This window comes from Haematobacter missouriensis (genome assembly GCF_000740775.1).
Taxonomy (GTDB): domain Bacteria; phylum Pseudomonadota; class Alphaproteobacteria; order Rhodobacterales; family Rhodobacteraceae; genus Haematobacter; species Haematobacter missouriensis.
The window spans coordinates 395642-446062 of the sequence record NZ_JFGS01000001.1 but is presented as its reverse complement, the minus strand read 5'-3'; the positions used below and the strand labels follow the sequence as shown (position 1 = coordinate 446062).

The 50421-nt window shown below is 63.7% G+C and carries 66 protein-coding genes (1 of these 66 running past the window's edge); 26 read left to right on the top strand and 40 right to left on the bottom strand.

The window, feature by feature from the left end; translation table 11 throughout:
- The 17 genes from CG51_RS20520 to CG51_RS02130 all read right to left on the bottom strand — a co-directional run.
- Window positions 1-191: hypothetical protein (locus tag CG51_RS20520; RefSeq protein WP_035741203.1), on the bottom strand; the 191-nt coding region annotated here is incomplete at its 3' end.
- Between the two features lies 1 nt (window position 192).
- On the bottom strand, window positions 193-678 hold the full coding sequence (locus CG51_RS02200; protein ID WP_035741202.1) for a hypothetical protein: 486 nt from the start codon (window positions 676-678) through the stop codon (window positions 193-195).
- A gap of 106 nt (window positions 679-784) precedes the next feature.
- Entirely contained in the window at window positions 785-1045 is a 261-nt protein-coding gene (locus CG51_RS02195; RefSeq protein ID WP_233141342.1) for an HNH endonuclease, read from the bottom strand.
- Window positions 1046-1231: 186 nt separating this feature from the next.
- Window positions 1232-2092: a hypothetical protein gene (locus CG51_RS19015; RefSeq protein ID WP_051929979.1), complete on the bottom strand. Its 861-nt coding sequence runs from the start codon at window positions 2090-2092 to the stop codon at window positions 1232-1234.
- Entirely contained in the window at window positions 2089-2673 is a 585-nt protein-coding gene (locus tag CG51_RS02185; protein WP_051929978.1) for a hypothetical protein, read from the bottom strand. Before CG51_RS02185 ends, CG51_RS19015 begins: the two co-directional genes overlap by 4 nt.
- A gap of 198 nt (window positions 2674-2871) precedes the next feature.
- Window positions 2872-3504 carry a hypothetical protein gene (locus tag CG51_RS02180; RefSeq protein WP_035741197.1) on the bottom strand — a complete coding sequence of 211 codons (633 nt, stop codon included), beginning with the start codon at window positions 3502-3504 and terminating at the stop codon, window positions 2872-2874.
- A complete protein-coding gene (locus CG51_RS02175) occupies window positions 3497-3763 on the bottom strand; it encodes a hypothetical protein (RefSeq protein ID WP_051929977.1) in 267 nt (88 codons plus the stop codon). The genes CG51_RS02180 and CG51_RS02175 overlap by 8 nt, the downstream gene beginning before the upstream one ends.
- A 291-nt stretch (window positions 3764-4054) precedes the next feature.
- The gene (locus CG51_RS02165) at window positions 4055-4246 is read right to left on the bottom strand and encodes a hypothetical protein (RefSeq protein ID WP_035741194.1); all 192 of its coding nucleotides are present in this window, start codon (window positions 4244-4246) and stop codon (window positions 4055-4057) included.
- Window positions 4243-4932: a hypothetical protein gene (locus CG51_RS02160; protein ID WP_035741192.1), complete on the bottom strand. Its 690-nt coding sequence runs from the start codon at window positions 4930-4932 to the stop codon at window positions 4243-4245. Before CG51_RS02160 ends, CG51_RS02165 begins: the two co-directional genes overlap by 4 nt.
- Window positions 4932-5255 carry a hypothetical protein gene (locus CG51_RS19895; protein WP_143412946.1) on the bottom strand — a complete coding sequence of 108 codons (324 nt, stop codon included), beginning with the start codon at window positions 5253-5255 and terminating at the stop codon, window positions 4932-4934. The genes CG51_RS02160 and CG51_RS19895 overlap by 1 nt, the downstream gene beginning before the upstream one ends.
- A gap of 149 nt (window positions 5256-5404) precedes the next feature.
- Entirely contained in the window at window positions 5405-5737 is a 333-nt protein-coding gene (locus CG51_RS02150) for a helix-turn-helix domain-containing protein (RefSeq protein ID WP_035741187.1), read from the bottom strand.
- Window positions 5730-6206, bottom strand: coding sequence for a DUF1937 family protein (locus CG51_RS02145; RefSeq protein ID WP_051929975.1), 477 nt, complete (start codon window positions 6204-6206; stop codon window positions 5730-5732). The genes CG51_RS02150 and CG51_RS02145 overlap by 8 nt, the downstream gene beginning before the upstream one ends.
- Window positions 6203-6466, bottom strand: a complete 264-nt coding sequence (locus CG51_RS02140) for a hypothetical protein (RefSeq protein WP_035741185.1) — start codon at window positions 6464-6466, stop codon at window positions 6203-6205. The genes CG51_RS02145 and CG51_RS02140 overlap by 4 nt, the downstream gene beginning before the upstream one ends.
- On the bottom strand, window positions 6466-6624 hold the full coding sequence (locus CG51_RS19890) for a hypothetical protein (RefSeq protein ID WP_156961325.1): 159 nt from the start codon (window positions 6622-6624) through the stop codon (window positions 6466-6468). Before CG51_RS19890 ends, CG51_RS02140 begins: the two co-directional genes overlap by 1 nt.
- Window positions 6621-6776: a hypothetical protein gene (locus tag CG51_RS19885; protein WP_156961324.1), complete on the bottom strand. Its 156-nt coding sequence runs from the start codon at window positions 6774-6776 to the stop codon at window positions 6621-6623. The genes CG51_RS19890 and CG51_RS19885 overlap by 4 nt, the downstream gene beginning before the upstream one ends.
- Complete coding sequence (locus CG51_RS02135) at window positions 6773-7063, bottom strand: hypothetical protein (RefSeq protein ID WP_035741182.1); 291 nt, start codon at window positions 7061-7063, stop codon at window positions 6773-6775. The genes CG51_RS19885 and CG51_RS02135 overlap by 4 nt, the downstream gene beginning before the upstream one ends.
- Before the next feature lie 68 nt (window positions 7064-7131).
- Entirely contained in the window at window positions 7132-7326 is a 195-nt protein-coding gene (locus CG51_RS02130; RefSeq protein ID WP_233141341.1) for an XRE family transcriptional regulator, read from the bottom strand.
- A 98-nt stretch (window positions 7327-7424) separates the two neighbouring features.
- Here CG51_RS02130 and CG51_RS02125 point away from each other — a divergent pair, with 98 nt between their 5' ends.
- Together CG51_RS02125 and CG51_RS19880 are read left to right on the top strand one after the other, a co-directional pair.
- The gene (locus CG51_RS02125; protein ID WP_051929974.1) at window positions 7425-7781 is read left to right on the top strand and encodes a helix-turn-helix domain-containing protein; all 357 of its coding nucleotides are present in this window, start codon (window positions 7425-7427) and stop codon (window positions 7779-7781) included.
- Between the two features lie 139 nt (window positions 7782-7920).
- Window positions 7921-8181, top strand: coding sequence for a hypothetical protein (locus CG51_RS19880; RefSeq protein WP_143412947.1), 261 nt, complete (start codon window positions 7921-7923; stop codon window positions 8179-8181).
- Between the two features lie 5 nt (window positions 8182-8186).
- Here CG51_RS19880 and CG51_RS02120 read toward each other — a convergent pair whose 3' ends face one another.
- On the bottom strand, window positions 8187-8789 hold the full coding sequence (locus CG51_RS02120; protein ID WP_035741176.1) for a hypothetical protein: 603 nt from the start codon (window positions 8787-8789) through the stop codon (window positions 8187-8189).
- Between the two features lie 114 nt (window positions 8790-8903).
- Window positions 8904-9260, bottom strand: coding sequence for a DUF2513 domain-containing protein (locus tag CG51_RS02115; protein ID WP_158212563.1), 357 nt, complete (start codon window positions 9258-9260; stop codon window positions 8904-8906).
- A 302-nt stretch (window positions 9261-9562) separates the two neighbouring features.
- Here CG51_RS02115 and CG51_RS02110 point away from each other — a divergent pair, with 302 nt between their 5' ends.
- The 9 genes from CG51_RS02110 (at window position 9563) to CG51_RS02075 (ending at window position 13768) form a co-directional block, all read left to right on the top strand.
- Window positions 9563-9772 carry a hypothetical protein gene (locus CG51_RS02110; protein WP_035741173.1) on the top strand — a complete coding sequence of 70 codons (210 nt, stop codon included), beginning with the start codon at window positions 9563-9565 and terminating at the stop codon, window positions 9770-9772.
- A gap of 150 nt (window positions 9773-9922) precedes the next feature.
- A complete protein-coding gene (locus tag CG51_RS02105; RefSeq protein WP_035741171.1) occupies window positions 9923-10255 on the top strand; it encodes a hypothetical protein in 333 nt (110 codons plus the stop codon).
- Between the two features lie 36 nt (window positions 10256-10291).
- The gene (locus CG51_RS02100; protein ID WP_035741169.1) at window positions 10292-12136 is read left to right on the top strand and encodes a ParB/RepB/Spo0J family partition protein; all 1845 of its coding nucleotides are present in this window, start codon (window positions 10292-10294) and stop codon (window positions 12134-12136) included.
- A gap of 88 nt (window positions 12137-12224) precedes the next feature.
- Window positions 12225-12512 (top strand): hypothetical protein, encoded by a 288-nt coding sequence (locus tag CG51_RS02095; protein ID WP_035741166.1) that lies wholly within the window; start codon window positions 12225-12227, stop codon window positions 12510-12512.
- A complete protein-coding gene (locus tag CG51_RS02090; RefSeq protein ID WP_035741163.1) occupies window positions 12512-12883 on the top strand; it encodes a hypothetical protein in 372 nt (123 codons plus the stop codon). The genes CG51_RS02095 and CG51_RS02090 overlap by 1 nt, the downstream gene beginning before the upstream one ends.
- A complete protein-coding gene (locus tag CG51_RS02085; RefSeq protein ID WP_035741161.1) occupies window positions 12880-13137 on the top strand; it encodes a hypothetical protein in 258 nt (85 codons plus the stop codon). The genes CG51_RS02090 and CG51_RS02085 overlap by 4 nt, the downstream gene beginning before the upstream one ends.
- Complete coding sequence (locus CG51_RS20335; protein ID WP_035741159.1) at window positions 13137-13328, top strand: hypothetical protein; 192 nt, start codon at window positions 13137-13139, stop codon at window positions 13326-13328. The genes CG51_RS02085 and CG51_RS20335 overlap by 1 nt, the downstream gene beginning before the upstream one ends.
- Window positions 13264-13530, top strand: coding sequence for a Lar family restriction alleviation protein (locus tag CG51_RS21085; RefSeq protein ID WP_084694987.1), 267 nt, complete (start codon window positions 13264-13266; stop codon window positions 13528-13530). The genes CG51_RS20335 and CG51_RS21085 overlap by 65 nt, the downstream gene beginning before the upstream one ends.
- Window positions 13523-13768: a hypothetical protein gene (locus CG51_RS02075; RefSeq protein WP_035741158.1), complete on the top strand. Its 246-nt coding sequence runs from the start codon at window positions 13523-13525 to the stop codon at window positions 13766-13768. Before CG51_RS21085 ends, CG51_RS02075 begins: the two co-directional genes overlap by 8 nt.
- Window positions 13769-13995: 227 nt before the next feature.
- On the opposite strand, the gene ypfJ is transcribed toward CG51_RS02075, so the two are convergent.
- Window positions 13996-14856 (bottom strand): KPN_02809 family neutral zinc metallopeptidase, encoded by an 861-nt coding sequence (gene ypfJ / locus CG51_RS02070; RefSeq protein ID WP_035741157.1) that lies wholly within the window; start codon window positions 14854-14856, stop codon window positions 13996-13998.
- 97 nt (window positions 14857-14953) lie between these two features.
- Here ypfJ and CG51_RS02065 point away from each other — a divergent pair, with 97 nt between their 5' ends.
- On the top strand, window positions 14954-15421 hold the full coding sequence (locus CG51_RS02065) for a disulfide bond formation protein B (RefSeq protein WP_035741156.1): 468 nt from the start codon (window positions 14954-14956) through the stop codon (window positions 15419-15421).
- Here the strand turns inward: CG51_RS02065 and CG51_RS02060 are convergent.
- Both CG51_RS02060 and CG51_RS02055 read right to left on the bottom strand, forming a co-directional pair.
- The gene (locus CG51_RS02060) at window positions 15418-15687 is read right to left on the bottom strand and encodes an usg protein (RefSeq protein ID WP_035741155.1); all 270 of its coding nucleotides are present in this window, start codon (window positions 15685-15687) and stop codon (window positions 15418-15420) included. The two genes, CG51_RS02065 and CG51_RS02060, sit on opposite strands and share 4 nt — an antisense overlap.
- A 75-nt stretch (window positions 15688-15762) precedes the next feature.
- A complete protein-coding gene (locus tag CG51_RS02055) occupies window positions 15763-16224 on the bottom strand; it encodes a type II toxin-antitoxin system RatA family toxin (protein ID WP_035741153.1) in 462 nt (153 codons plus the stop codon).
- Between the two features lie 78 nt (window positions 16225-16302).
- On the opposite strand from CG51_RS02055, the gene hpt reads away from it, so the two are divergent.
- Both hpt and CG51_RS02045 read left to right on the top strand, forming a co-directional pair.
- On the top strand, window positions 16303-16848 hold the full coding sequence (gene hpt, locus CG51_RS02050) for a hypoxanthine phosphoribosyltransferase (RefSeq protein WP_035741151.1): 546 nt from the start codon (window positions 16303-16305) through the stop codon (window positions 16846-16848).
- A 60-nt stretch (window positions 16849-16908) separates the two neighbouring features.
- The gene (locus CG51_RS02045; protein ID WP_035741351.1) at window positions 16909-17805 is read left to right on the top strand and encodes a cytochrome c; all 897 of its coding nucleotides are present in this window, start codon (window positions 16909-16911) and stop codon (window positions 17803-17805) included.
- A 1179-nt stretch (window positions 17806-18984) separates the two neighbouring features.
- On the opposite strand, the gene lipA is transcribed toward CG51_RS02045, so the two are convergent.
- Together lipA and CG51_RS02035 are read right to left on the bottom strand one after the other, a co-directional pair.
- Complete coding sequence (gene lipA / locus CG51_RS02040) at window positions 18985-19935, bottom strand: lipoyl synthase (protein ID WP_035741149.1); 951 nt, start codon at window positions 19933-19935, stop codon at window positions 18985-18987.
- 88 nt (window positions 19936-20023) lie between these two features.
- Entirely contained in the window at window positions 20024-21145 is a 1122-nt protein-coding gene (locus CG51_RS02035; protein ID WP_035741350.1) for a DUF6456 domain-containing protein, read from the bottom strand.
- A gap of 209 nt (window positions 21146-21354) precedes the next feature.
- Between CG51_RS02035 and CG51_RS02030 the strand changes: the two genes are divergently transcribed.
- The 3 genes from CG51_RS02030 (at window position 21355) to CG51_RS02020 (ending at window position 24812) form a co-directional block, all read left to right on the top strand.
- Window positions 21355-21726, top strand: a complete 372-nt coding sequence (locus CG51_RS02030; RefSeq protein WP_035741148.1) for a DUF6477 family protein — start codon at window positions 21355-21357, stop codon at window positions 21724-21726.
- 50 nt (window positions 21727-21776) lie between these two features.
- Window positions 21777-23342 carry a glutamine-hydrolyzing GMP synthase gene (guaA, locus tag CG51_RS02025; protein WP_035741147.1) on the top strand — a complete coding sequence of 522 codons (1566 nt, stop codon included), beginning with the start codon at window positions 21777-21779 and terminating at the stop codon, window positions 23340-23342.
- Between the two features lie 621 nt (window positions 23343-23963).
- Window positions 23964-24812 carry a hypothetical protein gene (locus tag CG51_RS02020; protein ID WP_035741146.1) on the top strand — a complete coding sequence of 283 codons (849 nt, stop codon included), beginning with the start codon at window positions 23964-23966 and terminating at the stop codon, window positions 24810-24812.
- A 4-nt stretch (window positions 24813-24816) separates the two neighbouring features.
- Here the strand turns inward: CG51_RS02020 and CG51_RS02015 are convergent, their stop codons facing one another.
- Window positions 24817-25074, bottom strand: coding sequence for a DUF2312 domain-containing protein (locus tag CG51_RS02015; protein WP_035705883.1), 258 nt, complete (start codon window positions 25072-25074; stop codon window positions 24817-24819).
- Between the two features lie 125 nt (window positions 25075-25199).
- Here CG51_RS02015 and CG51_RS02010 point away from each other — a divergent pair, with 125 nt between their 5' ends.
- Window positions 25200-25415 carry a hypothetical protein gene (locus tag CG51_RS02010; protein ID WP_035741144.1) on the top strand — a complete coding sequence of 72 codons (216 nt, stop codon included), beginning with the start codon at window positions 25200-25202 and terminating at the stop codon, window positions 25413-25415.
- Here the strand turns inward: CG51_RS02010 and CG51_RS02005 are convergent.
- The gene (locus CG51_RS02005) at window positions 25412-25969 is read right to left on the bottom strand and encodes a superoxide dismutase family protein (protein ID WP_084694986.1); all 558 of its coding nucleotides are present in this window, start codon (window positions 25967-25969) and stop codon (window positions 25412-25414) included. The two genes, CG51_RS02010 and CG51_RS02005, sit on opposite strands and share 4 nt — an antisense overlap.
- Window positions 25970-26103: 134 nt before the next feature.
- On the opposite strand from CG51_RS02005, the gene parE reads away from it, so the two are divergent.
- A complete protein-coding gene (gene parE / locus CG51_RS02000) occupies window positions 26104-28077 on the top strand; it encodes a DNA topoisomerase IV subunit B (RefSeq protein ID WP_416171684.1) in 1974 nt (657 codons plus the stop codon).
- A gap of 342 nt (window positions 28078-28419) precedes the next feature.
- Window positions 28420-29790: an aspartate aminotransferase family protein gene (locus tag CG51_RS01995; RefSeq protein ID WP_084694985.1), complete on the top strand. Its 1371-nt coding sequence runs from the start codon at window positions 28420-28422 to the stop codon at window positions 29788-29790.
- Between the two features lie 32 nt (window positions 29791-29822).
- On the opposite strand, the gene CG51_RS01990 is transcribed toward CG51_RS01995, so the two are convergent.
- The gene (locus CG51_RS01990; protein ID WP_035741140.1) at window positions 29823-30548 is read right to left on the bottom strand and encodes an RNA methyltransferase; all 726 of its coding nucleotides are present in this window, start codon (window positions 30546-30548) and stop codon (window positions 29823-29825) included.
- A 63-nt stretch (window positions 30549-30611) separates the two neighbouring features.
- On the opposite strand from CG51_RS01990, the gene CG51_RS01985 reads away from it, so the two are divergent.
- A complete protein-coding gene (locus CG51_RS01985; protein ID WP_035741138.1) occupies window positions 30612-30944 on the top strand; it encodes a TfoX/Sxy family protein in 333 nt (110 codons plus the stop codon).
- Here the strand turns inward: CG51_RS01985 and CG51_RS01980 are convergent, their stop codons facing one another.
- The 4 genes from CG51_RS01980 to CG51_RS01965 all read right to left on the bottom strand — a co-directional run bounded on the left by CG51_RS01980 (window position 30945) and on the right by CG51_RS01965 (window position 33543).
- On the bottom strand, window positions 30945-31571 hold the full coding sequence (locus CG51_RS01980; protein ID WP_035741137.1) for a thiamine phosphate synthase: 627 nt from the start codon (window positions 31569-31571) through the stop codon (window positions 30945-30947).
- 57 nt (window positions 31572-31628) lie between these two features.
- Entirely contained in the window at window positions 31629-32456 is an 828-nt protein-coding gene (gene olsA, locus CG51_RS01975) for a lyso-ornithine lipid O-acyltransferase (protein WP_035741135.1), read from the bottom strand.
- Window positions 32453-33238 (bottom strand): L-ornithine N(alpha)-acyltransferase, encoded by a 786-nt coding sequence (olsB, locus tag CG51_RS01970; protein ID WP_035741133.1) that lies wholly within the window; start codon window positions 33236-33238, stop codon window positions 32453-32455. The genes olsA and olsB overlap by 4 nt, the downstream gene beginning before the upstream one ends.
- Window positions 33239-33363: 125 nt before the next feature.
- On the bottom strand, window positions 33364-33543 hold the full coding sequence (locus CG51_RS01965; RefSeq protein ID WP_084694983.1) for a DUF3553 domain-containing protein: 180 nt from the start codon (window positions 33541-33543) through the stop codon (window positions 33364-33366).
- A gap of 38 nt (window positions 33544-33581) precedes the next feature.
- On the opposite strand from CG51_RS01965, the gene CG51_RS01960 reads away from it, so the two are divergent.
- Window positions 33582-34172, top strand: coding sequence for a histidine phosphotransferase family protein (locus tag CG51_RS01960; RefSeq protein ID WP_035741130.1), 591 nt, complete (start codon window positions 33582-33584; stop codon window positions 34170-34172).
- 790 nt (window positions 34173-34962) lie between these two features.
- Here CG51_RS01960 and hflX read toward each other — a convergent pair.
- From hflX to dusB, 9 genes are all read right to left on the bottom strand, one after another.
- Window positions 34963-36267, bottom strand: a complete 1305-nt coding sequence (hflX, locus tag CG51_RS01955; RefSeq protein ID WP_088233437.1) for a GTPase HflX — start codon at window positions 36265-36267, stop codon at window positions 34963-34965.
- Window positions 36264-36497: an RNA chaperone Hfq gene (hfq, locus tag CG51_RS01950; RefSeq protein ID WP_035705913.1), complete on the bottom strand. Its 234-nt coding sequence runs from the start codon at window positions 36495-36497 to the stop codon at window positions 36264-36266. The genes hflX and hfq overlap by 4 nt, the downstream gene beginning before the upstream one ends.
- Window positions 36498-36607: 110 nt before the next feature.
- Window positions 36608-38122 carry a potassium transporter TrkG gene (locus tag CG51_RS01945; RefSeq protein WP_035741124.1) on the bottom strand — a complete coding sequence of 505 codons (1515 nt, stop codon included), beginning with the start codon at window positions 38120-38122 and terminating at the stop codon, window positions 36608-36610.
- The gene (trkA, locus tag CG51_RS01940) at window positions 38122-39498 is read right to left on the bottom strand and encodes a Trk system potassium transporter TrkA (protein WP_035741121.1); all 1377 of its coding nucleotides are present in this window, start codon (window positions 39496-39498) and stop codon (window positions 38122-38124) included. Before trkA ends, CG51_RS01945 begins: the two co-directional genes overlap by 1 nt.
- Before the next feature lie 104 nt (window positions 39499-39602).
- Complete coding sequence (ntrX, locus tag CG51_RS01935; RefSeq protein WP_035741118.1) at window positions 39603-41018, bottom strand: nitrogen assimilation response regulator NtrX; 1416 nt, start codon at window positions 41016-41018, stop codon at window positions 39603-39605.
- Window positions 41019-41032: 14 nt separating this feature from the next.
- On the bottom strand, window positions 41033-43318 hold the full coding sequence (locus CG51_RS01930; protein WP_035741342.1) for a sensor histidine kinase NtrY-like: 2286 nt from the start codon (window positions 43316-43318) through the stop codon (window positions 41033-41035).
- 93 nt (window positions 43319-43411) lie between these two features.
- Window positions 43412-44776 carry a sigma-54-dependent Fis family transcriptional regulator gene (locus CG51_RS01925; RefSeq protein WP_035741114.1) on the bottom strand — a complete coding sequence of 455 codons (1365 nt, stop codon included), beginning with the start codon at window positions 44774-44776 and terminating at the stop codon, window positions 43412-43414.
- Between the two features lie 3 nt (window positions 44777-44779).
- A complete protein-coding gene (locus CG51_RS01920) occupies window positions 44780-45880 on the bottom strand; it encodes a two-component system sensor histidine kinase NtrB (protein WP_088239110.1) in 1101 nt (366 codons plus the stop codon).
- Window positions 45877-46866, bottom strand: a complete 990-nt coding sequence (gene dusB, locus CG51_RS01915) for a tRNA dihydrouridine synthase DusB (protein ID WP_035741112.1) — start codon at window positions 46864-46866, stop codon at window positions 45877-45879. The genes CG51_RS01920 and dusB overlap by 4 nt, the downstream gene beginning before the upstream one ends.
- 197 nt (window positions 46867-47063) lie before the next feature.
- Between dusB and CG51_RS01910 the strand changes: the two genes are divergently transcribed.
- From CG51_RS01910 to gyrA, 4 genes are all read left to right on the top strand, one after another.
- Complete coding sequence (locus CG51_RS01910; RefSeq protein ID WP_233141340.1) at window positions 47064-48266, top strand: bifunctional 2-C-methyl-D-erythritol 4-phosphate cytidylyltransferase/2-C-methyl-D-erythritol 2,4-cyclodiphosphate synthase; 1203 nt, start codon at window positions 47064-47066, stop codon at window positions 48264-48266.
- Window positions 48263-48763, top strand: coding sequence for a phosphatidylglycerophosphatase A family protein (locus CG51_RS01905; protein ID WP_035741109.1), 501 nt, complete (start codon window positions 48263-48265; stop codon window positions 48761-48763). The genes CG51_RS01910 and CG51_RS01905 overlap by 4 nt, the downstream gene beginning before the upstream one ends.
- A complete protein-coding gene (locus tag CG51_RS01900; RefSeq protein WP_035741107.1) occupies window positions 48760-49248 on the top strand; it encodes a CinA family protein in 489 nt (162 codons plus the stop codon). Before CG51_RS01905 ends, CG51_RS01900 begins: the two co-directional genes overlap by 4 nt.
- Window positions 49249-49331: 83 nt before the next feature.
- A protein-coding gene (gene gyrA, locus CG51_RS01895; RefSeq protein ID WP_035741105.1) for a DNA gyrase subunit A crosses the window boundary here: on the top strand, window positions 49332-50421 show its 5' end (the start). 1634 nt of this gene lie beyond the right edge of the window; only the first 1090 of its 2724 coding nucleotides appear in the window; it begins with the start codon at window positions 49332-49334; its stop codon lies beyond the right edge, outside the window.

Below are 50421 nucleotides of genomic sequence, written 5' to 3'. Positions count from 1 at the left end.
GAGGAATTCAGTGAAAAATCGAGGTGCCCGACAATGTCCGGAACGCGCAGCCGCTTGAATATACGCAGCGCCTTTTCCGCCATCGAGCCGTAGAGAGGCAGGTCCGGCACAAGGGACCGCCCCTGCATGATCCGGTCCCGCCAATCCGGAACGGCGGTGTTCCAGACCTCTGCGCGGATTGGAGCGCTCATGTCAGTTCAGCACACCAGGGAGAAGGTCGTCTCCCCAATCGCTTCCCTGACCAGCCGTCTTGGCCGCGGCATTGGCGGCCTCCTTCTTCCCGACGGCCTTTGGCGGTGCCGGCAGTTGGTCTTCCGCTTCCTGGGAGTGGCGAAGCTTGCGCTCCATTCCCATCAAGTCGGATTTCTCCAGCATCTTCCCCAGTTCCTTCAGCGCGCCGACATTCCCTTCGTTCGCGAGGTTCATCGCGATCTCGATCCGGCGGGCGTCGAGCATGTCGCGCGCGGCGTCACGCTCCCGGAGCTCCTGAAAGAAATTGCGCCGAAAAGTCGGAAGCGACATGCGCAGCGTCCGCGCCATCCGGTCATTCGACCAGCCGAACGCCAGCAACATCTTGACTTTATTACGATCTTCCGGTGTCGCCTCCTTCCGGGGACGGCCGGGCTTGCCGGTCCCCGGCTCGACCGGGTTCCCGAACAGGTCGAAAACCTTGTCCATCAGAAAAAAATCTCCGCGTGTGGGGGACGCGGGTCCCGGCCCGAGAGACCCCCAGACTTTCGACCCACCCCCCCTCCGGGGGTCAGGTCAGACCTCGCCGCCGGGGTCAGACGCCCCGCCGCTCCTCCGATTGCTTCGCCCCGTCATGGCAGGCCTTGCAGAGGCACTGCAGGTTGGTGGGTTCCCAGAACAGCGCCTCGTCACCCCGATGCGGCTGGCGGTGGTCAGCGACCAGGAACCGCGTATCGCCTTCGACATGTCCGCAGCGCCTGCAGGTGAACAGGTCACGCTCCAGCACCGTCCAGCGCAGGTCCTTCCAGCGTGCCGTCTTGTACCACTTGCGCCAGTGTACCGCGGCGTCTCGCATTCGGGAGCGCTCACGCTCCGACCCCTGCCCGATAGATGACAGACGAGAGGGAGCGGCAGTCAACTTCGAAGGCATCTGCTTCAGCTTGCCCATCGCGACCCTCTGAAACGCAAAAGCGCCCGCCGGTTTCCCGTGGGCGCTATTCTGGATGATGATTCGATCTCTACATCCGGTTGACCTAAGCCGTCAAGAGCCTTCGCGATAGCCCGCCATGCGGTCCATGGCGGCGCGCAGGGCCTTACGCAGCGCTTCGATGTGATCCGTCTTGCGGGACCAGCCATGGGCGTCCAGCACCTCGCTCAGCGACTGCCCGCGCAGACACACCCGATCCACAAGCACACGGTCGAGGATGATGGACCGCACCACCTGCCCTGCCTCACCCCGCTTCGAAGGCCGCACACGCCGGACGGTCATGGCCGGCATGGCTCCGATGCGGCGATGCATGGCAGCGAGGATCCGCCCCTCATGCACGAAGGCATCGATGAACTCGCCGCTGCCGCCAGCACCGCCCCGGCCCGTCGTTTCCAGCGAGGCGCACCGCATGCCGCCAGCGCTGTGCCGCTCGGTCAGGTCACGGTAATAGCGCGCGGTCATCACCTGCCCCGGGGTGAAGGGCGCGACAAAGGCCTCCTTGCGCCCGGCCTTCGACCACGCAGCCCGCGCCTGATCTTCCATCAGGTCGAAGACATCCACCCGCCGCGCGGCATCCCGGCCCCGGTAGCCCATCGGCTCGGATTGGTAGTCGCCGATCAGACGCTCGGTGCGCAGACCCGGCTGCGGATCATCGACACTGGCCAGCGGACGGAGTTCGGTCGGCATCCATGCCCGAAGCGGCCCGCGGGCTGGTGCCGGGATGATCTCAGGACCGCAACTGTCCGGCGCACGTCCCGCATCGATCATCGCCGCCAAGGCGTGCTGTGGATCGAGCAGAGCCGGATCCTTCCGCCCACTGGCGACGGCGACCCGACGCACAGCGTGGCGGGTGGTGGCCACCAGTCGTGCGATCAACTCGGGCGACGGCTCTGCGATGGTCACCTGCATGTTCATTCGGCTGCCTCCTGCCTGTTCTGCCCTGCTTCGATCAGCGCATACGCGCGCCGACGGTCGGCTTCGTAGCGATCCATCCAAGCCTGATCGTCATCGGTGACGGTCTGCCGGTCGATCCGGCCCCGTACCAACTCCACGCGACGGGCGTTCTCCGCTGCACGCTCCCGCAACTCCCGCATATCGCCCGGCAGCGGCGGACGACCCCGCTGGAGCAGGAAGCGCAGCAGCTCGACCTCATACCCGCCCATGATCGCCCTCGGCCCCTCGACCGAGGCGAACCACGACCGCACGATCCGCCGCTCCTCTGCGGGTGCATCCTGCAGACCTTTTGCGAAATTGCGGATCACCACCTCAGACGGCCACCGTCCGTCCGCCGCCGCATCGATCAGCGTCTCTGCCAGCGTCTCCAGGTTGCCGGGCGTCATGTAGGCCAGATGTTCGACGAGCCGCCGCATCAGCCCGTCATGTGCCGCCACTGACACGCCACGGGGGCGCTGGAGGCCGGCATCGGTCAGCCGATCCACCAGCAGGGTACGGACTGCGTCGCGCCCTGTCGGGGCTGTGTGCGTCGTCTCTTCCATGCCTTCCTCCTTTCTCAGCCTGATCCCCTCAGCACTGGCTCCGCGTTCGGGGGTTTTCCGGAACTCTGTCTTGTCTTTGTTCTGTCTTTTTTATTGTGCGCCCGGACACTTTTCGGGCTGACCTGTCCACGGATTGTCCAAATCCGTCTTTTTCCGTCCTTTTTCCGGCTCTTTCCGTCCGTCGGACACTTTTCTTACTTATTTCTCAGTCAGTTGCGGAGCGTCTTGCATGCTGTGCGCTTCGAGGGCGCGTTTCACCCAATCCCGCGTCCGGGTGCCTTGGCAGTAGTGCTGCAGCCATGAATCGACCCATTCGAGTACGTTCATGTCGTTGGCCAGCCGCGCGCTTCCGCCCGCGCGCCGAACCTGCTCTGGCAGGCGGTCGAGCCGCTTGCGCCGCCGCCCGATCTCACCCTCCTCCTCCCGCTTGCGCCGCCGCCCGATCGCGTCGAGCACGGCCTCCGTCACGACCGGATGCATGAGCCGCCGCTCGCCGTCACACAGGCACGGCTGCCACTTGTAGAGCGGGCTCCACTCCGCTCTCCGCAATGCCTGCCATTCCCGCAGGTCGAGCAGCAGGAGCGCCGATAGCTGAACATCATCGTCTGGCAGCGTACCGACAGGCGTTTGCTCCTGGGCAATGAAGAATAGGTCCAGCGCCAGCCCGCGCACCATCGCGGGCGCGGAGAGACGAAATCGGCTGTTGAGCCAGCGGCGGTGATAGAAGGTAACGAAGAAATGCGACGTCAGCCGGTCATCGCGCGACAGCGGATATTCGGGCAGGTGATCAACATCCACCACGCTGAAAGTGGTGCGCGGAGCGTCATTCATGGTCCTGCACCCCGACCAGAGGAGCATTCCGCATGGCGCCGCCGACGGGGGTCGCGCGGCCCTCCATTGTCTTGATTGCCTGCAGGTACAGGCGACATCCGTTGAAAAGTTGTTTGGCGAGCGCCGCGCGGGCAAGCGCCTCCTGGGGGCTGATTTTTCCGCCCCGCAAGTCGGCGAGGTCCTGCGATAGGCCAAGGCAGACCTCATGCAGACCAAGACCGTCGGCAACGGGTGAGGATGTGTAGTCACGGGGCGCCATACCCGTACCTCCTGTAGAACTGTTGACGCGCCTCGCTCTCCAGCGCATTGGCGAGCGCGAAAATAAGACCGACGATGCGACGGTCACGGAAAGCACCGGCAGGGAGCATTGCGATGCCCCATTTCCGCTCGCACAAGGCGCAGCATGGAGCTATCGGATGGCACTGGATCGGGCCGGGCCAGCGCCGCCACCCTGGCCGCTCGCAGATGGCGCAGATGAACGGACGCGCACCGCTCATGACCATGAAGGGATGCTCTTCGTCCAAGACGTCATATCCGTGGGTCATAGCCATCACCGCAGCCGATGTGGGTTCAGGTCGCGCCACAGCAGCTCCAGCTGATGGCCATCCATCTGCGCGCGCGGCATCGCATCCTCCGCCCGGCACCGGGCCAGATCGATCACCGCCGCCATGCGGAAGATAGCCGCGTGCAGGTCACCGCCTGTCGCCTGAGTGAATTCGCGCGCGATCTGATCGGAGCTCACAGCAGCGCCTCCTGCCGATAGTCGTCATGCCGATTGAGCCAGCGAAACGCGGGCTCACCGCGCCACTCCTTATCCCAGACGAACCACGCGTTGCGCTGCGGCGGGGAGCCGTCGCCTGTGAAGTCAAGTTTCCACCGCATGAGGTAGGCGTAGGAAAAGGGCCGCGTATCGAGAAGCTCACCCAGCCCGTTGATCACCGCCGCGGGCCAATCCCAGCTGAGCAGCATCGCGCAGTAATCCCACCCCGGCATGTCCAGCGTGTGGCGCAGCCAGCGCGCCCTGCCGTCGCGGGCGTTGATCTCGCAGAATGGCGGATTGGTGATGATCGCTCGCGCGGGCGAGGCGTCATAGTCGTAGAAGGACCGCAGCGCGACCCCGGGCCATCCGCGATCGACAATGTCGGAGCCGACGACCGGCAGCCCGAAGGCCTCGATCTCGCGGGCCAGCGCGCCGTCGCCCACCGCATTTTCCCACACCGCTCCGCAGCGCCGGATACGCGACCCATCGCGCGACAGCAGCGCGCGTACAGCCTCTGGCTGAGCCGTGGGGTAAAAATCGTCATCGCGACGGACATCCGGCCCGCGCCGCATCTCCGGCAGATCGCCGATGAGTGCGCCCTGACCGACCGTGGCGGTGCGTTTGGCCTTGGTGGCGCGGAACAGCGCTTTGGTGGATGGGGCGGCCATCAGATGACCACCCCACCATCGGCAAAAGTACAAGTCTTGTTGGCGATGACAGTTGTGGCACAATTGGTGGTGGGACGACCGAATCGTTGCGGTCGCCCCACGCGCGGATCGCGACCCCTACCAAGGTCGTGGTCCGAATGCGGGAGAGGGGTAACAGCCCCCCGGCCCGCGATATCGGCATAGAGAAAGGACAAACCATGCCGACATGTCGCCACCCCGTCACCGGGGTTGAACTGAACATCCTCGCCATCCATCGGAAGCGTCTGGATGATGACGAAGTCCTGACCGCGCGCCTTCTGCGCGATGAAGGACACAAAGTGCAAGATATCGCAGCGATGCTCGGGACCAATCAGGGTCGCGTGCACGGCGCGATCGGGAGCACAGGAAAGATCGCCTAGAGCGGAGAGATCGTACTGGGCAGAAGCTGCTCTTTGCCCAGTGCACAAACCTGGCGGTGTATGACGCACACCCATCACCTGCACCCCGCTGCACGGATCAGCCGCACCGGCTTGGCTTCTGGCTCCTCCATCCGCCTCAAGCGTTCGGAGTTGACGCCGTGCATCGTCGAACTGTGGTCCAGGCCGAGCGCGCGACCGATCGCCGAGAAGCTGAAACCCTCCCGATGGGCGATGTACATCATCAGATGACGGGCCTGTGCGACGACCCGAACACGGGACGTGCCAAGGATATCCTCCACCGGCAGGTCGGTTTCCGCAGAGATCGCCTCTGCGATCTGCCGGAGCCGCCGCACCGGCGATATCTGCTGCAGCGCCGCGATCCGCGCCATGTCCGCATCGTCAAACATCGGCATCTCCTGCATAGACGAATACCTTGCGATTGGTGGACAGCGCCCACGCCACCTCGGCATGGACACCCTCAGAGCGCTGCCATCCGGGCACATCCGGCACGACAAGAGCGCTGCAGGCGTGGAGCATCGGGCGGCACCATGCGGTCCACGCCGCCCGGTCCAGAGGATCCACACCGCGCCCTTCCCGGCTCTGCACCATTGCCGCAGCCAGCACGATCGGGCTGATCGCGGTGATACCAACGGCATGGAGTGCATCCGCCGCCTGCGCCGCATAGCACTGCATCAGCACCGACTTTTCGAACGACCACCGCCCGCCCCGCCCACGCACCTCGCGGCTGTACGGCGTGGCCAGATACACAAGGCTCCCCCGTGCCCCCGCCGCGACGGTATCCGGCGAGGCACCCAGCGTGATCAGCCTCACTGCAGCAGCGTCACCTGTCAGGAGGGAGGGCCAAGCGATGCTCATTTGGATAGCACCCGATGGAGCGCGTCGAAATCGATCCGGTTGGCCACATACCGGTCCCGGAGGAAATCAGGATCTATACCGCCCATGATGCACACCGCGCGGAACTGCGCCCCCGCCTGCCGTATCCAGCGGTCCGCTGAAATCTTGTCGGCCTTCGCGTGGAAGGAATTGGCCGGGGCCAGTGCATCGCGCACCGCGACGAGCACGACAGATTGCCAAAGTCGGGCCTCCGGCGTCAGGTGCGGCATCCGCGCGAACATCAGCGCACCTCAGATCGCGCCGTCGGCGCGGGCCACTGCACGCGGCCCGAAAACGGCACCACCACCCCCGACGCATGCACGGTGTCGCGGTCCATTTCGCGCGCGGCGTGACACAGCGCACAGTCGCATTCGTCATCCGCCGGCAGACGGTCGCTCATTCGACTTGCTCCTCAGAGATTTCCGTCGCGGAAGACCGCTTGACGATGTGGAAAAACTTTTCCGCCTTTTTTTTGAACCTCAGCGCCCTGCGCTCCGCGCGGCGCTGCCGGAGTCGATAGAAGCGGTGCAGCATCCAGAAGATCACGTTCATGGCAGATCCTCCGGATCCAGAAACCCGAAGACGGCCTCCGTCCCTGCAAGCGCCAGCACGCGAATCACATGGCGGAAGTGCGGGGTGTTATCCCCCCGAAGCCAGTTGCGGACGGTCTTAGGATTGACGGTTCGCCGGCGAGTGGAAAGGACAGCGGCGGCGGTTTCCGCTAGATCGTTGTCTGACGTGGTGCCCGGAAAGGCCTGCCGGAGCAGCTTTGCGAACCGCTCCAGCTCCGCCTCCTCGTCCTGCGCCAGAGTCTTTGGTTTTCGGCAAGACTTTTCCAATCGAAACGCTCCATCATGGTAGGGAGGTTGACCATGTAGAGAGTGAGGGGCGGCGGATGATGGGGATGTCATTCCGCCGCCTCGGTTTTCGGAGGGGGGTTCGCCGCCATGTAGGCGCGAACCTTCTCAGCCACCTTCATGGTGCAGGATGCAGTTCCCGCTTCCCACTTCGACCACGTCGTGCCGCCGAGCTTTGCCGCGTTCTGCAGAACCGTGGAAGGAAGAATTCCCCGCGCTTCAGCGTACGACCTGATTTCACTCATGAGGTGTTCCATGCGGCTGAAAGTAGGTTTAAAAACCTATATAGTCAACGGATTTTAAACCGATTGCCGATGTTCGTCGTGAATAGGATATTTTTCCTATGCGCGACTTCGTAGATATACTCGCCGATCGGATAGCCGCGGACCCGTCGCTGACTGAGGCTGGCCTTGCAAAAGCAGCCGGTCTGGACAACAGCACCATCCGCCAAATGATCAGGCATCATCGCCATCCCCGGATAGATACTGCGCTAAAGATCTGCCGAGCTCTCGGCGAAACGGTGGAGACGTTTATGTCCGAGCAGAACGACCCGGTGGTTTCCGAAGTTCTACTTCTTCTCGACCAGCTAGAACCCGCAGAGAAGGCGATGTTGCTAGCCGCTGCACGAGGTTTGCGCGATGCTCACCAGCGGGATGCAGAACAATCTCACGGAGGGCCAAAAGTATCTCAGCCCAGCTAATCTCATCTTCTGTCACTTGCTAACCCTATTGAAACAAACAAATTTTCAGATTTGAGAACAATCTTCCACGCCCATCAAGCACGACGATGGTATGCGAACATAAGAGGATCGTCGTTAGCATTCGGTTAAGGAATCAGGCATGTGCAACGACCCGATCACCAACCTGACCGAGCCCCTGAACGCGCTGGAGAAGGAAAAAGACGCCTTCGAACCGGGCCGCGGCTATTACTGCCCGATGGAGATTCGAATGACAGATAAAAGGACAAACGGCGGCGGAAATAAGGTGCAGGTCAACAAGGGATCGTCGCCAAAATCGTTGGGGTCAAAGCCCACCACAATTCAGAACGGCTCATCACCGTCCAAGCTCACATCACCCTCACAGCCACCAAAAAAGAAGTAGCGAAGCTATTTCAACCGGATGTTCACACGTACAACCTCGCTTGCGGGGATGTAGGTCATGCGGGTTCCCCACTCGGCATGGTGCACGTCCTCCCTCTGCTCTTCGCTTCCATCAGGAAATTCCTCTTCTTCCACTGCCATAATGACTGACCCGTCGCCGCCGAGGTATAGCCCCTCCCAAGGAGCATGCGAATAAATCTGTCGGTTGTTGAGATAGAGGGTTCGGCCGTCTCTGGTGTGGACTGAAATTTGCCCGACCTTTCTTTTCGTCTGGACAAGAGCGGCCCAGGATCGGTGCACTCCATCTTCCCGATGAACACCAAGCTTGCCAATCGCCCAAATGCAGAAGTCCCTCAACCAGGCGCGCCACAAAAGCGCAACACAGAGCGTCACCCCTATCGCACATGCGGCTCTCGACCAGTCCGACCAGTCCTCAGGCTGTTGGAACACCAGAGTGGCCAGCACCGAGAAGGCAAGCGTCCCAAGAAATACGTCTACCGCACTGTGGTCTTGGCGAAGACCAGCATAAGCTAGACCATAGGCAAGGAATCCAGCGCCGACAGCTACTCGCGTCGCAAGCGACAATTCATAAAACGCGTCAAAAGTCATCTGCCACCTCTCCGCCGGTAGATACCACGGCCCCTTAGGCCGTTGCGCGCAGTCGCGATGATCGGAACTTCAACGAAACACTTTCTTCAGCTTTTCGGCAGGAAGCATCATGATCTATGACAGTGGCAGGCCAAGGTGCTGTTTGACCCGAGCCACTGCATACGCCTCAGCCGCGGCCAGTAACGCTCTCGCGCCATACCCACCTGCAGCCTTGGCGCCAGCTTTCACCTTTCCCCAGGCATTGGCATCTCGCATGACCGCGAGGAGCGTATACCCTTGGTCGCGGATCCGAAAATGGTCGCTATGCTTGCCGGACACCTCCAGTGCGCCGGCGTCCGCCAGCATCAGCGCATGGTAGTACCGCTTCTCACTGGCGTAATCGCCTTCATCCAGCGAAATGTAATGCACCCAATCTTCACCTGCCTCCAACTCAAACATGAGTTGCCGAAAGCACTCATCGTCTTTCTTCATTGTCTCGCTCCATCTGAGCCGCGAGACCAGACTAGGAGGCAAGGCAAGAGAGTCGCAACAGGTCCACGCCTCGCACCTACGCTCCTTCATAGCCCCCTCCTTATCCGAGGGGGCTTTTGCATGCCGCCCTCACGCGCCGCAGCCCGGCGCTGGCAGGGGTGATTCTGACAGAGAAAGGGTGATATCCGCAACCGCTGTGTAGGTTTTTCGTCCTATTATTTCTTGACGTAGGTTTTTTAACCTATAAATTGGTCACATCGAACGCCGCCGGGCATCATCCCGGCCCCGATGGAGGATCACCCATGCAGCCCGCACCTGCCCATCAATCCGAAGCAGCGACCACGCCCCTCGGCGCGGCCACCCGTCACCTCGCGGTCGCCCAGGCGCGGCGCGCCCTGCTCGACGCCGGTACCCCGCTGCGCCTGCGCCGTATGGCGTGGTTCACCGCCAAATCCGATTTCGGTCACCCGGTAACGCAGAGCCGCTTCCTGCTGCTCTTCGGCCGGGCCTGACACCCGATCCGCAGCCCTGTCCCTGTGCTGCGGCCCGCGCCTCCACTCTCGGATCTTCTAGGCGCGCACTTCCCCCGGCCCGCTTTCCCCGAAAGACCAACACGGGCCGGGGGCTTTTCCTGTCCGAAACGCTGACACCCGGAGACAGGCATGGCCGACACCGACCGCACCGAACTGGATCAGGTCCGCGCAATCAGCGAGGCCGCGGAAAAGGACATCGACGGGCTTCCCGCACGGCTGCGCTTCTATGCCGCCATGGGTGGCACGACGACGATCGATCTTTCCGCCGTCGGCGCGATCCGGCTGGCCAACCGCTTGGAGCGCAGTACCGCGCAGCCCCTGTTGGTCGTGATCCCGCCGCCAACGCTGCCCGAACAGCAGATCGAGGCGCTGTGGCGCCGTCTCTGCGGCTGCCTGTTCCTCGCGCTCGCGGCGACGGCGGCGGCGGACACCTTTTTCAACCTTCTGGCGCTGGCCCGCTGAGCCGCGCCCCACCCGTCTCCTTTGGAGGATCACCCCATGGCCGAGCCTGTCACAGCCCTTGTTCCGCTCGCTGACCTTTACATCCACCCTTTCAACACGCGCTCCACCCCGCCCGATGCCGAGATTGAGGCGCTGGCCGACAGCATCGACCAGATGGGCCTGCTCCAGAACCTGTCCGGCTACGATGATGCGGCGTGGCTCGAAGGTGGAATCGGCGGAATCGGCATCGTCGCCGGCGGTCGCCGCCTGCGCGCGCTGCAGCTGCTCACCGACCGCGCCGGAAAAACCCGGGACAGCGTGACCGTGCCGGTGCTGATCACCAAGGACGGAGACACCGCCCGCCTCTGGGCCAGCGCCGAGAACGCCGCGCGCCAACCGCTGCACCCGGCCGACGAGGTCCGCGCCTATGCCCGGATGAGCGATACCGGCGCGCAACCGGCGATGATCGCCAAGGCATTCGCGGTGACGGAGCGCCATGTCCGCCAGCGGATGACGCTGGCCACCTTGCCGATCGCTGCGCTCGACGCGCTGCGCGCTGACCAGATCACCCTTGACCAGGCAGGCGCGCTGACCTCCGCGCAGTCGGAGGAGGCTCTGCTCGCCGAACTGCGCCGCGTGCTCTCCAGCAGGTGGAGCGTCTCCGCCGCTGACATCCGGCGAAACCTGCTGCCCCGCGGCATCCCGCTCGACGACCGGCGCGTCAAATGGCTCGGGCTGGACGCCTACCGCAATGCCGGCGGCGTCATTCAGGAAGACCTGTTCAGCGATGACGCCCGTATTCTCGATGAGGCCCTGCTCGACAAGCTGTTCGGAGACCGGCTGGAGAAATGCACGGAATTCAATCGTTGCAAAGGCTATGCCTGGGTGAAGATTCACGCGAAGGATGCGTGGATCCCCTTCGATCTCATCGAAAAGCTCGCTCGCGTCGATCTCGTCCCCGTCGAACTGCCGGAGGCCGATGCCGCGGAGCTGGAGACCCTCACCGAAGCCGATGACCTGACGGAGGAGGAATACGCTCGCCTGCAGGAGTTGGAGGATCGCGCTGCAGGCGACATCTCGGACGAAGATCGGGCCGTTGCCGGAATCTACCTATACGTGGACGCGCGCGGCGAGCTGAAAACGAGCGGCCCGTGGCGGGAGAAGCCGCAGGCATCCGGGAGCGACGAGGTCGCAACAGCCAAGGTCGAGACCCTGCCGCAGTCCCTGACAGAGGACATGCGGCGCACCCAGCGTCTGGCCATCCAGACCGCCCTGCTCGGCAAGCCGGAGCTGGTGCTCGACCTGCTGACGGTCGCTCTGACGGCGCCGGTCTGGAACTGGCAGTGCCCGCTGTCGATCAGCCCTTCGCTGAGTCCGATCGCGCCGGAAAAGGCGGACGCCACTGTGATCGACGACCGCCTGACCGATGCCGTGAATGACGGCAAGGCTATGAGAGTGAGAGACCTGTCTCTGACGCATCTGACCGACATTCAGGCCATGCCGAAGAAGGACCGCAACGCGCGGCTCACCGCGGCGCTGGCCCGCCTCTTTACTCCGGCCACCGGCGACTTTGGCGCCTCCGTCGCCCGCCTCGCCGGCGCCGATATCCGCAAGGTCTGGACACCGACGGCCGATAATTACTTCTCCCGTCTTCCTGTCGCGCGGCTGGACAGGATCTGGTCGGAGCTGGTCCCGGATGGTGGGCCGGACGGTGACGGCTGGATGGCCATGAAAAAGGCGCTCAAGGCCAAAGACCTCGACCGCCTGTTCCGCGATCCCGATTTCCGGTCCGCGCTGTTCCTGTCGAAGGACGACGGTAAGCGGATCGATGCCTGGGTGCCTGCCGAAATGGAGTGGCCGATGCCATCGGGCCAGGCTGACGCGCAGGAGGAAGCGGCATGAGCGATCCGATGCTCCGCGAATATCTGTCCCGCGCCGAGAAGGATCGGCCCGGCACGACCCAGAACCCCTGATCTAACAGGATCACACCATGAAATTTACAACACTCGCTTTGGCGGGCTTGATGCTCGCACCCTGCGCTCAGGCATCTGAGCATGACAAATGCATAGCGGTGGCCGATCTGGCACTGCGCGCGGCATCGGCGGCGGAGGCAGGCGTGTCCCTGACCGCATTTGCCGAGAGCCTTCCCCCGAGCGCGATGGTTCCGCAGGTAGCTGGCATCGTCATGATAGCATACGGCATTTACCTGCTCGGGGACGAGGCTCCCCGCCAGATCGCGTGGGAGATCTACAGCGACTGCATGGGGGAGGACGCGTGATGCGGCTCCGCCATGCAGTCGCCGCCGCAGCCCTCGGCACGTGGGCCGGGCTATGGCTCACTGAGTCCCCTGCCGACACTGCCGGTCCGGGCGATTTTAAAGTCGTGTATCTTCCCCCAGACACAGAGTGCGGCACACCCTATGCGTGGCCGGTGGACTTCTCCGGCCTGCGCCAGCCGCCCAGCACATTCGTCTATGAGCCGCGCGAGCGCCTGCCGCCGATCGTCATCCCGACACCCCCGGGCGGCACCGGCAATCACCGGCCCGAGCCACCCCGCCCGCCACCGTCTCCTGTGCCCGTGCCGTCCGCGCTGCTGTCTCTGCTCGGCGCCCTGTTTTCCGCCGCCGCTGTCTGGAGGATGACCCGATGATTATACGCCGCCTATACGACCGCTGGCAGACACACCTACGCCTCCTGCGCGAGCTTGAGACGGGCAAGATTGAGTATGACAGCCGGAGCGATGATGTGTGCCTCGCGCCCGGCATCCCACTGACTGACGCGCATATCGAGATCGTGCTGCAGCGCCCGTATCTCGCGAATAGCTGGCCCCGGCATCTGCGTGTTCAGATCGGGCTGCCGCCGTACCCACCGTCGGACGACGATTTTATCGAGAGGTTTTGGTGATGACTGACAAGAGCGATTTGGACGCCATGCGCCGGGAACGTGACGATGCGCTGGACGAGCGTGACGCCATGCGCGCGAGGGTCAAGGATTTGGAGGAGGCCTTGACGACTGTTGCCGAGCTTAGCGATGACCTGGCAATGCGGGCGCTCGCTCGCGCCGCCCTCACACCGAAGGGAGGCAGCGATGAGTGATCTACTCCCCTGCCCGTTCTGCGGTGGCAGAGCGTGGCTGAACGATTACGAGGCGCGCCATGGCGATTTGGCGTCCAGAAGCAGGTGCCCGCAATGCGCTTCTTGTGGGTGCAATCTCGGCTATCTACCGACGGCAAGGAAGGCCACCGAAGCGTGGAACCTCCGCACCCGCCAGCCAGAAGGAGGAGTGAGTGATGGGTGAGCCTCGCATGATGATCGCCGTGGACGCGGGAGAACTTTCCGCGCTGCGCGAGGAAATGGCCGCGATGCGCCGTGCCATCGAAGGCTCCCGCATTACTCCCGCGCCGGACTGGATCACCGTCGGGGAATATGCTGACCGGATCGGACGCACGAGAAAGACCGTGCGAAACTGGATTCGGGATGGCAAGATAGAGACGCGGCGCGAGGGTGCAATCACCATGGTGCGCGCCGGTCAGTGAACCGGCGCTCGCATTTTTTACGCTATAAATTCATAGAACATTGAAAATTAATGCGTTTCGAGTCCCCTTCCCGGCACCACTGATTTCCGTATTCATTGGAAATTCGTGTCAGCCATGCGTTTGTCCTGTCTTCAGTTCAAGCTCTCCGTCACATCACGCGCATGATGACGCTCGGGGACGGCTCCCCGAGCATTCGAGCCATGAGCGACTGACCTCAGAGAATGAGATCAGCGGCGGAGGTCAGCGAAAGTGTCGCAATCCTTTATCTGGCCGGAGTTATACCCCTGAGCGAACCAGTGCTGCCGTTGCGCCGAAGTTCCATGGGTAAAGGTTTCGGGAACAGGGCGTCGGCCGGCGGCACGTTGCAACGTATCGTCGCCGATGCGTCCCGCTGCATCCATGGCCTCATCGATATCGCCGGGATCGAGCGTTCCGAACTGGGTGTCCGCCTGTCGTGCCCAGATGCCGGCCAGACAATCGGCCTGAAGTTCGATGAGCACGGAAAGCTGGTTGCTGTCTGCCTCGCTCACCCGTTGGCGGAGATCGTTGACCTGCCCCAGGATCCCGAGCTCATCCTGCACATGATGGCCGACCTCGTGGGCAACCACATAAGCGGCGGCGAAATCGCCCTTGGCGCCGAGTTGTCGGCTGAGCGTGGTGAAGAAACCGGTGTCCAAATAGACCTTCTGATCCGCCGGGCAGTAGAAAGGCCCCATCGCCTCCGACGCGCCGCCGCAGGCGGAGGACGTCATCCCCTTGAACAGCACCAGGGTCGGCGGCCGGTACTCCCGCCCCACCTGCTCGCGGAAGACCCGCTCCCAGACTTCCTCGGTATCCGCCAGTGTGACGGAGACGAATTGCGCGGCATCCTGATCCTCCTGCGTCAGTTCGACGGGACCGCTCTGCTGTATGTATCCTCCTCCCTCGTTCAGCACCGGCGACAGATCCACTCCGAACAGCCAGCCAATCACCACCAGCGCGATCAAGCCGAATCCACCGATTCCGCCCACCCGTGCATAGCCCCTGCCACCGCCTGCCGACCGGCGATCCTCGATATTGCTGCTACCCCTGCGCCCGCGCCATTCCATCGCCGTCTCCTCACCTAAGCCTTACCGCCCGCCCTCGACCGTAGCCTTGACCCCGCTTGTGCTGCGTGCTGCAAGAGCTGTCTCGGGAGAAAGAACCATGACATCCAGAACCCTGACCATCCTCGCCACTCTCGGGTCACTTGCCCTGCTGCTCGGCGCCTTCGCCTTTCAATATATCGGTGGTTTGGCGCCCTGCCATCTTTGTCTGTGGCAGCGCTGGCCTCATGCCGCAGCGATAGTGGCGGGAGCGCTGGCTCTTGCGATGCCTGCGCTGCGATTCTGGCGGTTTCTTGGCCTTGTCTCCGCGCTGACGGCCTCTGGCCTCGGTGTGTTTCATACCGGAGTGGAGCGTGGATGGTGGCAGGGGCCGACCACCTGCACCGGCGGCGGCGATCTTTCGGGCATGAGTACCGGCCAGCTTCTAGACCAAATCCTCTCCTCCCCCGTCGTACGCTGCGACGCGGTGGCATGGCAGTTCGCGGGCCTTTCCATGGCCAGCTGGAACGCCATCCTGTCGTTCCTGCTGGCGCTGATCTGGGCCGCGGCGCTGGTGAAGCGGGACTAGTTGATACGAAACTCCCCCACGACATTTCGCCACTCGCCGGGGGAGATCAGTTTGCGGTGCGTGAAGCGGACCGAATGGAGGGGGCCCTCTATCTCCTCCTGCCAGAACTCGATGAAACGGAACAGTCGGGGATAATCCGGCGCAATGTCATAGTCCTGCCATGTGAACGTATTCAGGACGTGACGATAATCGGGCATCCGGTAGAAGAACTCTGCAGTGGTCAGGCCGTAGCCTTTGAGCATCAGGTCAGTCTCGCGTCGCTCCATGTCCGCCTCGCGCTGTGGGAGAGTTTCATCGTCTCACACGCGCGGCAAAAATCAATGATCGCAATCTGTTAGCACTCAGGCCGGGTGGCTGCCGTAAAGCTGGTCCGCCCGCTTCTCGAAGGCGCGCACGATACGGTGCATCGCCTCGTTGAAGACCACGCCGATGATTCCCTGAAGAATCGCGTTCTTGAATTCGAAATCCACGAAGAACTCGACCTCGGAGCCGCCCTCGGGTCGATCCCGGAATTTCCACCAGCTCCGCATGTATTTGAACGGGCCGTCCAGATATTCGGTATCGATCTTGTTCTGCTCGGGCCAGAGGGTGACACGGCTTCCGAAGCGTTCGCGGAACACCTTGAAGGAGATGACCAGATCGGCCTCCATCAACTCACCCCCACCCTCAACCGGCGTCCGGGAGCGGATCCTGGCCGCGGTGTTCCAGGGCAGGAACTCCGGGTAGCGGCCGACATCGGCCACGAGGTCATACATCTGCTGCGCCGTGTAGGGCATGACGCGCGTTTCCGAATGGGAGGGCATTCTCTTCCGTTCGCTCTGTCGCTCGGCGCCGTTCTTTCATAGGCTGGCGCGGAAAAGAAGGCGCAACCGGACGGAACCATGCAGAAACCCTACGTGATCGACCAGCTTATCTCCGCCAAGGCCATCGCCGCTCGGGTCGAGGCGCTTGCCGCCGAGATCACCGAGAGCTTTCGCGACACGGAAAAGCTCGTCGTGGTCGGCCTGCTTCGGGGATCCTTCGTATTCATCGCCGATCTGGTGCGGGAGATAGACCTGCCGCTGGAGGTCGATTTCCTTGAGGCTTCCAGCTACGGAAACGGCATGGAGAGCTCTCGGGAGGTGCGGATTCTCAAGGATCTCCGCGCGCCCATAGAGGGCCGAGACGTGCTGGTGGTGGAGGATATCATCGACACAGGATTCACCCTCTCGCACGTGATCGCCCTTCTGAAAAGCCGCAAGCCCCGGCGGCTGGAGGTCTGTGCCCTTCTCGACAAGCCGACCCGGCGGGAAGTGGACGTGCGCGCCACGTGGACAGGATTTTCGATTCCCGATGAGTTCGTGGTGGGCTACGGCATCGACTACGCCCAGCGGAATCGCAACCTTCCCTACATCGGCAAGGTCCGGTTTACGGATCCTGCGGGTTGATCCCTGCCGCGAAGGCGCTAGCCTAGGAAAGGCAAGCACCCAGCCAGCATGGGGAATTTCATGGCCCGGCGGATTCTGCCCCTTGTTGTTGTCGCCGCTCTGGCAGGAGGCGCGGCATTCTGGGTCATCACCCGACCCTCGCCTGTGGAGGAAGCTCCGCTGGTTGCACTCACCGGGGATCCTGGTGCGGGAGAATTGGTCTTCCATGCCGCGGGCTGCGCCTCCTGTCATGCTGCGGAGGGCGCTGCGGGGGAGGACAAGCTGATCCTTTCCGGCGGCAAGGCCTTCGCCTCGTCCTTCGGCACCCTCCACGCGCCCAACATCTCCCCCGATCCGCAACATGGCATCGGCGGCTGGAGCCTGACGGATTTCGCCAATGCCATTCAACGGGGGATCGGGCCGGGACGGGAGAATCTCTACCCCGCGCTGCCCTATACCAGCTACGTCCACATGCGGCCGCAGGACGTCGCTGATCTTCATGCCTACATGATGACGCTGCCGTCCTCCCCCACGCCAAGCCTGCCGCATGACATCGACTTCCCCTTCTCCCAGCGCTGGTTGATCGGTGGATGGAAGCTGTTGTTCTTTGACCGGGACTGGGTGATTTCGGGCGCGCTCACCGCAGAGGAGGAGCGCGGCCGTTATCTGGTCGAGGCGCTGGGTCACTGCGGCGAATGCCATACACCCCGCGGCGACATGGGCCAGTTGAAGCGCGAAGCCTGGCTTTCCGGCGGCCCGGATCCGGCCAATCCGAACAGGCGCATCCCCAACATCACCCCGGCCAAACTCACCTGGAGCGTGGAGGAGATCGCCGACTATCTGCAAAGCGGCTTCACACCGAATTTCGACATCGCGGGGGGAGAGATGGCGCAGGTCGTGGAGGAGATGGCCCGACTGCCCGCCTCGGACCGACTGGCGATCGCGGCCTATCTAAAGAAAGTGCCTTCCGTGGAGTGAGCCGGGGCGGTGGTCAAACGAGGTCCCAGCGACCGGCGGCGTAATGTCGAAAAGGGTTTCCAGACACCGGTTATGGCAGGTCACCCTGACAGTCCGGCTCCAAGCTGCAACTCTTTTCACCGTATTGTTTGGCGTCCCTAACAGGCTTCTGAAAGGCTTTTTAGCCTGGTTTGGAGCGGAAACGTTCATTATCTGAGGAAATCCAGCCGGAAATCCATAAACTTCCGGGCCTCCCGGTCAGATTTTTTGATTTCCGGCACATAAGCATAACACTTCAGGATTTTTTCAGCAGCCTGATAGACGAGGTGCGAACCAGGCGCCGGGAACTCGCCATGCTTTCGATGAGGTAGCACCCGCCGCGAAAGATTTCGGTTCGGTCGCCCGAACCCTTCCAACGCCCGAAGCGACGACTGGGCTGCGATAAACCTAATCGGCCGACCCGCATCCGTCTAGATGTTTGCTCCCCCGGTTTGATGGTGCGATGCTTTCTTTGGAATGGACGGATGCCCTATGGGACAAGTTCGTCACGGCAGCGCCACGACCACGCACGCTGTCCGAGCAGCAACAAGGGGGGCCAGCCCGCCATCGGTCCGAGGGCAGGCCCGAATCTGCAAGATCTGGACTTCAGAGCCAGATCGATTCACCGTAAATCCGACCCACCAGATGCCGGGACTGAACAGCTAGGAAAGCAGCCCGCTCACGCGGTTGGAGTTAGACTGAGGCCGAGATGTTCCCCCTTGCTGGGAAATTTCTTGAAAACCACAGTTTTGACTCTCGACTGGATCGATTTCCCCGCTGCAACCGCGACCCCGAGCAATGCTCGACCTTTGAGGAGCCTGTCAGTGACTTGGTAAGTTGCTGAAAAAATCTTGAAGGTTCACGCTTGGACGTCGAAACCGGCCGGAAAGACTTGGGACCAGGTAATTTCCTAGTTGAATTTCCTCAGACGGCGAACGATTTCGCTTCAACGCCGATCTTTTCAGCACCCCTGTCACACGGATATCCGGCAGCCCGTCTTGTGGCCCGCTGAGTTACCGGCTTCCAATGGTGCGGTGACAAAGCGGCTTTCCGGCGAACGAGCGGCGCGAACACCCGCCCTAGCGCCGCCTTTCTCGAAAAGGACTGCGGCCGGAATGCGAGGTGCAAGACCCCCCAAACCGCGCACGCGGATCCGGCCAGTCAGGCCCTGCCGAACTTTTCCAGCCGTGCGGCGCGGAGCCGCGCGAAATCGTCACCGGCATGGTAGGAGGAACGCGTGAGCGGGGTGGCGGAGACCATCAGGAAACCCTTGCCCCAGGCGGCTTTCTCATAAGCCTTGAAATGATCGGGCGTCACGAAATCCGCCACGCGATGGTGTTTTGGTGTGGGCTGCAAATACTGGCCGATCGTCAGGAAGTCGATATCGGCGGATCGCATGTCGTCCATCACCTGAAGCACCTGCGCACGCTCCTCGCCCAGACCCACCATGATGCCCGATTTGGTGAACATCGTCGGATCCAACTCCTTTACCCGTTGCAACAGGCGCAGGGAGTGGAAGTAACGCGCGCCAGGGCGCACTTCGTGATAAAGTCCCGGCACCGTCTCCAGATTGTGGTTGAACACGTCGGGACGCGCCTCGACGACCTTCTCCAGCACGGAGGGCGCGCATTTCAGGAAGTCGGGCGTCAGGATTTCGATGGTCGTCTCCGGGCTGCGATGCCGGACAGCGCGGATGGTCTGGGCGAAGTGATCTGCCCCGCCATCCTCCAGATCGTCACGGTCCACAGAGGTGATGACCACATGCTTCAGCCCGAGCTTCTGCACCGCATGGGCCACGCGACCTGGCTCGAACACGTCGAGCGCGTCGGGCCGCCCGGTCGCCACGTTGCAGAAGGTGCATCCGCGCGTGCAGATCTCGCCCATGATCATCATGGTGGCGTGGCCCTGGCTCCAGCACTCGCCGACATTGGGGCAGCCTGCCTCTTCACATACGGTGACGAGGCGGTTCTCGCGCATGATCTCCCGCGTCTTGCGGTAGCCTTCGGACGTGGGCGCCTTCACCCGGATCCAAGACGGTTTGCGCGGCTGCTCGCTGTCGGGGCGATGAGCCTTTTCGGGATGGCGCTCTGCTGGAATTTTAAGATCGCGCACGGAAAACCCCTCGGAATGCTGGTTCCTTCAGATAGTCCCATAGGCGCGGATAAGCAACGGCAGTGCCTGCATTCCCGTCCTGCATTGCTCACCCGACCAGCACGGCGCCGCGTCCGGTTTCATCGTAATGCCGCTTCAACCGCTGCAACGCGATCCGGAGGACGATCTTGCCCGAGCGGGCCGACCAGCCCATCCGCTGCTCCGCCGTTTCCAGTCCTTCCAGGTAGCAGCAGCACCTGAGGACCATATCCCCCAACCCCGGACCAAGATCGCGAAGCGCCACCGCAACCCGCTCCCGCGCGCGGGCCGGAGCAGTGTCGGGAGTGCCCGCGCCGGCTGTGTTCCGCTCTCCGCCTGTGAGGAACCGATCCCAGTTCTGCGCGACACGTGGACCCATTTGCGCAAGCTCAAAATCCTCCCGTAGGCGTTCGGCTGCGGCGATCAACTCGCGCGACAGGAAGGGTCTGCCATCCTTGTCACGTCGTCGCCCAAGAACAATTACCGGAGATTCCGCCATGTTACAGCGGGATCTTCGTGCGATCTCTCGGTCTTCGCCCCGCTCCGACCAACGGAAGGCGGTCGGCGCCTCGTGAAAACCCTGTGCATCGGGAATGCCGCGAAGCATGGATTTCAGGGCTGACCGACCGGCTTGTGTGATTTCATACACTGAAAGCGGTGTGCGGATTGCCGAGGAATTTTCCCGCGGGCGGCAGGTGATCCAGCTTTTCAGCGCGAAGGCCTCCGCGACCTGTCGTTCGACCACCGCCGTTCGTTCCTGCTCCCCGCCCGGCGCGGTTCTGAGCACCACGGCCCGCTCCATTCCCGTGGAGACGACAAGCACCGAGCCGGTTTCGCACAGACGACGAAGGATACGTAGCCCCTCCCGCTGTATGAGCGCCTCGTCTGGGACGAAGGAGGCTTGCGGAGTCGGTGCGGTCATGAGGGGATCCTCGCTCTCGGTTTCGGGCGTCGATGCGGTGCTGCGGCGGCCAAGCCCCGCCAGCGCGCCGTCGATCAGGGGGTCGTCCCGGCGATTCTCATAGCGCCTGACCAGCCTCATCACGGTGGAGGCATGCACGCCCCTGTCTCTGGCCAGCGCGCGGAGCGACAGACCGGCCTCCGTGTGCAGAAGGTAGAGACGCGCCGCATCTGGCAGCCAGTCCGGCAGTTTCGAAGGTGCCGGAGATACCGCCGTTCTTGCCGCTCTCATGATGCCGCCGCAGTCCCTCAGATCCGCTTTCGTTCGAGGTTCAGACTTCAGTGACATTTATTACCTGTCCGTTAATAACCGCACGAATTCCCATAATTGTCGGGAATTCCTAAACCTCCCTGAAAGCAGCGCGCGCCGTATTGCCGGAAAGCGCAACACACGTACAGGTTGAGTATTCTTGACTTCCCGCTTTTTGAAGGAGAGCAAGAATGTATGATGCCCTGTCGGAGCTCGTCGCAATGCGCCGTCCCCGCCTGCTGATTCGCGCCGCGCATTTCGGGCTCTCCGACTATCGTCGAGATCGCGACCTGCCACGGGTGACGCGGCAAACGACCGTGCCCAGTCCTGAACGCGCGCTCGCTACATTGTTGGAGGAGGAGGAACGTCTCGACCTCAGCCGCCGCAACGAGGAAGCGGGTTACAGCCTCGCCCGGCACATAGATGTTCTGATCGCCGTCATCGCAGAGGCGCGCCTTATACCCCTGCCTGGAGTGCCCGCCTCCGGCGTCACCGCTGTCCCCACCCCGTCCGTGTCGGGGTTGTCCGTGTCGGGGGTTGAGCGCGAAGCCCTGAACGCCTAAGTGGCGGCAGTCCCCCTTGCGCGGAAACGCAGGGATGCCTAGAGGGAACCATGACCCAGCCCGAGCACCAACGCCTTCTCATCATCGATTTCGGCAGCCAGGTGACGCAGCTCATCGCGCGCCGCCTTCGTGAGCTGAATGTCTTCAGCGAAATCCTGCCCTTCAACAAGGTGACGGACGAAACCCTGCGCGAGATGGCGCCGCAGGCCGTCATCCTTTCCGGCGGACCGGCCAGTGTGACGGAGACGGGCAGCCCGAGGGCGCCTCAGGCGCTGTTCGACATGGGCGTCCCCGTGCTTGGCATCTGCTACGGCCAGCAGACGATGATGGAACAGTTGGGCGGCAAGGTGGAAAGCGGCCATCACCGCGAATTCGGTCGTGCCTACGTGGAGCCCGCAGAGGGCCATGGCAAGGACGGCATCTTCTCCGGCCTGTTCGACAGCGGTCGCGAGGAGGTCTGGATGAGCCACGGCGACCGGGTTACCCGGCTCGCGCCCGGCTTTGCCGTGATCGGAACCTCGCCCAATGCGCCATATGCAATCGTCGGCGATGCAGAGCGGCAGTTCTATGCCGTGCAGTTCCACCCGGAAGTGCATCATACCCCGAACGGCAAGCGCCTGCTGGAAAACTTCGTGCGCCTCGCCGGGTTCACGGGCGACTGGACGATGGGTGCCTACCGTGATGAGGCGATCCGCAAGATCCGTGAGCAGGTCGGCGACGAAAAGGTCATCTGCGGCCTTTCGGGCGGAGTGGACAGCTCCGTCGCCGCCGTCCTGATCCATGAGGCGATCGGCGACCAGCTCACCTGTGTCTTCGTGGACCATGGCCTGCTTCGGCAGGGCGAGGCCGAGGAAGTCGTCTCCATGTTCCGGGATACCTACAATATCCCGCTGATCCATGCCGACGAATCGGAGCTGTTCCTCTCCGCGCTCGAGGGGGTCTCCGACCCGGAGGTGAAGCGCAAGACCATCGGCAAGCTGTTCATCGACGTGTTCCAGAAGCACGCCGCTGCGGTGGGCGGCGCGAAGTTTCTGGCTCAGGGGACGCTCTATCCCGACGTGATCGAATCGGTTTCCTTCGCCGGCGGCCCCTCGGTCACCATCAAGTCGCACCACAATGTGGGCGGCCTGCCGGAAAAAATGGGGCTGAAACTGGTGGAGCCGCTCCGTGAACTGTTCAAGGATGAAGTAAGGGCGCTTGGCCGCGAACTCGGCCTGCCGGAGAAGTTCATAGGCCGCCACCCATTCCCCGGCCCCGGTCTCGCCATCCGCTGCCCGGGAGAAATCACGCGCGAGAAGCTGGAGATCTTGCGCCGCGCCGATGCGGTCTATATCGACCAGATCCGCCGGCATGGCCTTTACGACGAAATCTGGCAGGCTTTCGTGGCCATTCTGCCGGTCCGCACCGTGGGGGTGATGGGCGACGGGCGCACCTACGACTTCGCCTGTGCGCTCCGCGCGGTGACCAGCGTGGACGGGATGACGGCGGACTACTATCCGTTCAGCCATGCCTTCCTGGGTGAGACCGCGACGCGGATCATCAACGAAGTGAAGGGCATCAACCGCGTGACCTACGACATCACGTCGAAGCCTCCGGGCACGATCGAGTGGGAGTGATCCCGCTTCCTTAGACCGGCGCAAGACGCCGCGGACATATTGAAGCCCGCATCAGTGCGGGCTTTTCCATACCCACACCGGCGAATTTTCACTCCGGGCCCTCCGTTTTCTCGGCCCCAGCAGAATATCAAACAAGTGCCACATTCATTGGATGTCATTATGAGCCCTCGCGGCAGGCACATGGCGTGTTAATCCTCTGTCTCCTGTCCTTACCGCACGGAAGACGGGCCTCGGCGGGTCAAGTCCTTCGCGGGGCAATCCGATCCGGCACGCCTTGAGGGTGGAGCACGTACCCTGTGTTCGAGCTACGGTTCAGCCCTCGGGCATGACGTCGGGCCCGAAGCTGAGACATGACACAGCATCGCAATGATTTCGCGGGAAGGCTCTCGTCAGACCGCCGGCCGGGCTAGCGGGCTCCGGCGCATCGTTCCCAGGATTTCCGCAGTGCGGCAATGATCGGTTTTTTCGTGGTGTGACGCTGCGATCTTACCTCCACCTTTCGTCATGGTACGGTGGAAACCGCTTTGACGGATCATCAACAGATTGTTAACTTTTCGTCGTGAAAATCCTCCGCCCGCCTCTCCCTCCCCACGGGAACGTCGGCCAGCATAACGGAGTCCGATGCAAGTTGCATTTCACCTTGGCGCCCCCTGCTCCGGTCGGGATGCGCTTTATGCCTCGCTGCAGCGGAGCCGCGAGATACTCGCCAGTCACAGCGTTGCCATTGCAGACCCCGCCGAGCCGTTGAAAGACGCCGGAACGCCTGCGAAGGAAGGTCGCGTCCTCCGCAGGTTCCGGGAGGAGGGGGTGCGCCGAGTTCTTGTCAGTGAGAACTGTTCGCAGGAACTGCCCGGATTTTCCCCGCAGCCGCTTGGCGATGGCCTTCTTTATCCGCTGGCCGGCCCCCAGGCAGAAATGCTCTCCATGCTGTTCCCGGACGATGTGGAGATTGAGTTTCACGTGGCCGTCCGGTCACCCGCCACCTTGCTTCCCACGCTGATCTGCCAAGGTGATCCCGCCGCGACCGCGCTTGCGGGAGATCCCGGTGCGATGGCCGGGCTGAGCTGGGCGGATGTCATTCTGCGTCTGCGCCGGGCCGCACCAAGGGCGCTGGTTGTCGTATGGTGTGATGAGGATATGCCGCTCATCTGGCCGGAGGTGGTGGAGCGCGTGGCCGGGATCAGTGGCACGGGCGATAGCGGGTTTCTGGATCGACTGTCTCCCTTGTTGACGGAAGACGGGCTGGACCGACTGCGCCTCTATCTCTCAAGCCATCCACCGAAAGACGCGGAGCAACGCCGCACGATCGTCTCCTCATTCCTCACCCGCTTCGGCAGGCCGGAAGCGATCGAGATGGAATTGGACCTGCCCGGCTGGACACCGGAATCCGTGGCCGCGATCTCCGACGCCTATGACGCGGATGTGGAGCGGATCGCGGCCATGGAGAATGTTGAGCTTATACAGCCCTAAGGGCTCAACCCATGCCAAGGGCGGATTTGTAAACCTCAAGAATGGCTTCTTCCTCGGCCACGTCGTCCTTGTCCCGTTTGCGCAGGGCGACGATCTTGCGAAGAACCTTTGTGTCGTAGCCGCGCCCCTTGGCCTCGGCCATCACTTCCTTCTGCTGCTCCGCGATGTCCTTCTTCTCCGCCTCGAGCTGCTCGTAGCGTTCGATGAACTGGCGCAGCTCCTCGGCTGTGACGTTATAGGCGTCGTCGGTAACGGCATTCATGGGCGGTCTCCTTTTGGAGAACCTCCTAGCGCGCCGCCTCCTCTCCACGCAAGGCCCCGGAGACGCGCGCTTGCGGAAGACTGCCTGCTGCTTTAGGGCCGGAGCAGGCTGCGCGAGGAGATGACATGGAAGCACTGATCTGGATCGGCGCGGCGATGACGCTCGCCGGTATCGCTGGGCTTGGGCTCTGCATCCGGCAGGCCATGTCTGCCCGCAAGGGCGGGTTGGACGAAGCCGAGACGCAGTCCCGGCTGCGCAAGGCCATGCTTCTCAATGTCGCCGCGCTCGGGCTTTCCGCGCTGGGGCTGGCGCTGGTCGTCGCCGGTATTCTGCTCCGTTAACGAATGGGAGCGCAGGCGAGCCTGTCGCCGGCCGCGCCTGACGGCTGACTGCGGTAGTCATCCGGCCCCGCGTGAATCATGAGCGACCTGCCCACGATGGATGCCAACGTGACGGAAGGGTTCAGCACCTCCGCCTCTATCGTGCCATCCGGTCGGGTCATCTGGTTTGGCATATCGCCGGCATGGGGGCCGCCCTCCGCCAGATAGCCGTGGCTCGCGCCCGTTGGGTTGAAGTGGCCGCCAGCACTTTCGTGATGAGTCGCCGCATCGCAGGTGCCGGTCTCGTGGATATGGAACGCTACCCAATGATCGGGCGGCAACCCCATGACCTTCAGATGGATCAGAACGCCTGCCGGTGTTTGACGCAGTTGAGCTTCGCCCGCGGGATTGCCCGAACCATCTACGAAGGCTGCGGTGGCGGTTTCACCCGTGGTCGCCGCCTGTTGGGTTGCCGGCTGTTGGGTCGATGCCGGAGAAGGTGCCGTCTGGGCACTCACGGCCACCGGAAGCGCGAGAGCCGCGAAGACGAGGCATGTTGCAAGAGGTCTGGTCATGATTGTCTCCCTTTCCACTATAACCCCCGGCAAGCCCGACCGTTCCTGCGGCCCATCGGAGTGACGGAGACGGTGGCGGGCTTGTTCCCGCCCTCCACACATGTTCTACTGCTTGGGAACCCCTGACCTACCAGATGAGCCTGATGCCTCCCGAAGATCTCCTCTCCGGCGACAGTGTGTCGCAAAGCTATGACGCCTCTTCCATCGAGGTGCTGGAAGGGCTGGAACCCGTCCGCAAGCGCCCCGGAATGTATATCGGCGGCACGGATGAGCGGGCGCTGCACCACATGGTGGCCGAGATCCTCGACAATGCGATGGACGAGGCTGTCGCCGGCTTCGCCAGCCGGATAGAGGTCGAGCTGACGGAGGACTACACCGTCATCATCCGGGACAACGGCCGCGGCATCCCCGTCGATCCGCATCCGAAGTTTCCCGGCAAATCGGCGCTGGAGGTGATCCTCTGCACGCTTCACGCGGGGGGCAAGTTTTCCGGCAAGGCCTATCAGACCTCGGGCGGGTTGAACGGGGTCGGCTCCTCCGTCGTCAATGCGCTGTCGGACCGGATGCGGGTGGAGGTTGCGCGGAACCGGGAACTCTACGCGCAGGAATTTTCGCGCGGAAAACCGCTCGGTCCTGTCGAGAAGGTGGGCCCTGCCCCGAACCGGCGCGGGACCACGGTGATCTTCCATGCAGATGTAGAGATCTTCGGCCATCAGCGGTTCAAACCGGCGCGGCTCTTCCGCATGGCGCGGTCCAAGGCCTATCTGTTCTCAGGCGTCGAAATCCGCTGGAAAACCGCGATCGACGATGGCGAGACGCCCAAGGAAGCGACGTTCCATTTCCCGGGTGGACTGGCGGATTACCTGATGGAGCAGTTGTCCGGCACCGCCACCTATGCCGACCGGCCCTTTGCCGGAAAGGTCGGGTTTCAGGAGAAGTTCGGGGTTCCCGGCTCGGTGGAATGGGCGATCAACTGGTCTCCCGCGCGGGATGGTGCCATCCAGTCCTACTGCAACACGGTTCCCACACCGGAAGGCGGCACGCATGAGCAGGGCTTCTGGGCCGCTGTCCTGAAGGGGATCCGGGCCTACGGAGAGCTGGTGGGCAATCGCAAGGCGCAACAAATCCAGCGGGAGGACCTGCAGTCGGGCGGCGTGGCGCTGGTGTCCTGCTTCATCCGCGATCCGGAGTTCGTGGGTCAGACCAAGGACCGCCTGGCAACGGTCGAAGCCGCGCGGCTGGTCGAAGTCGGTGTGCGCGACCACTTCGACAACTGGCTGGCTGCGGATACCAAAACGGCGGGCGCCATCCTCGACTACCTCGTGTTGAAGGCGGAGGAGCGGATCCGCCGTCGCTCCGAAAAGGAGACGGCGCGTAAATCCGCGACCAAGCGACTCCGTCTGCCTGGCAAGCTGGTGGATTGCTCCGCCACGAACCGCGGGAGCACGGAACTGTTCATTGTCGAGGGCGACAGCGCGGGTGGCTCGGCCAAGATGGCACGGGATCGCACGATGCAGGCGCTTCTCCCGCTCCGGGGCAAGATCCTGAACGTCCTCGGTGCGGCATCGGGCAAACTCGCACAGAACCAGGAGATCAATGATCTTTGTCAGGCACTCGGTTCCGGCATGGGGACGAAGTTCCGCGTAGATGAGCTGCGCTATGACAAGATCATCATCATGACCGATGCAGATGTGGACGGCGCCCATATCGCGTCGCTGCTGATGACGTTCTTCTTCACCCATATGCGCCCGCTTATCGACCAGGGGCATCTCTACCTCGCCTGTCCGCCGCTCTACCGGCTGACGCAGGGGGCGAACCGCATCTACGTCGCCGACGATGCGGAGAAAGAGCGGATGCTGGCCAAGGGGCTGGGTGGCAAGGGCAAGATCGACGTGCAGCGTTTCAAGGGTCTGGGCGAGATGGACGCCAAGGATCTGAAGGACACGACGATGAACCCGGCCACACGCAAGCTCATCCGCGTTTCCATTGACGAGGACGAACCAGGCGAGACCGGCGACCTGGTGGAGCGGCTGATGGGCAAGCGCCCGGAGATGCGCTTCCAGTATATTCAGGAAAATGCCCGTTTCGTGGAAGAGTTGGACGTCTGAAACCGATCTGGCTGCCCTCAGATACGGCCCCTGTCTGCGTCATCGTTTCCCGAAATCCTGCGAGGGGGCAGGTCCCCCTTGCCGGCAACCACCCCTCCCGGATCATTTACGCTGGGGAGGGCGGCATGGTTCCACATAAACGTGCGGGCGCGATCTTCACGCGCTGCCTCGACAGAAGCAAATGGCCCGGCGCGGCGGCAGTTGGCATGAATTCCCGACATGCGATGCCGCTTTCCTGCCCTCCGTCGAGCTTCGGGGGTGCAAGATCGTCTGGAAGTCGCTACGCTTCGCGCCGAGCCTGCGTCAACCGGCGCGGGTGAGTCATAGACAGGGTTCCGCATCATGGACACGCTTCCGAATTCTCTCGCCGCGCGCGATGTCAAATATCTCCTCCACCCGAATACAAATGCCCGGATGCACGAGCAGAACGGCCCCATGGTGATTTCGCGTGGCGACGGCATCCATGTCTATGACGACGCTGGCAAGGAATATATCGAGGCTCTCGCCGGGCTGTGGTCCGTCGCTGTGGGCTTTGGCGAAAAACGTCTGGTGGAGGCCGCCCAGCGGCAGATGTCCACCCTGCCCTATTACCACATCTTCTCCTCCAAGTCGCACGAGCCGGCCATCGACCTTGCTGAAACGCTGGTGAAGATGACGCCGGAGCATCTGACGCGGGTGTTCTACACCAACTCCGGCTCCGAGGCGAACGATACCGTCGTCAAGATGATCTGGTACTACAACAACGTGCTGGGCCGCCCGGAGAAGAAGAAGATCATCGCTCGCAAGAACGGTTATCACGGGATCACCGTGGCGTCGGCTTCGCTCACCGGTCTGCCGATCAACCACAAGGACTTCGACCTGCCGCTGCCGCAGATGAAGCATGTGACCACCCCCCATTTCTACCGCTTCGGCGAGGAAGGCGAGACGGAGGAGCAGTTCTCCGACCGGCTGGCGCAGGAGATCGAGGACATGATCCTTGCCGAAGGGCCGGAAACGGTTGCCGCCTTCATCGGCGAGCCGGTGATCGGCGCGGGCGGCGTTCTGGTTCCGCCGAAGGGCTACTGGGAAAAAGTCCAGAAAGTCCTGAAAAAATACGACATCCTGCTGGTGGCCGATGAGGTCATCATGGGCTTCGGCCGCTCCGGCAAGACATTCGCCTGCGAATACTACGGGATCAAGCCGGACTTCCTCGTCCTGTCCAAGCAGATCACCTCCTCCTACCAGCCGCTGGCGGCGATCATGCTGACGGATGCAATCTATCAGGCCATCGCGGACGGCTCGCAGAAGAACGGCGCCTTCGGGCACGGCTACACCGCGTCCGGCCACCCGGTCGCCATGGCGGTCGCCATCGAGAACCTGAAGATCATCGAGGAGCGCGGTCTCGTCGCCAATGCGGAAAAGGTTGGCGCCTATATGCAGAAACGTCTGCGGGAGTTCGCGGATCACCCGCTGGTTGGCGAGGTGCGTGGCGTAGGGCTCATCGCCGCGGTGGAACTGGTGGCCGACAAGGCGACCAAGGCGAAGTTCGATCCCGTGGGCAAGGCGGGCGCGATCTACACCCGCAAGAGCGCCGAGAACGGCCTCATCAACCGCGCCATCGGCGATACGATCTGCTTCTGCCCGCCGCTCATCATCACCGAGGCGCAGGTGGATGAGATGATCGCTCGCTTCTCCAAATCGCTGGACGAAACCGCGGCCGAACTGAAGGGCTGAAAAAGGGGGAGCGTGCCTTTCGAGGCGCGCTCCTACCCGCCCATCCTGCGACCGAACTGACGCAGCATTCCGTGGAAGGTCTGCACATCCGCTCGTGTCAGCGGCAGACGGGACAGCATGTTGCGCAGGTTCATCCGCATATGCGCAGCCTTGTCCGCGGGAAAAAAGAATCCCGCCGCATCCAAACGCTCCTCGAAATGCTCACCAAGCCGCGCCACATCCCCGGATGTCGCGCGCTCGCCCATCGCTTCGCGTACGGGGGGAGCTTCTCCGTGCCGCGCCCATTCATAGCCCGTCAGCAGCGCACATTGGGCGAGGTTCAGTGACGGAAACTCCGGATTGACGGGCACGGTGATGATCGCATTGGCATGAACGACGTCGGCATTCTCCAGCCCCGCCCGTTCCGGCCCGAAGAGAACGCCCACGCGCCCCCCTGCCGCGGTAATCGCGCGCGCCTCGGCCATCGCCTGTTCCGGCGTCAGCACGGGTTTGGTGAGCTCGCGGCTCCGCGCCGTGGTGGCATAGACATAGGTGCAATCAGCGATCGCCGCCTCGACCGTGTCGAATACCGTGGCATTGTCCAAGACCCGCCCCGCCCCGCTTGCCATGGCGACGGCCTTGGGATTGGGCCAGCCATCGCGCGGCGCGACAAGACGCATGCGGTCCAGACCGAAGTTCAGCATCGCGCGCGCAGCGGCACCGATGTTTTCACCCATCTGCGGGCGCACGAGGATGAATGCGGGACGAGCTTCTGTCATCGGCCTTTCCGTTCGGGAACGCGGCCTGATACGCTTCACATGGGTGAATGGCAAGGATCGGCCATGGCGTGGGAAACGGGACTGGAGCAGCTGCTGCGCGAGGACATGGAACCGTTCGGCCATTTCGGTGAGCGGCGGATGTTCGGGGGGCTGGCCTTCTTCCGGCAGGGGAACATGATGGCAGGGCTGATCTCGCGCGGGATCTTCTATCGCATCGGCAAGGCGGCAGCCCCGGCGGCGCTGGCCCTTCCCGGAGTATCACCCTTCCAGATGGGCAGGATGCGCGCGCTTGGCGGCATCGTCCTGCTCGGGGATGAGGCGGCGGGGGACGACATGATCCGCGGCGACCTTCTGGCGCAGGCCATCCGCTTCACGGACAGCCTCCCTGCGAAATAATCAGGCGACAGGGGCCAGCAGACGGCGAAGGGCCGCCAGCGCATCTTCCTCCCGCCAGATTTCCTCTCCCACCGCAAAGAAGTCTGTCACCGGGGAAAGATCACGGACCAGATCGACCGTCAGACCGCCCTCCGCGACGACCGGAACCTCGATCATCTCAGACCACCAGGCAAAAAGCTCCCGATCCGCCACGGTGCCGTCGCCGAGACCGCCCGCGCTGACCGGGCCGAAGGCGACATAATCCGCCCCCGTCTCTCCCGCCGTCATCCCGTCATGCCTCGACGCACCGCAGAAGGCGCCCACGATGGCGTCCGCGCCAAGCGCCTCACGCGCCTTGCGCACGCCCCGCGCCCCGTCGGTCAGATGCACACCGTCAAGCCCGAGCCGCTCCACCAGCCCGACATGCCGGTCCACCACCAAAGCGACGTCCCGCACATGCGCGATCTCACGGAGCGCATCGGCCGCGCGGGCCACACGGTCCTCATCGCGGGAGACGAGAGCCAGCCGCAGACAGGCGACCTCCGCTCCGTCCAAAACAGCAGCGAGCCTCGGGCCGAAGGATTCCACCTCGAAATCCGGGGGGGTCACGAGATAAAGCTGCGGCCGGTCCTGATCTTGGTCTTGCATCGCTGGCTCCTGAAACGTGAGCCGCTATAGCCGGGATTTCGGCTCTTTGCCAGCACCTCAGGCCCGCTGGCGGGAACCGTCGCGCACGGCGGTTTCGCTCCAGGCGGCGATGCTCTTGCGCCCGTCGAAATCCCGCACCCGGACTGGCGGATGCAGGATCACCTCCACTGCGCCACCGCGCGGAGCAGCCAGAACGCTCAGCGCATGCGGGCCGAAATCCATGTCGCCGAACCATGCGTGAAAGCGCGGATCCTCCCCCCCCGGCGCGTGGTAGCGAACCGATACCGGCTGCACCTGCAACTTCTCCCGCAGGCCGGGAAGAAAGAGCGACTCGAAAAGCGCGGGCTTGAAGGGCAGGATGCGGCGGCCGTCGGAACTGGTGCCCTCGGGGAAGAACAGCATCAACTCACCCTCCGCCAGCCGATGCGCCAACTCATCGCGTTGCTGAGCGGCCAGCTTCGGATCGCGGGTGACGAACATCGTTCCCGTCCCCCGCGCGAGCAGGCCGATGCCGGGCCAGTCCGCAACGTCATCCTTGGAGACGAAGGTCACAGGCGCACTCGCGCCCAGCACGAGGATGTCGAGCCAGGAGGAATGGTTGGCCACAAGGATCCCGGCACCCGTCATCGGCTGTCCGCGGCGCGTGAAGGAAATACCCAGCAGCGCCAGGTCGATACGGCAGATGACCTGCTTGATCCGCGCGGTCACCGGACGCCCCCCGCGGGCGAGGGGGCGCTCCACGAGCCGCACCATCAGGATAAGCAGGAGCGCCGGAAAGGTGATGGCCACCATCGGCACCACACGGCAGATCACCCTGATCCACCCGCGCATGTCAGGTCGGTTGAGCGCGGGGGGCGGCTCCTCGGGCTGCCAGGTGCGGCTCACGCGGATTGCCCCCGGCCGCGGGTATAGAAGCCGCGATGCTGTGCAGACATATGCGTGGTGTCAACGATGAGGCAGACATCCGTCGTATTGAAGGCCGCGTCCCGCCATGCGCCCTCGCCCACAACACCGCCGAGCCGGAGGTAGGCGCGTATGAGGGGCGGCATCGCGGCAAGCGCGCGGTTCTTGTCATCCGGCGTCACCGGCATCAGGTCCATCGGCTGCGCCGACGCGCCCCACGCCCGTACCCGGAGGATTTCCGGCGCGAGGTGATGAGCATGGAGCCATGAGAGGGGAAGCGCTAGGGCGTCCACATCTGTCCCGTGGAAACTGGCCGTCCCGAAGAGAATCTCGATCCCCCGTTCCATGACATAGTCCGCAAGCGCGCTCCACATGACGAACATCGCGGCGCTTCCGCGATAATCCGCATGGACACAGGATCTGCCCAATTCCAGAAGCTTCCGGCCGGAGACAAGCAGCGGCGCAAGATCATACTCATTCTGCGTATAGAATCCGCCCGCAAGCTCCGCCCGCTCTCCCGGCAGCAATCTGTAGACCGCCGCGACGCGCCCCTTCACATCGTCGAAAAGCAGAAGATGGTCGCAGAATGGATCGTAGCGGTCACATTCCAGCTGGTCCTCATGATCGACCAGCGGCCCCGTAGCACCCAGTTCCGCCACGAAGACTTCGTATCGGAGCCGCTGCGCGTCCCGGATATCCTGCGGCGTACTGGCCAGCCGGACGGAGAATTGCGATCCCGTCCTGGCAAGAGGCGCATTTTGCATGGGCGTCTCCGTCCTGTTCATGACTGTCTATGGCCTGCCCCACAGGGTGACAAGGCCGAGGGGGCCCATGGTCTGCAAATCACGATCCGGTAACCGTTTCTTAACGGACATCGGGGAGAGTGGCGTCAGTGCCCCCCGTCGAACACGGGAATGAGATCCACCCGGGACGCGTCGATGACCACCTTGCCCGCATGTTCGAAATTTACGGTGGCGCGGCCACCGATATTGGACTGCACTTGTCCCAGACCCCACTCCGGGGCATTCGGATGACGTACGAGCATGCCCGGCTCCAGAAGGCCTGCCATACTGCTCATCGACGCCCCCAAAGCCGATTGGAAAGACCATGACCCATGACACCCCCGATATTGGCGCGCTGATCGGCTCGCGCATCTGTCACGATCTTATCAGTCCGCTGGGCGCGATCGGCAATGGGCTTGAGCTTCTGCGTATGACGGGCGATCCGGCCGGGGAGGAAATGTCTCTCATAGGGGATAGCGTCGCCCACGCAAACGCCCGTATCCGGTTCTTCCGCATTGCCTATGGCATGGCGGGCGCGGAACAGAGTGTGGCGCCCAGCGAATTGCGGGAGATAGTTGAGGGGCTGTGGGGCCAAGGCCGCATTCAGGTTGACTGGCAGGCGGCGAGCACCTCCCGGCAGGAAGTAAAGCTTGCCCTCCTCCTGCTGCAATGCCTTGAGACCGCCCTGCCTCGCGGCGGGCGGATCGAGGTTCGTCACGAAGGAGAATGGCTTCTGCTCGCCGAAGGAGACCGCATGCGGATGGAGGAGAGCCATTGGGCCTGCCTGCAAAAACCCGGCCAGACTACAGAGCTCGGTGCCGCGCAGGTTCAGTTTCTGCTCGCACCGATGGAAGCCGCCCGGCAGCAGCGGTGTATCAGGGTGCACATTGGGGACAGGTTGGAGATCCGCTTCTAGCGGCATCGCTACTGCAGGCGCAGGCCAATTTCACAAGGACACTGCCTATGCTGCATGTTGATCACACACAGGTGTTGGCGCGGGCATTACTTTTGACTTTTGCTGACAGTGGGAAATGAGAGCGCATGGGATCAAGCCGGCCGATGTCACGAAGGCATGTTTCTGAGGACAAACGCGTGATGGGCAGCAGGCCCGCCCATCCTGAAGGGAAAGTTCGGGCGCCTTCGGACCGACCGTTGGGAGCAGTCCCGGCGCGCCCTGTCCAATCAGCGCGATCTCCAGCAGGATTGAAAAGCTATTGGTATAAAGACCTGCGAGCTCGTCGAAAAAAGGCAGGAGATCACAAAAAATCCCCTCATCGCGACCTTGGTCCATAGATAGTGGCGGCCTCGCTATATGACATTCGCCAGCCAAATGCGCATAGGGACCGACCTATTGGGTATCGGCCCAGCGGTGGCATCGACACTGATGTCTTCTTGACCGTTACACTCGCCAGACCGGCCATTTGTCCTGCAGGTTCAGTGGCAGAGATTCGCCTTGCAGCGAACTGGTCTTTTGTTGCGGCCTCATCAGATCGTAAAATGCGCGGGCAGTCGGCGCCTTACCGCATCGCTCAGTCACGCAGTCGGGTCGGCTTTTGTCGCGAGAGACAATTCTACTTCCACCAACCGTTCCTGCGCCTCCCTCAGAGGAGGTGAATTCTGCCAACGCAGAAACTCGGATCAGCTATCGCACCGCGGGGACGGCGCGATAGCAGGAGCAGGAAAGGGGCTCATCCTAGCCGGCCCTGTTAGAGTGCGTCGTATCGGGCGCGCTGCCGGGCTGTCCAGAGGACTGTCACGTGCCAGCCGTCCTCTCCCGGCGCCTCGCTCTCCACCACGTTCTGTTCATGAAGCCAGGCACGGCGCCGGCCATCCTCGAAGGGAAGCACGAGATCGCGTAGCGTCCGTTCCTCGCTTAACCGTTCCGAGACGGCTGCAAGCAGCGGGTCAAGCCCCTCTCCCGTAAGGGCAGAGGCGACGAAGACGTTGGGTGTGCGTGCCGCAAGCACCTCAACCACATCCCGAGACTCTTGCAAGAGCTGGTCGATCTTATTCCAGACCTCCAGCATGGGGACTTCATCCCGCACCCCAAGTTCCGCAAGGATCCCCTCCACATCAGCCTTTTGCGCCTCCGTCTCAGGGTGAGAAATATCGCGGACATGGAGGATCAGGTCGGCCTCAAGCACCTCTTCCAGCGTAGCGCGAAAAGCCGCGACGAGCTGCGTTGGCAGATCGGAGATGAAGCCCACTGTATCGGAAAGAATCACCTCCCGCCCGGATGGCAGCGTCACACCCCGCATCGTCGGATCCAGAGTGGCGAAAAGCATGTCCTTCGCCAGAACCTCTGCGCCTGTCATCCTGTTGAAAAGTGTGGATTTTCCAGCGTTCGTATAACCCACCAGAGCCACGATGGGATAGGGCACCTTGCGCCGTGCGGCCCTGTGGAGCTCCCGCGTCTTGACGACCTTGGCGAGCTGGCGGCGAATCCGGGTGACGGCTTCGTCGATGGCGCGGCGGTCGGCCTCGATCTGCGTTTCCCCAGGCCCGCCGACAAATCCGAGCCCACCGCGTTGCCGCTCAAGGTGGGTCCAGGCGCGGACCAGCCGGGTGCGTTGGTAGGAGAGCGCGGCAAGCTCGACCTGCAACACCCCTTCCCGCGTGCGGGCACGATCGGCGAAGATTTCGAGAATCAGCCCCGTCCGATCGAGGAGCTTTACCCCCCAGGCCTTCTCCAGATTACGCTGCTGCACCGGCGTGACCGGCCCGTCGATGAGGACGAGGCCGATTTCCTCGTCCTTGAACAGCTCGGCCAGCTCTTCGACCTTGCCGGAGCCGAACAGTTTGCCAGGTGCAACCTTAGGCAACCGGACAACGTCTGCGCCGACCACCTCAAGCCCAGGAAGAGCCGCGGCGAGCGCCACCGCCTCCTCCAGCCGGTGCTCGGGAAGCCGGTCACCGCCATCACGACCGCTTGCGGAACCCTTGATATCGGGATGAACCACATAGGCGCGCGTGGGCGCGCTGTGGGTGGATTGTTCGTCGGAAAAAATCAGTCCTCACCCTCATAAAGGCTGATCGGCTGACCGGGCATGATCGTGGAAATCGCGTGTTTATACACAAGCTGCGACTGACCGTCCCGGCGCAGAAGTACGCAGAAATTGTCAAACCACGTGATGACGCCCTGCAACTTCACGCCGTTGATCAGAAAGATCGTCACGGGGATCTTGGCCTTCCTGACGTGATTGAGGAAAGCGTCCTGCAGGTTCTGCTTATCGGCGGCCATGGGTAAACCCTGTTTTTCTGTTATTGGTCTTGCGGCCTGCGGCGGAACCGGCCCTCGTCCTCACAAGATTATGATGGCAGGCGGAGGGAGATTCCAGCCCCAATTTCCGACTATTGCCGCCATGTGCCCGGCGCGACAAGCGCAATGAGAGCCAGGATCTCCATCCGGCCCGCCACCATGCCCCCCGCCATCACCAGCCGCGCCCAACCATCCACTGCCGCCACGCTGAGCGGGGGCTGCGTGCCCATCCCCAGCAAAGGGCCGGTCGTAGTGATGGAAGAAATGGAGAAAATGATCGATTCTTCCAGCCCCAGACCCGTCAGCGTCAGGATCAAGACCATCCCGGCGAGCGAGAGCGCGACAAGCATGAAGAACAGCCATGCGATGAAGGCGCCTTCCCGCCGCAGATGCCGCCTGAAGGGCCCACCGCCACCGAGCGAATGGGGATGCAGGATTCGCTCCATCTCCCGCTGGCCGTGGAGATAGAGCGCGTAGATCCGCAGAATCTTCACGCCGCCCGCTGTCGTGGCGACCCCGCCGCCGACAAGGCAGAGAGCGATGAGAAACAAACCGGGCGCAGTCATCCCCTGCCAGAGTGGGCCAGCGGCCCAGTCCGCGCTCCGAAAGCCGGTGGTGGTCAGGAAGGACAACCCGGTAAACCCGGCACCCCATAAGGCGGAAAGAACCTGTCCCAACCCCGGAAATGCATCCCGCCTGATCGCCTCCGCGATAAGCACGCCCACGATGATCAGAGGAACAATTACGGCTGCCGCCATACCGAGACGGAACTCTGGATCGGCAGACAGGGGAAAGGATTGGCGTGAAGCCCGGCCGAGCGGCATCGTCCGGCGCGAAAGGGCGAAAAGAAGAAACGGCAGGATCGCCGCCTCTCCCCAGCGACCGGAGGGGGTGGCCGTCCCTGGGGGAAGCGGGCTGATGCCGCTGGTCGAGAGGGTGGACATCGCATGGCAGATCGCGACCAGCGTCGTATCCCCTGCCGCTGCCAGAAGCAGGCCGAGCGCCGCGGTCAGCCCCACATAGACCGGGAGCAGCAGACTGATCTGCTGCAGCAGCCGCTCCGGCAGGTCCGCCACCGCGATGCCGGCTGGTCCCTGCTTGCCCGAGAATCCCACCGATCCGGGGTTGAGAACCTCAAATCCGCCAAGGTTCATGGGCGCCAGCACCGCAAAGGCAGTGACCAGGACGAAGAACCCGCCCATCCAGCCCACCATCGCCCGCCAGAGATGGAGAGAGGGAGCCAGACGCTCCGCATCATAGAGCGTGGCGCCGGTGGTAGTGAAGCTCGACACCATTTCAAACCAGCCATTCGCGTAGCTGGTGTTCCCCAGGGCCTCCACAAAGGGGAGAGCGAGGATCAGCGGAAAGGCGGTATAGGCCAGGAGAAGCTGGAGAAGTTGGCTCCGCGAAGCGGTCCCGAACCGCCGGCCGGAAAGCGCCAGCGCAGTCAGCCCCGTGACGAACAGCACCATCGTGCCGCTGTAGAAGAAGGCGCGCGCGACCCCATGGTTCCGAAACGCCAGCGCGTGAGCGGCGGGCACATACATCGCCAGCCCTCCGAAAGCCGTGAGCGGGACGAACAGCGGCAGCGCGAAAAGCCGTTCCATCAGAAGAAGTCGATTGACACCTGGAGCAGCCGCTCCACCTGCGGGATGTCCGGGGTCAGCGCAAAGATGGCGATCACGTCCCCTTCCTCCAGCCGGGTCTTGCTGTCCGGCTTGATGTAGCGCCCGCCCCGCAGAATACCGCCGACCAGCACGCCTTCCGGAAATTCGATCTCCCGGATCATGTTGCCTGCGAGGGGAGACGTGGAGAGCACCTGTGCCTCAATGATCTCCGCCTCCGAATCGCCGATGGAATAGAGCGCCCGCACCCGCCCGTGACGGATGTGCCGCAGGATGGAGGAGACGGTGGTGGCGCGCGGGTTGATGTAGGCATCGATGTTCAGCGCGGGCATGAGCTGCGCCATGCTGGGATCGTTGATGAGCGCGATGGCAAGCTTCGCGCCCTCCGCCTTCGCCCGCACGCAAGCAAGAAGGTTCGTCTTGTCATCATCCGTCACCGCGACGATGGCATCGGCCTTGTCCACCCCCGCCTCGCGCATGAGTTCTGCGTCCAGCCCGTCGCCGTTCAACACGATGGTCCGTTGCAGCATGTCCGCGGCGGTCTCCGCCTTCCCCCGGTCCCGTTCGATGATGCGGACGCGCACCCGGTTGGCCCCTGCCTCCAGCTTGCGCGCCACGGTCAGGCCGACAGCCCCACCGCCGAGGATCACGATGCGTTCCTGCGGTGCCACGACCTTGCCGAAGACCTCCAGCGTGCGGTCCACATCCTTTGTGTCGGTGAAGGCATAGACCTGATCGCCGGGGAAAAGCTGATCCTCCGCCTCCGGGGCGAAGAGCCGGTCCTCCCGCCGCACGCCGACGATGATGGTGCCGAGCGTCGGGAACAGGTCGGAAAGCTGGCGCAGCGGCGTGTTGAGCACGGCGCAGTCCTCGCTGATCGCGATACCCAGAAGCTGGGCCTTGCCGCCGAAGAAGCTTTCGGTATCAAAGGCGGAAGGCGCGGCGATCCGTTGCAGCGCGGCCTCCGCCACCTCCCGCTCGGGCGAGATCACCACGTCGATGGGCAATTGGTCGCGGCGGTAGAGATCGGCATAAGCCGGGTCGAGATAGCTCTGCGCCCGGACACGGGCGATCTTGCGCGGGACATTGAACACGGAATGCGCCACCTGGCACGCAACCATGTTCACCTCGTCCGAATGGGTTGCGGCGATCACCATGTCGGCATCCCGCGCCCCTGCGCGGTCAAGCACGTCGGGGTAGCTAGCGTAGCCGACCAGCCCCCGCACTTCCAGCGTGTCGGAAATGCGCGCGATGAGCTGAGGATTGCTGTCCACCACCGTAACGTCGTTGCGCTCACCGGCAAGCTGCCGCGCGATCTGCCAGCCCACCTGCCCGGCTCCGCAGATGATGACCTTCATCGCGCTGGCTCCCGCTCATTCCATTGGCTAGGTTGCAGAGCCTGCCGCGCCCGTCAACCGGGCAGAGGCTTTCGCCCCGCCCCCCGTTGCAGAGCGTGGCGCTGCTACTCCGCCGCGTTCAGAACCTCATCCTCCTCGTCCTCGTCGGCCCCGCGACCGCCGCCCTTGGTGTTGACGACGCCGAGCGACTTCAATTTACGGTGCAGCGCCGACCGCTCCATGCCCACGAAATTGGCCGTGCGGCTGATGTTGCCGCCGAAGCGGTTGATCTGGGTCAACAGGTATTCCCGCTCGAACAATTCCCGCGCCTCGCGGAGCGGCAGCGTGGCCAGCGCGCCGGAAAGCGCGACACGTCCCTCTCCGCCCTGTCCCTCGTTGCGCGACGGCACCTCGCGCGCCTCGATGGGGCCCGAGCCTTCGGAGAGGATGAGGATCCGCTCCAGCACGTTCCGCAGCTGCCGGACGTTACCCGGCCACGGCATCGTCTGGAGAAGGGCAGCGGCATCCTCAGAAAGCGGCCGGTTCGGCAAGCCCTGCGTCTTGTGAAGCTGGCCCAGGAAATAGGCGGAGAGTTCAGGAATATCCTCGCGCCGCTCCTCCAGCGAGGGAACGACGATCGGCACAACGTTCAGCCGGTCGAAAAGCTCCTGCCGGAAGCGCCCGGCGCCGATCTCACCCTTCAGGTTCCGCGTGGTGGAGGAGATGACGCGGAGATCGACGCGCACCTTCGCCGCGCCGCCGACCCGGGTGAACTGCTGCTCGGTGAGCACGCGGAGGATCTTCGACTGCGTTCCGAGGGGCATGTCTGCGACTTCGTCGAAATAGATCACACCGCCATGAGCCTGCTCTAGAAGCCCGGTTTCCACCCCCCGCTCAGTCTCGCGGCCGAAAAGCACTTCCTCCATGCGTTCCGGTTCGATCCCGGCCGAGGATACCGTGACGAACGACGCCGAGGCACGGTTCGAACCGGCATGGATGAACCGCGCTGCCGCCTCCTTGCCGGAGCCAGCCGGGCCGCTCAGCATCACGCGCCCGTTCGACTTCGTCACCTTGTCGAGCTGCGACTTCAGCCCCCGGAAGGCGGCGGAGCTTCCCAGCATCTCACCGCTTGTCACTTCCTTTCGCCGCAGATCCGCGTTCTCCCGTCGCAGGCGCGACGCCTCCATCCCGCGCTGCACCACCACCATCAGCTGGTCGATGTTGAAGGGCTTCTCGATGAAGTCGTAGGCGCCCTGCCGGATCGCAGCCACCGCGATCTCGATATTGCCGTGGCCAGAGATGATGATGACGGGAATGTCGGGGTTGTTCCGCTTCACCGTCTTCAGGATGTCGATCCCGTCCATACCGCTGTCCTTCAGCCAGATGTCGAGGATCATGAGCGCCGGTGCCTCCCGGTTCAGCTCCGCCATGCATTCATCCGAATTGGAGGCGAGCCGGACGGTGAAGCCATCGTCCCGCAGGATGTCGCCGACCAGTTCGCGGATGTCCCTTTCGTCGTCCACAACAAGTATGTCGCCCATCGTCCTACCCCTTTTCAGCCGTTTGCGGCCCGTTCTTTGGTTTTTACGAGAGTGCTGCGGACGCTGTCCGTCCGTACGAGCCGCGGCAGCCGGATTTCCGCCAGCGCGCCGCGATGCGCCCCTTCCGAGAAGGGTTGCGCGTCGAGAAGGGCAAGTGTGCCGCCATGCTCCTCGACGATTTTCTTGACGATGGGAAGGCCGAGCCCCGTGCCCTTGTCCCGGGTCGTCACATATGGCTCGAAGAGCCTGCCACGGTCCTCCGGCAGACCCGCGCCGTTATCGGCGATGCAGATGACCGCGCCTTCCGCGGTGTCCTCCAGCGAGACGCGGATCTCCGGCCGGTATCCTTCCGGCGCGCCCGTCTCCACCAGTGTCTCTATCGCCTCGCCCGCGTTCTTGATGAGATTGGTCAGCGCCTGCGAGAGCATGGTCGCGTCCACATCCATCGCCACCGGATGATCGGGCAGCGTCGCGGAGATGCTCACGCCGGGCTGGCCGTTCTGTTGCAGGACCACCGCGTCTCGCACGAGTTTCGTCAGGTCCTGCTCCCGCCGATCCGGCTCCGGCATGCGGGCGAATTTGGAGAACTCGTCCACGATCCGCCGCAGGTCTCCGGTCTGCCGGATGATGACTTCGGTGTATTGGGCGAGCGTGGCCGCATCCTCCTCCCCCATCTGTCTTCCGAAACGGCGACGGATACGCTCGGCAGAGAGCTGAATCGGGGTGAGCGGGTTCTTGATCTCATGCGCGATACGTCGTGCGACATCCCCCCAGGCGGCCATCCGCTGTGCGGAGACGAGATCCGAGACATCGTCGAAAGCCACCACGTATCCTTCCAGCGCACCGTCCGAGTTCCGCCGGATCGCGATGCGGACCAGAAGCTGGAAGAGGCGCCCGGAGCGGCTGACGGGGATCTGCTCCTGCACGGTCTCCGCCCCACCCTGTTGCAGCCTGTCCAGCAGGGTGCCGAACTCCGGCACGGAGAGGGCGAGTTCCTGCCCTTCCGGGGCGGAGGAAAGCTCCAGAAGCCGCTGACCCGAACGGTTCAGGAACAGCACCCGCCCCGCCGCATCCATGCCGATCACGCCCGGCGTCACCGAGCGAAGCACCGAGTCGAAAAGGCGCCGCTGCTCCTCGGTGCTGCGGTGGGCATCCAGAAGCGCCTCTCGCTGGACCTTGAGCTGGCGGGTCATCTGGTTGAACACCCGGCCCAGCATGGCGATTTCGTCGTCCCCCGGTTCTTCCTGCACATGAATGTCGAGATCCCCGCTCCCGACGCGCTGCGCAGCCCCGGCCAGCCGCCCGACCGGCCGTGACAGTCGTTCCGCGAACCACAGGCCGAGCCAGATGGCCGCGAGCAGCAGGATGACGGCGAACCCGACGTAGAGCAGGCCGAACTCGAACAGCAGCCGCCCCCTGTCCCGCTCGAGCTGCTGGTAGAGGCCGACGGTCTGCTTGGTATCGTCGAGCAGGCTGAGGATCTGCCCGTCCACCGACCGCGAAACGTAAAGATAGCGATCCACGTATTGGTCGAGCGCGATGAGGGTGCGGAATTCGTTGTTGTCCCAGTCCTCGATGACGACCGTTTCACCCTCCGAGGCACGGCGCAGCTGATCGTCGGTCGGTTTTTCGTAGTCGAACAGGTAGGAGCGTTCGCCGCGCGCCTTCAGCTCTCCCCCGCCGTCGATGACATATGCCTCGCGGATGCCACGCTGGATCTGGCCCTGACCCTGCGTCAGCACCTCACGGAGCGTGCCGTCGGAGGGAAGAAGGGTCCGGCGGCGGAAATCGTTCAGGTAGGCCGCCAGCGCCTCCACATCCTCCACTAGGTCGCGGCGATGTTCGTCTTCATAGGCTTCGGCTGCAGCGAGGGAGGTGGAAAGAACGTTCCGCACCCTGTCGGAGAACCACCCCTCAAGCCCCACGTTGACCGTCAGCATGGCAAAGACCGCGACGAGCACTGTCGGGACCAGCGCCACGACGACGAAGACGCCGGTGAGTCGCAGGTGCAGCCGCGATCCGGCGGAATGCGCCCGCCTTGCCGCCACCATCTGCGCCACGCGCTGCGCGACCAGCGCCGCCACGACGAGCGTATAGACAAGATCGGCCAGCAGGACGAGCCGCAGCCCCGTCGATCCCGTGCCTTGCTCCAATGGTCCCAACGCGAAAAGCGTGAGCCACGCCAGCACCGGTCCCAGGATCACCAACCCAAGAGTGGCGAGGTTCTGCACCCGGCGCTGCCGGCGCAGATGGGCGAGCCTTGCCGCCCAGGACGCGCTGCTACGAGCCGTGCGTTGCACGGTTCCCCCTCGGTATTCGCCGCTTTCGCGGATCCGCCAACATGAGTGGCCTTCTCCCGGCGTGAAGCCGGCGGGCCACATTATGTTGCCGTTTTACATCAGCTTCCGCCTCCGTGTCACGCGAATATCAAGGTCGGTGATCTTCTTGCGCAAGGTATTGCGGTTAATGCCCAGCAGATCGGCACATTTCGCCTGGTTTCCGGCGGTTGCATCCAGTGCGATCTCGATCAGCGGGATTTCCACTTCCTTCAGAATGCGCTGGTAGAGGCCGGGCGGCGGCAGTGTTCCGCCGTGCAGGTCGAAATACCGCTTCAGATGCTTGCCCACGGAGGCAGAGAGCCGTTCGCCTTCTCCCCCCGCACGAAGCGGCTCCATGGAGGGTTGATTGCCCAGCACGGCATCAACCTCCCCCCGCGCGATCTCTTCCTCCGTGCTGGTAACGACCAGACGCCGGATGGTGTTTTCGAGTTGCCGCACGTTACCCGGCCATGAGTAGGTGCGAATCACCTCCATGGCGTCGGAAGAGAAACGGCGCAGCGCGCCGGTGTCGCGCTCCCCCCGGCTCAGGAAGTGTTCCGCCAGCAAGGGAATGTCGTCCACCCGCTCGCGCAGCGCGGGAACGTTGATCGTCACGCCGCCGAGCCGGTAGTAGAGATCCTGCCGGAACGCTCCCGACTCCATGCGCTGCATCAGGTCCGCCTGACTGGTCGCCATGATGCGCGGCGCGTTCTCGCCAAGACCGTCCAGCATCCGTACGATCCGCCCCTGTGCCTCATCGTCATAGTCGGATACCTCGTCGAAGACGATGGAACCGCCGCGGGCGCGGGCGAGAATCGAGGCCGGCCCTTCCGGCGTGCCGAGTTCGGCGGCACCAGCCACCACGAAGGGCAGCATCCGCCGGTCGGAGAAATCATGGATGGCCCGCGCGATGAGGGACTTGCCCGTGCCCGATTCACCGGTGATGAGCACCGGAAGATCGGTATTCATCACACGCGCCACCAGCCGGTAGAGCGCCTGCATCACCGCCGTCCGGCCGACCAGCGGCAGATCGTCGGACTGCTCCCGCTCCTCCGCCTTGCGGGCAGGTGCGCGCCGTTTCGTCTCCAGCGCCCGGGCCGCGCGCTTCATCAGGTCCGGCAGATCGAAGGGCTTCGGCAGATAGTCATAGGCCTCCGCCTCCGCCGCCTGGATCGCAGTCATGATGGTGTTCTGGGCGGAGATGACGATGACCGGGAGGCCGGGACGCTCCTTGGAGATCTTGGGTAACGCCTCCAGCCCGTTGCCGTCGGGCATGATGACATCGGAGATCACCAGATCGCCCTTTCCTTCCTCCACCCAGCGCATCAGCGTCATGAGGGAGGATGTGGCGTGGACCTTGCAGCCCGCCCGCGTCAGCGCCTGCGTCAGGACTGTGCGGATCGTGCGGTCGTCATCGGCGACAAGAACGGTACCATCCATGGGTTATTCATCCTCCGGATGCTTCGGCGCGACGGGGGGCGCGATGGGAAGCGAGATGCGAAAAACGGTACGACCGGGAACCGAATCGACGGCGATCCAGCCGTCATGATCGGAAACGATCTTTGAAACGAGCGCGAGACCAAGGCCGGTGCCGTTCTCCTTCCCGCTCACGAACGGTTCGAAGATGTCCTGGGCGATGGCGGGCGGCAGACCAGGACCGTCGTCGATGATCTCCACCTGCAAGGGCAGGCGGCGGGGCGTGCCATCTGCGCGGCGGATCCGCAGCGCAGCGTCGTAGAAGGTGCGCAGTCTGATTCTGCCCGCACGTCTGCCGGAAGCTTCGGCCGCGTTCTTGAGCAGGTTGAGAAACACCTGAAGAAGCTGGTCGCCATCGGCATAGGTGTCGGGCAACGAGGGGTCGTAATCCTCCTCGATCACCATGTGCGCGGCATAGCCAACCAGAGCGGATTTCCGCGCGCGGTCCAGCAGGTCATGGATGTTGACGGGCTGAAGCTCCGGCGGGCGGAGGTTGCCGAACTGCTCCACCTGCTCCAGGAGCTTCACGATACGCTTGCTTTCCTCCACGATCAGGTCGGTCAGCTCCTGATCCTCGGGAGAGAGGTTCATGGATAGAAGCTGCGCCGCGCCGGTGATGCCGGCGAGCGGGTTCTTGATCTCATGGGCCAGCATCTCCGACATCCCGATCGCCGATTTCGCCGCCGACTTCACCGATTGCGCGCGACCTAGCCTGTCGGCCAGTTCACGGGGAGAAAGCAGCAGCAGAATGGCATCTGCCCCCACTTCGGGCAACGCGGAGAGGTAGAGCGTGGTCGAAACGGGCGCACGCTCGCCCGTCCCCACATCGACGGTGTTCAATGTCATTGCAACCTCGCCGCCCCTGACCCGGCGGAACGCCTCCTCCATGGGCGCGTCGATGGAAATGCGGTCGAACAGCGGCTGTCCGCGGCTGTTGCGCGCGGAGAGATTCAAAAACTCCTCCGCCGCAGGATTCATGTCGAAGATGCGGTCATCCTTATCGATGACCAGACCCGGAATGGGCAGCGCTGCCCAAAGACCGGCGGGCGGGGATGATTCAGCTATCATGCGGCCTGCCTGCCCTGCTCCGCAAAGGCGAGTCGCAACAGCGCGGGAATGCGCGGCGCATCCTCCGCCGTCAGGATTTCGCGGCGGAGAGCGGTAGGGGCGCCGGCCTCGTCCAGATACCAGCCCAGATGCTTCCGCGCGACACCCAGCCCCAGTTCAGTGCCGTAGAACGACAGCATGGCGGCATGATGCTCCGCAACCAGATCGGCCAGCGCCGGCCCGTGCGGGACTACCGGCGCCGCCGTGCCGAACCGCGTGGCGGCGATTTGCGCCAGTCGCCAGGGCCGCCCCTGCGCGCCTCGCCCGACCATCACGCCATCCGCCCCCGACAGTTTAAGCGCCTGGGCAGCGGTCGCCGTATCCACGATATCGCCATTCGCGATCACGGGGATCGAAACGGCCTCTTTCACGCGGCGGATGGCGGCCCAGTCCGCCTGTCCCTTGTAGAACTGGCATCGCGTCCGGCCGTGAATGGTGATCATGCGGATGCCTGCGGCTTCCGCACGCCGCGCGATGTCGGGTGCATTCAGCAATGCATCATCCCATCCGAGGCGGGTTTTCAGCGTCACCGGCACCTGCACCGCGCCGACCACCGCTTCGATCAGCCTGAGTGCATGATCCGGGTCGCGCATGAGCGCGGATCCCGACCAGCCGTTCACGACCCGCTTCGCCGGACAGCCCATGTTGATGTCAATGATCGCGGCGCCGCAATCTTCCACATAGCGCGCGGCCTCTGCCATCCAGTAGGCATCCCGCCCGGCAAGCTGTACGGAAGTCACGCCGTCACCGATCCCAAGTTCCGCCCGCGCTCTTGCCCGAGCGGAGGGCTTGGCCTGCACGACCTCCTGCGAAGCCACCATTTCGGATACCACCAGCCCCGCGCCGAACCCCTGCACGATTCGGCGGAACGGCAGGTCGGTGATCCCGGCGAGCGGTGCCAGAAAGACCGGAGGGTGGAGCGTCAGAGTCGCTACCTGAATCGTCAACTGCCTAATCCTTGTGCGTCAAGCTTGCAGGTATAGCGCGCCTTCCCGCTTTGCAATCGCACCCCGCCGCGACTTGGCGGAGCGACATGATGAATGAGGAATTATGCACAAATTTTAATCTAACTGCCCGATCACGCCGCGCCGTTGCCACCCGACGGCCTTCACCGTAAGCAAAGCGGAGTGAATGGAGGCGTAACGTGCTGGCAAATGTGGCTGCAACAGGCGCTGCGGAAAATGTCGCGGCATTGATCGTGGCAGCGGGTCGCGGCACGCGCGCAGGCGGTGAGATACCGAAGCAGTGGCAAGTTCTCGACGGTCGCCCCGTGCTTTCGCATACGGTGGAAGCGTTCCGGCGGGCGGGAATTTTGCGGATCGTACTGGTCGTTCACCGCGATGACATCGGGTTGGTCAAGACCCTCCTGCGCGATGGGGTAACCATGACGGCGGGCGGTGAAAGCCGAGATGCCTCGGTCCGGGCCGGGCTGGCGCTGCTGGCGGAGCGTCCGCCGCGCCACGTGCTGATCCATGACGGCGCGCGACCGCTGGTTGCCCCCGCTCTCGTCTTCCGGCTGATTTCTGCTCTGGAAAGCGGCGCGCGCGCTGCCGCTCCGGGGCTAGCCGTCACGGATGCGCTCTGGCGCGGGGTGGAGGGCCGGGTGGCGGAGGCTATTCCGCGGGCAGGCCTTTACCGGGCGCAGACCCCTCAGGCCTTCGACTTCGCCGCGATCCGTGCCGCCCACGACCGTCATCCGGGCGGCGCCGCCGATGATGTGGAGGTGGCGCGGGCCGCGGGTCTTGACGTGATGATCGTCGAAGGCGATGAGGACAATATCAAGATCACCCATCCGGGCGACTTCGCCCGTGCCGCGCGCCTTCTGGCGCAGAGGGAGACAGCAGGCGTGACACATCCCGCACCCTTTCCTGACATCCGAACCGGCAACGGCTACGATGTCCACCGCTTCCGCGACGGCGACGGCGTGGTCCTCTGCGGTATCCGCATTCCCTTCGATCAGGCGCTGGAGGGCCACTCCGATGCCGATGTGGCGATGCATGCGGTGACGGATGCGATCTACGGCGCGCTGGCGGAGGGCGATATCGGCCGCCACTTCCCGCCATCCGATCCGCAGTGGAAGGGCGCGGCCTCGGAGATCTTTCTGGCTCATGCCGCCGCTCTGGCGCGGGACCGGGGATTCGCGCTGACCCATACGGACGTGACCATCGTCTGCGAAGCGCCGAAGATCGGCCCCCATGCCCCGCGGATGCAGGCGGAGATGGCCCGGATCATGGGATTGGAGGCGGAGCGGGTCAGCATCAAGGCAACCACGTCGGAACGGCTGGGTTTCACCGGGCGGGGCGAAGGGATCGCGGCACTCGCCACGGCAACGCTGGTGAAGGCATGAGCGCGGCACGCCTCGTCGCCACCGGGTTCGGGCTGGGATATATTCCCATGGCGCCGGGCACATGGGCCTCGCTCGCCGCCGTCGCGGTCGGGGTGCTGATCCACGGATTAGGCAGCTTCCCGCTTCTGCTGCTGGCCACCCTCGCCGTCATCGCGGTGGCATGGTGGTCGATCAGTGCCGCCTTGCCGGAGATGGGCGGCGGTGATCCCTCCGAGATCGTGATCGACGAGGTGGCGGGGCAATGGCTGGCCCTGCTCGCCCCCTCCTTCGGGTTCTGGATGATGGGGCTCGACAACTGGCGCTTCCCCTATCCCGGTTGGCTCGGAGCGTTCCTTGCATTCCGGCTGTTCGATATCTGGAAACCGTGGCTTATCGGGCGCGCGGACCGGCGAGGAGACGCATGGGGTGTGCTGCTGGACGACCTGCTCGCCGGGATTTTCGCGGGCATCCTGGTGATGGTCCTCGCCGCGCTGGCGCACGGAGTCCTGATGCGATGAGCGCTGCCGGCGCCATCCCCGGAGCTGCCGCCGAACTTCTGGCAGCCGCGCGCGCGCGGGGGGCGATCGTGGCCACGGCGGAAAGCTGCACCGGCGGGTTGATCGGCGGGGCCATCACCGAAGTGCCCGGCTCCTCCGATATCTTCGACCGCGGCTTCATCACCTATTCCAACGCCGCCAAGATGGAGATGCTGGGGATCCGCCCGGAAACGCTCGCCACGCACGGGGCGGTGTCGGAGGAAATTGCGGCGGAAATGGCGGAGGGCGCGCTCGCCCGTTCCAACGCCACCCTCGCCGTCTCCGTCACCGGCATCGCGGGACCGGGCGGAAGTGAGCACAAGCCGGAGGGCCGGGTCTGCTTCGGGCTGGCGGGCGATGGAGCCACGCGGACGCAAACCGTGGAATTCGGCGCGATCGGGCGTTCCAACGTGCGGCGCGCGACCGTGGAACACGCGCTTTCCCTGCTGATCGCCGCGCTTCGTTGACCCCCTTGCATTGCGCCTGCCCCCTCCCCGGATTATAGTCGCGGGGCGCTGCGCGCGGCTTGCCAGAAAGAGATCGGAAGACCGTGAACGATACCCCTGAATTGCCCGAGGATGAGGAAAACGGCCCCGACCGCCCATCCTACGCCGGGCCGACCGTCTCCATCGCGGAGGAGATGAAATCCTCCTACCTCGACTATGCGATGAGCGTGATCGTCGCGCGCGCGATCCCCGATCTGCGCGACGGGCTGAAGCCCGTGCACCGGCGGATCCTCTACGCGATGCACGAGACCGGCAACACCCACGACAAACCCTACCGCAAGTCCGCCCGCCCGGTGGGCGACGTGATGGGGAAATACCACCCTCACGGCGACAGCGCGATCTATGACGCGCTCGTCCGTCTTGCGCAGCCCTTCTCCATGTCCCTGCCGCTGCTGGACGGTCAGGGCAACTTCGGCTCCATGGACGGGGATTCTGCCGCCGCCATGCGCTATACCGAAGTCAGGATGGACAAGCCGGCCGCCTTCCTCCTTGCCGATATCGACAAGGAGACGGTGGACTTTCAGGACAACTACGACGGCAAGGACCGGGAGCCGGTGGTGCTGCCGGCGCGCTTCCCGAACATGCTGGTCAACGGCGCGGGCGGTATCGCGGTCGGCATGGCGACCAACATTCCGCCGCACAACCTTGGCGAAGTGATCGACGCGACGCTGGCACTGATAGAGGAACCCGACCTCTCCACCGAACGGCTGATGGAATACATCCCCGCCCCCGACTTTCCGACAGGCGGCGTGATCCTCGGGCGGTCCGGCGCGCGCAAGGCCTATCTGGAGGGCCGCGGATCGGTCATCATCCGGGCCAAGACGCGGGTGGAGGAAATCCGCAAGGACCGCTACGCCATCGTGGTGGACGAGATCCCCTATCAGGTCAACAAAGCCACGATGATCGAGCGGATCGCTGAGATGGCGCGCGAGAAGCGCATCGAGGGCATCGCCCACGTGCAGGACGAAAGCGACCGCATCGGTGTGCGCGTCGTCGTCGAACTGAAACGTGACGCGACGCCTGAGGTGGTGCTGAACCAGCTCTTCCGTTTCACGCCGATGCAGGTGTCCTTCGGGTGCAACATGCTCGCGCTGAACGGCGGGCGGCCGGAGCAGCTGGCGCTGCGCGACTTCC

Excerpts from the sequence above, each read along its gene's own strand:
- CG51_RS02200 (WP_035741202.1), bottom strand. The coding sequence starts at position 678 with ATGGACAAGGTTTTCGACCTGTTCGGGAACCCGGTCGAGCCGGGGACC.
- CG51_RS02195 (WP_233141342.1), bottom strand. The coding sequence starts at position 1,045 with ATGCGAGACGCCGCGGTACACTGGCGCAAGTGGTACAAGACGGCACGC.
- CG51_RS19015 (WP_051929979.1), bottom strand. The coding sequence starts at position 2,092 with ATGAACATGCAGGTGACCATCGCAGAGCCGTCGCCCGAGTTGATCGCA.
- CG51_RS02185 (WP_051929978.1), bottom strand. The coding sequence starts at position 2,673 with ATGGAAGAGACGACGCACACAGCCCCGACAGGGCGCGACGCAGTCCGT.
- CG51_RS02180 (WP_035741197.1), bottom strand. The coding sequence starts at position 3,504 with ATGAATGACGCTCCGCGCACCACTTTCAGCGTGGTGGATGTTGATCAC.
- CG51_RS02175 (WP_051929977.1), bottom strand. The coding sequence starts at position 3,763 with ATGGCGCCCCGTGACTACACATCCTCACCCGTTGCCGACGGTCTTGGT.
- CG51_RS02160 (WP_035741192.1), bottom strand. The coding sequence starts at position 4,932 with ATGGCCGCCCCATCCACCAAAGCGCTGTTCCGCGCCACCAAGGCCAAA.
- CG51_RS02150 (WP_035741187.1), bottom strand. The coding sequence starts at position 5,737 with ATGTTTGACGATGCGGACATGGCGCGGATCGCGGCGCTGCAGCAGATA.
- CG51_RS02145 (WP_051929975.1), bottom strand. The coding sequence starts at position 6,206 with ATGAGCATCGCTTGGCCCTCCCTCCTGACAGGTGACGCTGCTGCAGTG.
- CG51_RS02140 (WP_035741185.1), bottom strand. The coding sequence starts at position 6,466 with ATGTTCGCGCGGATGCCGCACCTGACGCCGGAGGCCCGACTTTGGCAA.
- CG51_RS19890 (WP_156961325.1), bottom strand. The coding sequence starts at position 6,624 with ATGAGCGACCGTCTGCCGGCGGATGACGAATGCGACTGTGCGCTGTGT.
- CG51_RS19885 (WP_156961324.1), bottom strand. The coding sequence starts at position 6,776 with ATGAACGTGATCTTCTGGATGCTGCACCGCTTCTATCGACTCCGGCAG.
- CG51_RS02130 (WP_233141341.1), bottom strand. The coding sequence starts at position 7,326 with ATGAGTGAAATCAGGTCGTACGCTGAAGCGCGGGGAATTCTTCCTTCC.
- CG51_RS02125 (WP_051929974.1), top strand. The coding sequence starts at position 7,425 with ATGCGCGACTTCGTAGATATACTCGCCGATCGGATAGCCGCGGACCCG.
- CG51_RS19880 (WP_143412947.1), top strand. The coding sequence starts at position 7,921 with ATGTGCAACGACCCGATCACCAACCTGACCGAGCCCCTGAACGCGCTG.
- CG51_RS02120 (WP_035741176.1), bottom strand. The coding sequence starts at position 8,789 with ATGACTTTTGACGCGTTTTATGAATTGTCGCTTGCGACGCGAGTAGCT.
- CG51_RS02115 (WP_158212563.1), bottom strand. The coding sequence starts at position 9,260 with ATGAAGAAAGACGATGAGTGCTTTCGGCAACTCATGTTTGAGTTGGAG.
- CG51_RS02110 (WP_035741173.1), top strand. The coding sequence starts at position 9,563 with ATGCAGCCCGCACCTGCCCATCAATCCGAAGCAGCGACCACGCCCCTC.
- CG51_RS02105 (WP_035741171.1), top strand. The coding sequence starts at position 9,923 with ATGGCCGACACCGACCGCACCGAACTGGATCAGGTCCGCGCAATCAGC.
- CG51_RS02100 (WP_035741169.1), top strand. The coding sequence starts at position 10,292 with ATGGCCGAGCCTGTCACAGCCCTTGTTCCGCTCGCTGACCTTTACATC.
- CG51_RS02095 (WP_035741166.1), top strand. The coding sequence starts at position 12,225 with ATGAAATTTACAACACTCGCTTTGGCGGGCTTGATGCTCGCACCCTGC.
- CG51_RS02090 (WP_035741163.1), top strand. The coding sequence starts at position 12,512 with ATGCGGCTCCGCCATGCAGTCGCCGCCGCAGCCCTCGGCACGTGGGCC.
- CG51_RS02085 (WP_035741161.1), top strand. The coding sequence starts at position 12,880 with ATGATTATACGCCGCCTATACGACCGCTGGCAGACACACCTACGCCTC.
- CG51_RS20335 (WP_035741159.1), top strand. The coding sequence starts at position 13,137 with ATGACTGACAAGAGCGATTTGGACGCCATGCGCCGGGAACGTGACGAT.
- CG51_RS21085 (WP_084694987.1), top strand. The coding sequence starts at position 13,264 with ATGACCTGGCAATGCGGGCGCTCGCTCGCGCCGCCCTCACACCGAAGG.
- CG51_RS02075 (WP_035741158.1), top strand. The coding sequence starts at position 13,523 with ATGGGTGAGCCTCGCATGATGATCGCCGTGGACGCGGGAGAACTTTCC.
- ypfJ (WP_035741157.1), bottom strand. The coding sequence starts at position 14,856 with ATGGAATGGCGCGGGCGCAGGGGTAGCAGCAATATCGAGGATCGCCGG.
- CG51_RS02065 (WP_035741156.1), top strand. The coding sequence starts at position 14,954 with ATGACATCCAGAACCCTGACCATCCTCGCCACTCTCGGGTCACTTGCC.
- CG51_RS02060 (WP_035741155.1), bottom strand. The coding sequence starts at position 15,687 with ATGGAGCGACGCGAGACTGACCTGATGCTCAAAGGCTACGGCCTGACC.
- CG51_RS02055 (WP_035741153.1), bottom strand. The coding sequence starts at position 16,224 with ATGCCCTCCCATTCGGAAACGCGCGTCATGCCCTACACGGCGCAGCAG.
- hpt (WP_035741151.1), top strand. The coding sequence starts at position 16,303 with ATGCAGAAACCCTACGTGATCGACCAGCTTATCTCCGCCAAGGCCATC.
- CG51_RS02045 (WP_035741351.1), top strand. The coding sequence starts at position 16,909 with ATGGCCCGGCGGATTCTGCCCCTTGTTGTTGTCGCCGCTCTGGCAGGA.
- CG51_RS02035 (WP_035741350.1), bottom strand. The coding sequence starts at position 21,145 with ATGAGAGCGGCAAGAACGGCGGTATCTCCGGCACCTTCGAAACTGCCG.
- CG51_RS02030 (WP_035741148.1), top strand. The coding sequence starts at position 21,355 with ATGTATGATGCCCTGTCGGAGCTCGTCGCAATGCGCCGTCCCCGCCTG.
- guaA (WP_035741147.1), top strand. The coding sequence starts at position 21,777 with ATGACCCAGCCCGAGCACCAACGCCTTCTCATCATCGATTTCGGCAGC.
- CG51_RS02020 (WP_035741146.1), top strand. The coding sequence starts at position 23,964 with ATGCAAGTTGCATTTCACCTTGGCGCCCCCTGCTCCGGTCGGGATGCG.
- CG51_RS02015 (WP_035705883.1), bottom strand. The coding sequence starts at position 25,074 with ATGAATGCCGTTACCGACGACGCCTATAACGTCACAGCCGAGGAGCTG.
- CG51_RS02010 (WP_035741144.1), top strand. The coding sequence starts at position 25,200 with ATGGAAGCACTGATCTGGATCGGCGCGGCGATGACGCTCGCCGGTATC.
- CG51_RS02005 (WP_084694986.1), bottom strand. The coding sequence starts at position 25,969 with ATGACCAGACCTCTTGCAACATGCCTCGTCTTCGCGGCTCTCGCGCTT.
- parE (WP_416171684.1), top strand. The coding sequence starts at position 26,104 with ATGAGCCTGATGCCTCCCGAAGATCTCCTCTCCGGCGACAGTGTGTCG.
- CG51_RS01995 (WP_084694985.1), top strand. The coding sequence starts at position 28,420 with ATGGACACGCTTCCGAATTCTCTCGCCGCGCGCGATGTCAAATATCTC.
- CG51_RS01990 (WP_035741140.1), bottom strand. The coding sequence starts at position 30,548 with ATGACAGAAGCTCGTCCCGCATTCATCCTCGTGCGCCCGCAGATGGGT.
- CG51_RS01985 (WP_035741138.1), top strand. The coding sequence starts at position 30,612 with ATGGCGTGGGAAACGGGACTGGAGCAGCTGCTGCGCGAGGACATGGAA.
- CG51_RS01980 (WP_035741137.1), bottom strand. The coding sequence starts at position 31,571 with ATGCAAGACCAAGATCAGGACCGGCCGCAGCTTTATCTCGTGACCCCC.
- olsB (WP_035741133.1), bottom strand. The coding sequence starts at position 33,238 with ATGCAAAATGCGCCTCTTGCCAGGACGGGATCGCAATTCTCCGTCCGG.
- CG51_RS01965 (WP_084694983.1), bottom strand. The coding sequence starts at position 33,543 with ATGGCAGGCCTTCTGGAGCCGGGCATGCTCGTACGTCATCCGAATGCC.
- CG51_RS01960 (WP_035741130.1), top strand. The coding sequence starts at position 33,582 with ATGACCCATGACACCCCCGATATTGGCGCGCTGATCGGCTCGCGCATC.
- hfq (WP_035705913.1), bottom strand. The coding sequence starts at position 36,497 with ATGGCCGCCGATAAGCAGAACCTGCAGGACGCTTTCCTCAATCACGTC.
- CG51_RS01945 (WP_035741124.1), bottom strand. The coding sequence starts at position 38,122 with ATGGAACGGCTTTTCGCGCTGCCGCTGTTCGTCCCGCTCACGGCTTTC.
- trkA (WP_035741121.1), bottom strand. The coding sequence starts at position 39,498 with ATGAAGGTCATCATCTGCGGAGCCGGGCAGGTGGGCTGGCAGATCGCG.
- ntrX (WP_035741118.1), bottom strand. The coding sequence starts at position 41,018 with ATGGGCGACATACTTGTTGTGGACGACGAAAGGGACATCCGCGAACTG.
- CG51_RS01925 (WP_035741114.1), bottom strand. The coding sequence starts at position 44,776 with ATGGATGGTACCGTTCTTGTCGCCGATGACGACCGCACGATCCGCACA.
- CG51_RS01920 (WP_088239110.1), bottom strand. The coding sequence starts at position 45,880 with ATGATAGCTGAATCATCCCCGCCCGCCGGTCTTTGGGCAGCGCTGCCC.
- CG51_RS01905 (WP_035741109.1), top strand. The coding sequence starts at position 48,263 with ATGAGCGCGGCACGCCTCGTCGCCACCGGGTTCGGGCTGGGATATATT.
- CG51_RS01900 (WP_035741107.1), top strand. The coding sequence starts at position 48,760 with ATGAGCGCTGCCGGCGCCATCCCCGGAGCTGCCGCCGAACTTCTGGCA.